Origin of the sequence: Aliifodinibius sp. S!AR15-10 (assembly GCF_031569985.1) — a bacterium.
Taxonomy (GTDB): Bacteria; Bacteroidota; Rhodothermia; order Balneolales; family Balneolaceae; genus JAMQKA01.
Genome location: NZ_JAMQKA010000011.1, coordinates 1 through 57,671, shown reverse-complemented (window position 1 = coordinate 57,671; position 57,671 = coordinate 1). Strand labels below are relative to the sequence as shown.

The 57,671-nt window shown below is 46.0% G+C and carries 56 protein-coding genes (1 of these 56 running past the window's edge); 27 read left to right on the top strand and 29 right to left on the bottom strand.

Annotated features, from left to right (window positions below):
- On the bottom strand, positions 1-1,119 hold the 5' portion of the coding sequence (locus NC796_RS09330; protein WP_310684116.1) for an SDR family oxidoreductase. 333 nt of this gene lie to the left of the window's left edge; 1,119 of the gene's 1,452 nt are visible here — the first part of the coding sequence; its start codon is at positions 1,117-1,119; its stop codon lies off the left edge, out of view.
- Positions 1,120-1,205: 86 nt separating this feature from the next.
- Between NC796_RS09330 and NC796_RS09325 the strand changes: the two genes are divergently transcribed.
- The 3 genes from NC796_RS09325 to NC796_RS09315 all read left to right on the top strand — a co-directional run bounded on the left by NC796_RS09325 (position 1,206) and on the right by NC796_RS09315 (position 3,845).
- On the top strand, positions 1,206-1,943 hold the full coding sequence (locus tag NC796_RS09325; RefSeq protein WP_310684115.1) for a hypothetical protein: 738 nt from the start codon (positions 1,206-1,208) through the stop codon (positions 1,941-1,943).
- Entirely contained in the window at positions 1,927-2,670 is a 744-nt protein-coding gene (locus NC796_RS09320; protein WP_310684114.1) for a hypothetical protein, read from the top strand. Before NC796_RS09325 ends, NC796_RS09320 begins: the two co-directional genes overlap by 17 nt.
- Positions 2,671-2,843: 173 nt before the next feature.
- On the top strand, positions 2,844-3,845 hold the full coding sequence (locus tag NC796_RS09315) for a matrixin family metalloprotease (RefSeq protein ID WP_310684113.1): 1,002 nt from the start codon (positions 2,844-2,846) through the stop codon (positions 3,843-3,845).
- 59 nt (positions 3,846-3,904) lie between these two features.
- On the opposite strand, the gene NC796_RS09310 is transcribed toward NC796_RS09315, so the two are convergent.
- The 3 genes from NC796_RS09310 to NC796_RS09300 are packed head-to-tail and all read right to left on the bottom strand — an operon-like array spanning position 3,905 to position 5,807.
- On the bottom strand, positions 3,905-4,252 hold the full coding sequence (locus tag NC796_RS09310; protein ID WP_310684112.1) for a hypothetical protein: 348 nt from the start codon (positions 4,250-4,252) through the stop codon (positions 3,905-3,907).
- A gap of 14 nt (positions 4,253-4,266) precedes the next feature.
- The gene (gene purM, locus NC796_RS09305) at positions 4,267-5,274 is read right to left on the bottom strand and encodes a phosphoribosylformylglycinamidine cyclo-ligase (RefSeq protein ID WP_310684111.1); all 1,008 of its coding nucleotides are present in this window, start codon (positions 5,272-5,274) and stop codon (positions 4,267-4,269) included.
- 11 nt (positions 5,275-5,285) lie between these two features.
- Positions 5,286-5,807, bottom strand: a complete 522-nt coding sequence (locus NC796_RS09300) for a YfiT family bacillithiol transferase (RefSeq protein ID WP_310684110.1) — start codon at positions 5,805-5,807, stop codon at positions 5,286-5,288.
- Positions 5,808-6,262: 455 nt separating this feature from the next.
- Here NC796_RS09300 and dtd point away from each other — a divergent pair, with 455 nt between their 5' ends.
- Together dtd and NC796_RS09290 are read left to right on the top strand one after the other, a co-directional pair.
- Positions 6,263-6,703, top strand: a complete 441-nt coding sequence (gene dtd / locus NC796_RS09295; protein ID WP_310684109.1) for a D-aminoacyl-tRNA deacylase — start codon at positions 6,263-6,265, stop codon at positions 6,701-6,703.
- 12 nt (positions 6,704-6,715) lie between these two features.
- The gene (locus NC796_RS09290) at positions 6,716-7,606 is read left to right on the top strand and encodes an alkaline phosphatase family protein (RefSeq protein ID WP_310684108.1); all 891 of its coding nucleotides are present in this window, start codon (positions 6,716-6,718) and stop codon (positions 7,604-7,606) included.
- A 141-nt stretch (positions 7,607-7,747) separates the two neighbouring features.
- Here NC796_RS09290 and NC796_RS09285 read toward each other — a convergent pair whose 3' ends face one another.
- Positions 7,748-8,305 (bottom strand): adenylate kinase, encoded by a 558-nt coding sequence (locus NC796_RS09285; RefSeq protein ID WP_310684107.1) that lies wholly within the window; start codon positions 8,303-8,305, stop codon positions 7,748-7,750.
- A gap of 242 nt (positions 8,306-8,547) precedes the next feature.
- On the opposite strand from NC796_RS09285, the gene NC796_RS09280 reads away from it, so the two are divergent.
- Positions 8,548-9,444 (top strand): mechanosensitive ion channel domain-containing protein, encoded by an 897-nt coding sequence (locus tag NC796_RS09280; protein WP_310684106.1) that lies wholly within the window; start codon positions 8,548-8,550, stop codon positions 9,442-9,444.
- Between the two features lies 1 nt (position 9,445).
- Here the strand turns inward: NC796_RS09280 and NC796_RS09275 are convergent, their stop codons facing one another.
- Complete coding sequence (locus NC796_RS09275; RefSeq protein ID WP_310684105.1) at positions 9,446-10,099, bottom strand: sugar transferase; 654 nt, start codon at positions 10,097-10,099, stop codon at positions 9,446-9,448.
- A gap of 306 nt (positions 10,100-10,405) precedes the next feature.
- Positions 10,406-10,759 (bottom strand): LuxR C-terminal-related transcriptional regulator, encoded by a 354-nt coding sequence (locus tag NC796_RS09270; protein WP_310684104.1) that lies wholly within the window; start codon positions 10,757-10,759, stop codon positions 10,406-10,408.
- A 653-nt stretch (positions 10,760-11,412) separates the two neighbouring features.
- Between NC796_RS09270 and NC796_RS09265 the strand changes: the two genes are divergently transcribed.
- Complete coding sequence (locus NC796_RS09265) at positions 11,413-12,639, top strand: FtsX-like permease family protein (RefSeq protein ID WP_310684103.1); 1,227 nt, start codon at positions 11,413-11,415, stop codon at positions 12,637-12,639.
- A 507-nt stretch (positions 12,640-13,146) separates the two neighbouring features.
- Here NC796_RS09265 and NC796_RS09260 read toward each other — a convergent pair.
- From NC796_RS09260 to rpmB, 7 genes are all read right to left on the bottom strand, one after another.
- Positions 13,147-13,596 carry a MarR family transcriptional regulator gene (locus NC796_RS09260; RefSeq protein WP_310684102.1) on the bottom strand — a complete coding sequence of 150 codons (450 nt, stop codon included), beginning with the start codon at positions 13,594-13,596 and terminating at the stop codon, positions 13,147-13,149.
- Positions 13,597-13,736: 140 nt separating this feature from the next.
- A complete protein-coding gene (tyrS, locus tag NC796_RS09255; protein ID WP_310684101.1) occupies positions 13,737-14,951 on the bottom strand; it encodes a tyrosine--tRNA ligase in 1,215 nt (404 codons plus the stop codon).
- Positions 14,952-15,050: 99 nt separating this feature from the next.
- The gene (locus NC796_RS09250; RefSeq protein WP_310684100.1) at positions 15,051-15,608 is read right to left on the bottom strand and encodes a CvpA family protein; all 558 of its coding nucleotides are present in this window, start codon (positions 15,606-15,608) and stop codon (positions 15,051-15,053) included.
- 9 nt (positions 15,609-15,617) lie between these two features.
- Entirely contained in the window at positions 15,618-16,073 is a 456-nt protein-coding gene (locus NC796_RS09245; protein WP_310684099.1) for a GatB/YqeY domain-containing protein, read from the bottom strand.
- A gap of 234 nt (positions 16,074-16,307) precedes the next feature.
- Positions 16,308-16,481 (bottom strand): DUF4295 family protein, encoded by a 174-nt coding sequence (locus NC796_RS09240; RefSeq protein WP_310684098.1) that lies wholly within the window; start codon positions 16,479-16,481, stop codon positions 16,308-16,310.
- 10 nt (positions 16,482-16,491) lie between these two features.
- Entirely contained in the window at positions 16,492-16,656 is a 165-nt protein-coding gene (rpmG, locus tag NC796_RS09235; RefSeq protein WP_310684097.1) for a 50S ribosomal protein L33, read from the bottom strand.
- Positions 16,657-16,744: 88 nt separating this feature from the next.
- The gene (rpmB, locus tag NC796_RS09230; RefSeq protein WP_310684096.1) at positions 16,745-16,990 is read right to left on the bottom strand and encodes a 50S ribosomal protein L28; all 246 of its coding nucleotides are present in this window, start codon (positions 16,988-16,990) and stop codon (positions 16,745-16,747) included.
- Positions 16,991-17,279: 289 nt separating this feature from the next.
- Here rpmB and gyrB point away from each other — a divergent pair, with 289 nt between their 5' ends.
- Together gyrB and gyrA are read left to right on the top strand one after the other, a co-directional pair.
- Positions 17,280-19,211, top strand: a complete 1,932-nt coding sequence (gene gyrB, locus NC796_RS09225) for a DNA topoisomerase (ATP-hydrolyzing) subunit B (protein ID WP_310684095.1) — start codon at positions 17,280-17,282, stop codon at positions 19,209-19,211.
- Between the two features lie 145 nt (positions 19,212-19,356).
- On the top strand, positions 19,357-21,813 hold the full coding sequence (gene gyrA / locus NC796_RS09220) for a DNA gyrase subunit A (protein WP_310684094.1): 2,457 nt from the start codon (positions 19,357-19,359) through the stop codon (positions 21,811-21,813).
- 84 nt (positions 21,814-21,897) lie between these two features.
- On the opposite strand, the gene NC796_RS09215 is transcribed toward gyrA, so the two are convergent.
- Entirely contained in the window at positions 21,898-22,263 is a 366-nt protein-coding gene (locus NC796_RS09215) for a PRC-barrel domain-containing protein (protein ID WP_310684093.1), read from the bottom strand.
- A gap of 373 nt (positions 22,264-22,636) precedes the next feature.
- A complete protein-coding gene (locus tag NC796_RS09210) occupies positions 22,637-23,581 on the bottom strand; it encodes an L-lactate dehydrogenase (RefSeq protein WP_310684092.1) in 945 nt (314 codons plus the stop codon).
- 207 nt (positions 23,582-23,788) lie between these two features.
- Between NC796_RS09210 and pckA the strand changes: the two genes are divergently transcribed.
- On the top strand, positions 23,789-25,399 hold the full coding sequence (gene pckA / locus NC796_RS09205) for a phosphoenolpyruvate carboxykinase (ATP) (protein ID WP_310684091.1): 1,611 nt from the start codon (positions 23,789-23,791) through the stop codon (positions 25,397-25,399).
- 66 nt (positions 25,400-25,465) lie between these two features.
- On the opposite strand, the gene NC796_RS09200 is transcribed toward pckA, so the two are convergent.
- The 10 genes from NC796_RS09200 to NC796_RS09155 form a co-directional block, all read right to left on the bottom strand.
- Positions 25,466-26,392, bottom strand: a complete 927-nt coding sequence (locus NC796_RS09200) for a helix-turn-helix transcriptional regulator (RefSeq protein WP_409070365.1) — start codon at positions 26,390-26,392, stop codon at positions 25,466-25,468.
- A gap of 233 nt (positions 26,393-26,625) precedes the next feature.
- Positions 26,626-27,264, bottom strand: a complete 639-nt coding sequence (locus tag NC796_RS09195; protein WP_310684089.1) for an RsmG family class I SAM-dependent methyltransferase — start codon at positions 27,262-27,264, stop codon at positions 26,626-26,628.
- Positions 27,265-27,354: 90 nt separating this feature from the next.
- A complete protein-coding gene (gene mnmG, locus NC796_RS09190) occupies positions 27,355-29,244 on the bottom strand; it encodes a tRNA uridine-5-carboxymethylaminomethyl(34) synthesis enzyme MnmG (RefSeq protein ID WP_310684088.1) in 1,890 nt (629 codons plus the stop codon).
- A 449-nt stretch (positions 29,245-29,693) separates the two neighbouring features.
- Positions 29,694-30,047 carry a fumarate reductase subunit FrdD gene (frdD, locus tag NC796_RS09185; protein WP_310684087.1) on the bottom strand — a complete coding sequence of 118 codons (354 nt, stop codon included), beginning with the start codon at positions 30,045-30,047 and terminating at the stop codon, positions 29,694-29,696.
- 14 nt (positions 30,048-30,061) lie between these two features.
- Positions 30,062-30,424 carry a fumarate reductase subunit C gene (locus tag NC796_RS09180; protein ID WP_409070364.1) on the bottom strand — a complete coding sequence of 121 codons (363 nt, stop codon included), beginning with the start codon at positions 30,422-30,424 and terminating at the stop codon, positions 30,062-30,064.
- 116 nt (positions 30,425-30,540) lie between these two features.
- Positions 30,541-31,284, bottom strand: a complete 744-nt coding sequence (locus tag NC796_RS09175; protein ID WP_310684086.1) for a succinate dehydrogenase/fumarate reductase iron-sulfur subunit — start codon at positions 31,282-31,284, stop codon at positions 30,541-30,543.
- A 24-nt stretch (positions 31,285-31,308) separates the two neighbouring features.
- Positions 31,309-33,069 (bottom strand): fumarate reductase (quinol) flavoprotein subunit, encoded by a 1,761-nt coding sequence (gene frdA, locus NC796_RS09170; RefSeq protein WP_310684085.1) that lies wholly within the window; start codon positions 33,067-33,069, stop codon positions 31,309-31,311.
- 196 nt (positions 33,070-33,265) lie between these two features.
- Entirely contained in the window at positions 33,266-33,772 is a 507-nt protein-coding gene (locus tag NC796_RS09165) for a hypothetical protein (protein WP_310684084.1), read from the bottom strand.
- 243 nt (positions 33,773-34,015) lie between these two features.
- Positions 34,016-34,369 (bottom strand): thiol-activated cytolysin C-terminal domain-containing protein, encoded by a 354-nt coding sequence (locus NC796_RS09160; RefSeq protein WP_310684083.1) that lies wholly within the window; start codon positions 34,367-34,369, stop codon positions 34,016-34,018.
- A 421-nt stretch (positions 34,370-34,790) separates the two neighbouring features.
- Positions 34,791-35,102: a hypothetical protein gene (locus NC796_RS09155; protein WP_310684082.1), complete on the bottom strand. Its 312-nt coding sequence runs from the start codon at positions 35,100-35,102 to the stop codon at positions 34,791-34,793.
- A gap of 254 nt (positions 35,103-35,356) precedes the next feature.
- Between NC796_RS09155 and NC796_RS09150 the strand changes: the two genes are divergently transcribed.
- The gene (locus NC796_RS09150; protein WP_310684081.1) at positions 35,357-35,500 is read left to right on the top strand and encodes a hypothetical protein; all 144 of its coding nucleotides are present in this window, start codon (positions 35,357-35,359) and stop codon (positions 35,498-35,500) included.
- 21 nt (positions 35,501-35,521) lie between these two features.
- Here NC796_RS09150 and NC796_RS09145 read toward each other — a convergent pair whose 3' ends face one another.
- Together NC796_RS09145 and NC796_RS09140 are read right to left on the bottom strand one after the other, a co-directional pair.
- Positions 35,522-36,058, bottom strand: a complete 537-nt coding sequence (locus tag NC796_RS09145) for a hypothetical protein (protein WP_310684080.1) — start codon at positions 36,056-36,058, stop codon at positions 35,522-35,524.
- A gap of 93 nt (positions 36,059-36,151) precedes the next feature.
- Positions 36,152-36,532 carry a hypothetical protein gene (locus tag NC796_RS09140; protein WP_310684079.1) on the bottom strand — a complete coding sequence of 127 codons (381 nt, stop codon included), beginning with the start codon at positions 36,530-36,532 and terminating at the stop codon, positions 36,152-36,154.
- Positions 36,533-36,961: 429 nt separating this feature from the next.
- On the opposite strand from NC796_RS09140, the gene NC796_RS09135 reads away from it, so the two are divergent.
- The 14 genes from NC796_RS09135 to NC796_RS09070 all read left to right on the top strand — a co-directional run bounded on the left by NC796_RS09135 (position 36,962) and on the right by NC796_RS09070 (position 52,969).
- On the top strand, positions 36,962-38,125 hold the full coding sequence (locus NC796_RS09135; protein ID WP_310684078.1) for an Sb-PDE family phosphodiesterase: 1,164 nt from the start codon (positions 36,962-36,964) through the stop codon (positions 38,123-38,125).
- Between the two features lie 10 nt (positions 38,126-38,135).
- On the top strand, positions 38,136-38,564 hold the full coding sequence (locus tag NC796_RS09130; RefSeq protein WP_310684077.1) for a hypothetical protein: 429 nt from the start codon (positions 38,136-38,138) through the stop codon (positions 38,562-38,564).
- A 270-nt stretch (positions 38,565-38,834) separates the two neighbouring features.
- Complete coding sequence (locus NC796_RS09125) at positions 38,835-39,197, top strand: hypothetical protein (RefSeq protein ID WP_310684076.1); 363 nt, start codon at positions 38,835-38,837, stop codon at positions 39,195-39,197.
- Between the two features lie 1,016 nt (positions 39,198-40,213).
- Positions 40,214-41,116 (top strand): fasciclin domain-containing protein, encoded by a 903-nt coding sequence (locus NC796_RS09120; protein WP_310684075.1) that lies wholly within the window; start codon positions 40,214-40,216, stop codon positions 41,114-41,116.
- 487 nt (positions 41,117-41,603) lie between these two features.
- Entirely contained in the window at positions 41,604-42,047 is a 444-nt protein-coding gene (locus tag NC796_RS09115; RefSeq protein WP_310684074.1) for a DUF6794 domain-containing protein, read from the top strand.
- A 76-nt stretch (positions 42,048-42,123) separates the two neighbouring features.
- Positions 42,124-43,380, top strand: a complete 1,257-nt coding sequence (locus tag NC796_RS09110; protein ID WP_310684073.1) for a 6-bladed beta-propeller — start codon at positions 42,124-42,126, stop codon at positions 43,378-43,380.
- A gap of 27 nt (positions 43,381-43,407) precedes the next feature.
- A complete protein-coding gene (locus NC796_RS09105; protein WP_310684072.1) occupies positions 43,408-44,463 on the top strand; it encodes a 6-bladed beta-propeller in 1,056 nt (351 codons plus the stop codon).
- Positions 44,464-45,074: 611 nt separating this feature from the next.
- Positions 45,075-48,122, top strand: coding sequence for an efflux RND transporter permease subunit (locus tag NC796_RS09100; protein WP_310684071.1), 3,048 nt, complete (start codon positions 45,075-45,077; stop codon positions 48,120-48,122).
- A gap of 508 nt (positions 48,123-48,630) precedes the next feature.
- On the top strand, positions 48,631-48,894 hold the full coding sequence (locus NC796_RS09095) for a DUF6364 family protein (protein ID WP_310684070.1): 264 nt from the start codon (positions 48,631-48,633) through the stop codon (positions 48,892-48,894).
- Positions 48,878-49,282 carry a PIN domain-containing protein gene (locus tag NC796_RS09090; protein WP_310684069.1) on the top strand — a complete coding sequence of 135 codons (405 nt, stop codon included), beginning with the start codon at positions 48,878-48,880 and terminating at the stop codon, positions 49,280-49,282. The genes NC796_RS09095 and NC796_RS09090 overlap by 17 nt, the downstream gene beginning before the upstream one ends.
- 150 nt (positions 49,283-49,432) lie before the next feature.
- On the top strand, positions 49,433-50,584 hold the full coding sequence (locus NC796_RS09085) for an efflux RND transporter periplasmic adaptor subunit (RefSeq protein ID WP_310684068.1): 1,152 nt from the start codon (positions 49,433-49,435) through the stop codon (positions 50,582-50,584).
- Positions 50,585-50,831: 247 nt separating this feature from the next.
- Complete coding sequence (locus NC796_RS09080; RefSeq protein ID WP_310684067.1) at positions 50,832-51,236, top strand: AraC family transcriptional regulator; 405 nt, start codon at positions 50,832-50,834, stop codon at positions 51,234-51,236.
- 108 nt (positions 51,237-51,344) lie between these two features.
- Positions 51,345-51,914, top strand: a complete 570-nt coding sequence (locus tag NC796_RS09075) for a hypothetical protein (RefSeq protein ID WP_310684066.1) — start codon at positions 51,345-51,347, stop codon at positions 51,912-51,914.
- A 17-nt stretch (positions 51,915-51,931) separates the two neighbouring features.
- Positions 51,932-52,969: a vitamin K epoxide reductase family protein gene (locus NC796_RS09070; protein WP_310684065.1), complete on the top strand. Its 1,038-nt coding sequence runs from the start codon at positions 51,932-51,934 to the stop codon at positions 52,967-52,969.
- 562 nt (positions 52,970-53,531) lie between these two features.
- On the opposite strand, the gene NC796_RS09065 is transcribed toward NC796_RS09070, so the two are convergent.
- Positions 53,532-54,737, bottom strand: coding sequence for an IS4 family transposase (locus tag NC796_RS09065; protein WP_310684064.1), 1,206 nt, complete (start codon positions 54,735-54,737; stop codon positions 53,532-53,534).
- Between the two features lie 206 nt (positions 54,738-54,943).
- Here NC796_RS09065 and NC796_RS09060 point away from each other — a divergent pair, with 206 nt between their 5' ends.
- Together NC796_RS09060 and NC796_RS09055 are read left to right on the top strand one after the other, a co-directional pair.
- On the top strand, positions 54,944-56,101 hold the full coding sequence (locus NC796_RS09060; protein WP_310684063.1) for a 6-bladed beta-propeller: 1,158 nt from the start codon (positions 54,944-54,946) through the stop codon (positions 56,099-56,101).
- 280 nt (positions 56,102-56,381) lie between these two features.
- Entirely contained in the window at positions 56,382-57,650 is a 1,269-nt protein-coding gene (locus NC796_RS09055; RefSeq protein WP_310684062.1) for a cysteine peptidase family C39 domain-containing protein, read from the top strand.
- The last annotated feature ends 21 nt before the right edge of the window (positions 57,651-57,671 follow it).

Here is a 57,671-nt window from a genome sequence, read left to right as displayed (position 1 = left end):
GTCAAGAAAGCCCCTGATCTCCCACAGCCAATTGCCGTAGTACCAGCCAGTTTTGCCGCCAATCGCCCATATTTTGTCGATAACTACCTGTTCATCTGTTATTTTCCGTGATTGCTGATCCTTGAAGCAGCCATAGCTGGGCACCTCGATAAGATTTGATATGCCACCCTCAAGCACTTTGCTGGAACGGGCGTCAGTCCAGCTCGAGAGCACCTCCTGCTGCTCCACCTTGTCGAAGGCCAGCTGAATTGCTTCATCGTATGGAATTAGCTCAATTCCAAGCAGCTGATCCAGTTCATTTTCTTTGGCCACAACCTCCACTTTCATGCTGTTAACCAGGTTCACCGCCAGCCGGTAGGAGGTTGAAGTCACAAAATAGAGCCAGTAGGAGGAGAGTCTTGGCGACATTACGGGAACTGTGATGATCCTGCGCTTCAGGTTGCGAACTTTGGCAAACTTCTGAAGCATCTCTTTATATGTTAGCACTTCCGGTCCGCCGATATCGTAAGTATTTCCAAAGGTTTCCTTCCTCCCCAACACCCCGCCCAGGAACTGGATCACGTTACGGATGGCGATCGGCTGGGTGGGGGTGTTGAGCCATTTTGGGGCGATCATCACGGGTAGCTTTTCCACCAGATCGCGAATGATCTCAAAGGATGCACTCCCGGATCCCACGATGATGCCGGCCCGCAGGGTGGTCAGCGGACAGGAGCCCGACGCCAGGATATCCTCCACCTGCTTTCGGGAGCGCAGATGTTTGGAGAGTTCTTCACTGTTTACGATGCCGCTGAGGTAGATTATCTGCTCTGCTTGGGTCCGCTGAATGCGATCAGTGAAATTTTGTGCGGCTTTCTGTTCCAGCGACTCAAAGTCCTCACCAGCTGAGGCCATCGAGTGTATCAGGTAGTAGGCGACGTTGATATCTTCCGGGACTACGTCCAGAGAATCGGGTTCCAGGAAATCCAATTCTATCACCTCAAGCAGATCCGTATTGTACTTGGAAGTGTCGAAGCGCTTCTTATCTCGCACGCAACATACAACAGTATGACCTCCATCAAGTAATACGGGAAGCAGTCGCTTGGCGATGTATCCCGTGGCACCGGTGAGCAGTATCTTCATCTGGAAAATAAGATTATCTTTTTGTGATTTGACGTATAACCACCCGCCGGAAGTGCTTCGTTCCCTCCTTGATATTCTCCAGATCCATGTCTCAAACTATTAAGGATTTAATCATTGAAATAATATTCATCATTATACTAGAAATTAAAATAGAATCAGGAGTACATATGCATAAAGGGTGGTGGATTTTCGGTGTAACAGTTCTCACCATTATTGCTTTTTATATCCCAGGTCAGGCAGGCTATTTATGGTCTCCCATAACTTGTGCCATGGGGATTGTGGGACTCTATTTCACTGGTCTTGTGATTTATATTCTGAAGATGGGACGATCTACAGTTGACCGGGACGTTGGGATAGGGGCTCTTGCATTGCTTGGTGCCCTCACAATTTATTCCGGTTTATTCAACTACGACATGGCCGAATGGCAACACCAAAATTTGATGGATATTCGCAAAACAATTGATAAAGGTGTTTCACTGGCACATACGCAAGAACCGCTGTTACATTCTCTAAGCAGATTTCACAAGCAAGGTAACAAAAGCGATTCTACCGTCACACAGATATTCAGGGCTCGGTATGGCGGGCAGATAGAAACCATCAATGGCGAAATGAGATTCGTACCAAAACAGCTTGCAGATGTTCATGAGGAATCTCCGCTGTTTTTCTTAAAAGAAATCGGCAGGGACAGCGTGATTATTATTGCACAGTCGCTGCAGGTGAGAGGTCGTGATCCGTCATTCCAAAATTATGATGGTGGAAAAGGCAAAATGCAGTACCGGGCGATTCTAACAGAAGGAGGGGTTAACTATGAAAGAGAAAATTAAACAAATCTCTGCATTAGGTTGGGTCGCCATATTCCTGTCATCAATTTCAATTACTATTCTAATCCCCGAGATGCTACAATATTTTGAGGTGGGAAATACAGTTGAGCCATGGCGAAACGCGTACAGGGTATCTACCGCTATAGCAATTGAAATATTTTCTGAGGGGACACCTGGTGAAATTGTTTACACAAAAGAACGGCTTAGCGCGCTGGCGGGCATTATTATTTTATTCATTATTGGTCCGGGACTATTCCTTCTTTGTGGACTGAACGGGAATGATGAACCAACCGATAGTAATTCCTTCATCGGATTTGTCAGTGGATTGATCATTACGATTTCAGCACTGTTTATGATGAGCGTTGAGGTTGGCATGTATACCTTCATTTATGACAACTCCAAGGTTAGTGCCAGCAGATCATCCAAAACAGATGAAATACGGCTGAACCTTTCGACCTTGGCCACCGAAAGTTATCAATACCTGGTATTGCCGGAAGAGCAGGGTGGGGGTGGCGGTTCTTTTGAAGATTTACATATTGAAAATCTGCCAAGCTACAGCGAGCTGGAGCCCGGAAGCTACCGATTTGGAGAGTCGCCGTCGGATACGCTGCTGCGAATCATTGGTTCGGACAAGCCGGACTATACTGCAGGCGATGAGCAGGCCGAGGAGGTAACACTGATCGTTAACGTACAGCCTTCCGATATTTTGCATTGGAAGAAAAATCGATAGTCGTAAGTCAACTCGCCCTTTGTTGGAAACACTATAATTACTGTGAAGTAGTTCCGCAGGTAAGAAAATACGCGTTTTTAGTACCAATCATTTCTACTTTCATTGTTATTAGGGTATAAAATATTTAAAGTTAAATATACTCTATGCCGATATAATTAGGGAAGGGAGGTATTATGCTTAAGGAATTAAACCTTTTCGTTGTACTGCTTTTGCTCTTTTTGCTGTCCACTTCTTGCAGTGAGATGAATACAAATTTTGATGCCCGCAATCAGAACACGCCAATTTTAGAATCACAAGCCGGTGAAGCTTTTAATTCATCAAATAGAATCAGTTTTGGAGTGATCCCGAACATGCAGGATATAAACAAAATGCTTGCTGAAAACGGGTTGAACATGCGCCTGTCCCATGCTGAAACGGTAACCTTTGGCGGTGGATCCAACATCGCCGAGGGGCAGACAATCTTTGCCAATGATCGTACCCTGCGGCTGCCCTCGCAATGGGTGCCGGGTGATACACGCCGCGGTGCCGATGGCAACAACCTTAATTATATTATCTGGGGACCCTTTTCACTTGCCAATTTTAGTACCGCTGATCAAGTAAGTGGTATCCCTGCCATTGACGCCTCTTTTAACACATGGAATAGCGTTAGCAAAAAACCAAAGCTTAATATTATTAAAAAGCCAACCACTGCAGCTAATCCCAGTATTATTTTGGGAGGAAATCCTTTTTTAGCGGATATATCAGAGATAGGATTTCTCCCGGGTGCGCTGTTTGACCAAGTGCTGGAACCGGGTGCCAGGGATATTGTTTTAGGAGTAACATTTACATTTGTATGGGTGGATGAAAATGACAATCCCACTGATATCAATAATGATGGTTTTCTTGATATCGCCCTTAAGGAAGTCTGGTACAACGACGATTTTCTTTGGACAACTTTGGGTAATAATGCTGACGCAATCGATATTGAAACCGTAGCATTACACGAAAATGGCCACACTTTGGGATTGGGGCACTTTGGCAGAATTTTTATCACCGGTGAAAGGGCCGGAAATATCAGGCTGCATGTTGCACCGCGGGCTGTAATGAATGCCATTATACTGGGTACCCAGCGGGATCTTTTGGGGACGGATAACGCTTCGTATAAAAGTTTATATGGTGACTGGCCAAGGAATTAAAACGAATTACCAGGAATTCCATCCAAGCGAGACTGAAACACTTTGGCAGATACACGGAATTAGCTAGCTTCCACCAGTCGCAACAACTCATCCGGCACCTCCAGCTTCATGCGGAGCAGCGTAAAGGCATGCGTTTTGCCTTGGGCATCGATCTTCAGTGAAACGGTACCACCGCCGCCGAGACTCTCGTGCAGCACGAAGTTGAGCGCCCCGATGTTGGACATCTCATACCGCTCCACCTTGCCCTTGCAAATATTCTTCATATGCTCTTTGACAACCTCGGCCGTAAGCTTCTCTTTGAGGAAAGGATAGATATCGGGATGCCGGGCGATGATCCCCACATTGCTGGTGTTTCCTTTGTCACCACTACGGCCGTGTGCTATTTTTAGCAGGTAGACTTTCGGCATATGATAAATTCAAATTACTTTACCGTTCCCAGCTCATAAATTGACTCGTCATTTTTCTCTGCCCAGTCTCTCACCTCGTCTGCGGCCTCCGGATCCACCACGGCGATCAGACCAATGCCGAGGTTGAAGGTCGCCCGCATATCGTCTTCGGGAACGTTACCCAGTTCCTGGATCAACTTAAAAATGGCCGGCCGGTCCCAGCTGTCCCAATCGATATCGAGTGAGCGCCCTTCCGGCAGGATCCGCTTGGTGTTGCCCACGATCCCGCCCCCGGTGATATGAGAAAATCCATTCACCTCATCGATACCCTTCAGTTCTGAAATAAGCGACAGGTACGATCGGTGCACCGAGAGCATAGCATCACCCACGGTGGTGCCGAGCTGCTCTACGTGATCGCTGACATCGTATTCCGAAAACAGCACCTTCCGCGCCAAAGAGTACCCGTTGGTATGCAGACCACTGCTCTCAAAGCCAAGCAGGAGGTCGCCTTTCTGGATATTTTTACCATTAATAATTTCATCACGATCCACAATACCCACGATGGTACCGGCCAGGTCAAATTCGCCCTCGCTGTAGATATCGGGCATCTCGGCCGTTTCGCCCCCGATCAGTGCCACCCCATTTTCTTTACAGGCTTTTGAAAATCCTTTAACCACATCATATCCCACATTTTGCTTCAGCTTGCCGGTAGAAAAGTAATCCAGGAAAAAGAGGGGCTGGGCACCACAAACGGCAATATCATTCACGCAGTGGTTGACCAGATCCTGTCCCACGGTGTCGTATCTCTCGGTTTTAAACGCCACAATCAGCTTGGTTCCCACCCCGTCAACACTGCTCACAAATACAGGATCATCAAAATTGGCCAGGTCCGGGCGGAAAAACCCGCCAAATCCCCCGATATCGGTTAGAACCGAAGCGTTGTGGGTCTCGCGAACCACTCCTTTAATGGAATTGACCATCTCTTCGCCCGCCTCAATGTCGACGCCGGAGTCTTTGTAGGTGATGCTCTTTTTCTTGCTCATAAAATTCGGTACTACCAGTTTTTTCTTTCGATTAGTGAAGTAATATGCGCCAGATGATGTCGGCCGTGCCACGCATAATGGTCAATATGTCGCCAAAGGGACTGTTTGCCTGATTCAGGGTGGTTGTATTCTATCATCAGCTGCTTCTCGGTCAGGCTGTCCAGCAGGTATCCCCAGCGGGTATGGAGGCTGGTGATCAGATCAAGGGAAACTTCAACAGGGGCTTCATAATCAGCGAGTTCGGCCCACGCCCCCTGGTTGTAGGGTTTGATTGTGGTATCCTTTTCGGTAAGAGCCCACTTCATGCGGATGTAGCTGTTAATGTGACTATCGGCGATGTGATGAACGACCTGTCGCACGGTCCATCCCCCGGGGCGGTACGCGGTGTCAAGCTGCTGGTCGGCCAGCGGACTAACAGCTTTGCGAAGTTTACCCGCGAGTGATTTAATCTCTTCGATCTGTTGGTTAGTTCGATCAGCAGAAAACTCTTCGGGAGAGAGGTCTTGACCAACAGGGTATTTAAGATTTTCCATTGAACCGTTACTAAAGATTACGTTGAACCGACTGATCAAAATATAGAAATAAAGGCCAATCTTTTTAAAAGGATTTTATCCACGTTTTCCTCGCGTTTTATACAAGTATAATAAGATTAATATTGTTAGTAGTACGTAGTAGAAACTGTGGATAAGTTGAAAAGAAAATATTACACCCCCCTTGACAAAATTGTGGGAGGAATGTGGATATCTTTTGTGGATAATATTCCCTTTAAATAACAGGGATTTACGGGTAAGATTATCAGTTATCCACAATCCACACTTTCGCAGTTATGATATTTATCTTTTTATTAACACGAAAATCAACGTGGACAACCTGTGGATAACTCCGATTCATTGTTAAGTGTTGTTGAGAACTCTCCTAAAATTAAAGTAGATTTTCTCTGTTATAAGTTTTCCACAGAGTTATCCACGGAAATAAATGGGACTTAGATATGCGAGTGGTAGTACAGCGCGTGCGTCACGCCAAAGTTGAGGTCGATAACAAAGAAACGGGTTCGATCCAAAATGGATTATTATTACTGGTTGGAATCCATGAAGAGGACTCAGAAGAGGAGTTGGAATGGATGTGCGAGAAGATACTGAAACTCCGAATATTTGATGATGAGAGTGGAAAAATGAATGATTCAGTACAGCATGTGGGGGGCGAGCTATTGGTGGTTTCCCAGTTTACACTGTATGGTGATGCTGAAAAGGGAAATCGTCCCAGTTATATCAAGGCTGCAGGTCCGGATAAGGCGGAAGAACTTTATGAAAAGATGATTAGTTATTTTAAAGAACATTCCGATGTGAATGTAGAAACGGGAGTTTTTGGGGCTTATATGGATGTAGAACTCCTTAATGATGGTCCCGTAACGATAATATTGGATCGCTGACAGGTAGCGTAGATGGCCATAATCTTTCTGTTTATTGATGGGGTAGGCCTTGGAGAAGAGGGTCGAAATAATCCGTTCACCCGGCAGCAGTATGCTGGCTTTGAAGCTATGTGCAGGGGGCAGTCTTTTTCGGGCCGAGCGGAGAATGTTGCAGAGAATTACCACCTTTTTAAAGGAATTGATGCTACATTAGGGATCGAGGGATTGCCCCAAAGCGGGACGGGGCAGGCCACCCTGTTTACGGGAGAAAATGCGGCTAAAATTGTTGGTCGCCATTTTGGACCCTTTCCACATTCAAAAACCAAACCCGGGCTGAGAAACAGGAGTATCTTCAAGAGGGCGACGGAGCTGGGAAAAAGCTGCGTGTTTATGAACGCCTATCCTGATATTTTCTTTGATCGATCGGAGAAGAGAAACCGCTGGAGCTGCACAACGTTGATGACAAAAAGCGCCGGTATTCGGCTGCATACAGAACGGGACCTGAAAGAGGGAAGTGCCATCACGGCGGAAATTACCCAGGAAGCTTGGCGGGAGCAGCTGGGCATAGAGGTCCCAAAAATAGAACCTGCCGAGGCGGGCCAACGGATGCTGGATGCGGCCGTAAATAATGATCTTGTGCTATATGAATATTACCTAACAGACAAGGCCGGGCATGCCCGAAGTCACGCAAAGGCGGAAGATGTGCTTCACAGGTTTGATCTTTTCCTGCAGTACCTGATCCAAAACAGGAGGGAGCGGGATACCATACTTTTGAGCAGTGATCACGGCAATGTGGAGGATCTGTCGACCAAGACTCATACTTTTAACCAAGTGCCCCTGTTTGTAAAAGGTCCCGTGGCGGAAGCTTTTGAACAAGTAGATAGTATCCAGGATATTACGCCAACGGCCCTAAAGGTATTATAACCATTGTGTCATCCTGAACTTGTTTCAGGATCTCACAAGGTCTGAAGATGTTGATCTGGTTGGCCAAATAAAAAAACCGCCGGATCATATCTGTGTGAATCCGGCGGTTTTTTGAAAACTAATTAATTCGGAGAAACTAGCCTACTTTTCCAGGGCGTCCTTGATTCTGCTAAAAATCTCATCAATAGAACCAACACCATCAATGGCGTTAACTTTGCCCTGCTCCTTGTAATAATTCAAGACAGGCGCGGTCTCTTTTTCATAGACTTCCAGCCTGTTTTTGATGCCTTCTTCAGTGTCGTCTGAGCGACCCTCGCCGCGACTGAGGATTCGATCAACAAGCTCCTGTTCAGGTACTTCAAGGACGAGGAAGGCGTCCAGCGTTTTGCCGTTAGAGTCCAGAATTTCATCAAAGGCCTCGGCCTGGGGAACGGTGCGTGGAAAACCGTCCAGGATGTACCCGTCCTCATACTTATCTTTTTTGAGCTCTTCTTCCACAAGGTCCACTACGGTCTGGTCGGGCACCAGGTCACCGGCGTCCAGTATCGATTTTACCTTTTTCCCGAGCGGGGTTTCATTTTTGATAGCCGATCGGAAAATTTCTCCCGTCGAAAGATGGGGGATCTCATACTCTTCAGCTATTTTTTTTGCCTGTGTTCCTTTGCCGGCGCCGGGAGGGCCAAAAATGATAATTTGCATTCTTTTTAAATAACTTGAGGTTAATATTTTGAGACCCGGAAGATAGAAGAAAAGCCCTGCAGATTCAATTATTGCGGTCGAAGGAACATGGATGAAACGGGTACAACAGATCACTACTGATTAAAGTTACTATATTATATTAGTATTTATCCGTAGCATCTGTGTTATCCGCGTTCTATTTTAGCTTTTACTGGAGGCTCTAACTATTTTCAGCATCCTGATTATCATAAACTATATGTGCTATGACCTGGACCGATATTCTGGAGTATATCAATAAGATCCTCAATTTTGTTCTTTTTCGGATTAATGAGACACCGGTTACCGTAATGTCGGTGTTTGTTTTTTTTCTTTTTATAACGGCTTTTATCATCCTGGGGGTGATGGTACGCAAGACTTTGAACCGGCGAATTCTGCGGCGGTTCAAGATTGATGAAGGCACCAGTTATACCCTCTCCCGTATCTCCCAATACACTATCATTACCATAGGTGCCTTGATCTCCTTCCAGTTTATCGGGATTGATCTGAGTGGATTGGCTGTAATATTCGGCCTCTTGTCAGTTGGTATCGGTTTTGGACTGCAAAATGTGACCTCGAATTTTATCTCGGGCCTGATCATCCTTTTTGAACGGCCGATCAGCATAGGAGACCGCGTCATGGTGGGGGATATCGAGGGTGATGTCATCGAAATAAACATCCGGTCAACCAAAATTCGGACACTGAATAATATCTCGATAATCGTTCCGAACTCGGAGTTTGTCTCGCAGGATGTTATCAACTATTCACATGGGGATCCCACCTTCCGCGTTGATATTGAAGTGGGAGTGTCCTATAGCTCCGATCTCGAGATTGTTCTGCAGTGCCTTCATAAAGTTGCCGATGAAAATGAGCACGTACAGAAAAAACCGGAGCCGCAGGTACATCTCACCAGTTTTGGAGATTCCGCGTGGAATATGCAGCTTCGCGCCTGGATTGCGGACGTAAAAAATCATCCGAGGGTACGAAATGAACTAAACCAGGCAATTGTCCATAAATTCAGGGAAAACAAGGTGGAAATTCCGTTTCCGCAACGCGACCTGCATATGCGCTCTTCAGTGGAGTTGCCAATTAAACCCCAAGATGATAAAGAGGCGCATGATTAGTTTAAGCAGGACTGGATCCCAGAATTATAGCAAAATCTTTTTTAATAGAAGGCTTTAGCACATATTCAAATTCTTTCTGAAGAATATGTTCAACCTGGTCTTCACTGGAATGCGCAGAGGGACCGCCTATCACAAAAAAGCCGGGTTTTGTGGCATAGCGCTTGTAGAACTCATCATAGGTGTTGTTCCACTTCAGGCTGTCTTCTTCGAGCAGAGGTTTGGGACCGACAAGCAAAAGCTCCCCCTTCACCATATTGATAGACCAGGGAAGTTTGTAAAGACCCGATCTGTCCAAAAAGCGCCCAAATGAAAACGATTCCCCACTTTCATTTTCTGTGGGAAACTGCCATAAAATGATGGGATGTCCCCTAAAGCCGATTCTTTTCTCCTTTTGCAGCATCGTGGAGGCACCTGAAAGCAAAACTCCAATGGAAATTAGGGGAAGTATCAGCAAGTTCAATAAAAAAAGAAGCCCCCCAAAGCACCGGGTGACCCATCGTTGTAAAAATCCCTCCTCATATTTCAGTTCATGAAAAAAGTAGTCAACTGAAGGTCCATTTAGATGATGCTTTGATTTGTACGGCAGCTGCTTCTCGAGCATTATTTTTTCCCTTGCCGAGAGCTTCTCATCCCCAATTGCAGATATCGTCTGCATCCTTTATTTAATATGTTTTTAAAAGCATGAGTAACCCATGATATAACTTGCAAATGGGTGTTTTCCAGAGGTTAATACGCGCCAGAATAACTCTCAGAAAGCTCATATATTTTTCAGATAAAATAAATTAATTTCTTTTTAAGATTCTGCCAAGCTAGCGCACGCGTTGGAATGTTATATACGCAGTTGAGAGTGGGCAGATTAAAATTAATAGAATAGAAGGAAAGAGATAGACTGACACCTTCAGATAACCCTGGTGCGGGTGACAATGCACTTGGGTTAAAAGCTTAAACTGATCTTTTGGGATTACTGCTTTAACGAGTCGGCCATCGAAAACCTGGTATTAAAATCTTTCTCAAGTACAATTGAAAGTGAATCAAACCAGATTCGAATCAGGTCCAAAGCGATGGCATATTCTTCGTAATCCTCCTTTGTCTCAATAGAAAGCTTTTTCTTAATGTTTGAGTGGAGAATTTTAACATCGGAGATAGGTATATTGGCACTGCACGCAATATCCGACTCTTCTAGTCCACTCGAAATCATGAGAAGGACTTGGATTTCTTCATCAGTCAGGGAGTTGATTTGTTCTCCGTATCTCTCCATGAAGTTCTGCAAGTTGGATACTTTGCTGGAAAGTGTGGTTGTTGTTTTTTTGCTCATAGTTATTCCTCCCTCTCGCAAGGTGGTATTCTTATTTGTTGTAAATAGCACAATCTCTTTTTTTGAGACAGCTACTACCCCGAAAACTAACTACAGTATCGCATACAGTCCGGACAATTAGATAAACAATAATTGCCCTCGGTCTTAATGCCTAAGGTATTAATAATATTACAGATATTAGGTTAGAATATTTAAAAAACACTACTGACGATAAGCCTGAGAAACTGGCAGATTATCATCACCTGTTATACCCGCATTCCATACAGATTGCTAAATGCACCAGTAATTGAATCGTACATTTATATCATCCAATTAAGAGTGCAAATAATAAGCTTTACCTACGTTAACAACTTGTACATTAACTTTCAATATTTAATAAGAAATATTTGTAATACAATGGCTTATACCGGGCACGTTATTATAAATTTACCAATGTGTTTGCCTTTAAGGGATTGATATTCGTCGGTATTAAGGTGGAAAAAAGCTCTATTGGATTATCTAAGGGGTATTTGAAATGGAGCAGAAGAGTTGTAAATAAAATAGCGGTGGATTGGCACATTTTTAAAAATGTGCAATAGTTGTAAAAAAATCTCCCTCTTTCCCTAAAAATTGAGAAGTGGAACCGTGCCACATAATCCCTATCTTTGCGAATCATGGAAAGCACCAGTTACATAGCCCGCAGGTATCTTTTTTCGAGAAAACATATCTCATTAATATCAACGCTAACCATTATTAGTATTACCGGTATTACCATTGGTACGGCCCTGTTGATTGTGGTACTTTCGGTATTCAATGGTTTTTTTGATGTCATTAAGGGATTATTACTCTCCTACGATCCCGATATTAGGATTCAGTCTGCTACAACTACTGAGATGGTGTACAACCCGGATCTTGTTTCAGAGCTGGAATCGATACCGGAGGTAATGGTGGCCGCCCCATACATTTCGGACAAAGCCCTGCTCACCCATGCACAGAATCAAGATCAGGTGGTGGACATTCGCGGGATCCGAAAAGACGACTTCTTCCGGCTTAATCAGGCAGAAGAGATGATGACCAATGGCACTTTTGATCTTTCCGTTCGAAATAAACAGCCTGGGGTTGTGATGAGTGAGCGCCAGCTAAACCAGTTCAACCTGGAGGTGGGAGACCAAGTAGCCCTCCTCAGTGCCGAGGGCATGCGGAAATCATTAACCCAGTTCTCCTTTCCGCGTATATATCGTTTCCAGGTCCGCGGCTCCTATTTTATGCAGCAGGTGGTGAGCGAGCCCGTCGTGTATGTAGACCTGGAGGCCGCTCAGCGGCTGTTTGAATACCGGAATCAAATTACCGGCATCGATCTGCGCTTGACCAATAGTGACCTGGCTAACTCCGTGAAAACAGAAATTGAAAGTAAGCTGGGGTCGGACTACACCATTTCAACATGGTATGACCTGCAGAAACCGCTCTATGATGTGATGCTGCTTGAAAAATGGGGCTCCTACGTCATTTTGATGATCATTGTTCTGGTAGCGGTGCTGAACATTGTAGGATCATTGACGATGATTGTAATCCAAAAAAAACGGGATATCGGCATACTGTCTACCATGGGACTTTCTCCGGATAAAATTAAAAGTATTTTCGTCAAACAAGGGCTTTATATCGGGCTTATTGGCTGCGGTATCGGCGGATCACTGGGGTTATTACTCAGCTGGCTCCAAAAGGAGTATGGTCTAATTAAGCTTTCCTCAGCGTTCATCATTGATGCCTATCCTGCCAGTATAGATCTCTTTGATGTGGGAATTATCTTGGCGGGCACGCTTCTGCTCTGCTTGGCGGCTAGTTGGTATCCTGCAAAACGAGCCTCCGGCGTGGAACCGGCTGAGGCCATCCGGTATGAATAGGAGAGGATTGCAGATAGGAATGAATCACTATCACTGGCAGCTTCCAGATTCCAGAAAATCCTTGCAGCAGGTGGTAGCAAAGATCCAAAGCGAGCTTCATTTTTACGTCAGGTTAGAACAAAATCTAGGATTTTCTGGTTAGTTTTTTGGTTCATTTTTTCCTCATTGAAAAAATGAACACCCCTCCAGTAAAAAACACCGGGGTAGGGATGCCATTGAAAACACGGTTCAAGTGCAAGGCAAGTGGGCATCTTCACTAATTACCGGTTAATTTTATTCGCATTTTTACTCTTCTAAGTATTAGTAAACAATTGGATGAAAACCTTTGAGGATGCCCTAGTTAATTGATACAATCTGATCGGTAGGTAAAAAGAAAAAGGAAGCAGGTAATCAGCCTGCTTCCTTTTAGGGATTAATGGAAATAAATGTTTACTAGGGAAATAAACACATATACATTTTACCTTGATAGGTGCTTATATAACTACCCGCCCGGAATATTATTGTATATTATTTTCCCTGTAGACCTAATTTTTTGCAAATTTCTGCCAATTGCTCTTTTTCCTGCCTTGAGAGCACAGAAAACTCATTTTTTATGGCCTCAAGATGCTTAGGGAAGAAGTCTTGGATGAATTTTTTCCCATCTTCAGTAAGATGTATGAGCACGGAACGGCGATCTTCTGGGTCTCGCTGGCGTTCTACATAACCACATCGTTCGAGATTGTCGATCACCATCGTAATATTACCCCCGCTCTTCAGGAGCTTTTCACCGAGCGCTTTCTGATTCAGGGGACCGAGGTGCAGAAGGGCCTCCAGAACGCCAAACTGGCTCACTGTGATATCGGCATCGGCAAGATGTCGGTTCAGGCGGGTGTTTACCGACTCTGTAGCACGCATCAATTTAATGAACGCATTGAGCGTCGTTTTCTCCTCGTCTGTCCCTTCGTAGTGCGTGCCCATTGTGTTGCTGTCTTTCGGATTGTTTAATGTAGATTAATATATCAGATTCTAAAAGGAATGCAATTGATGGTGATATCGGGAAATATGACAATAAGAGGAACACGATATTATGGTCTATCCTCTCTATTCCACTAATCTCCTTATTTTCCCTTCAGGTAACAGAAATTTCGTTTACCAACTTTTAGGACCAATTCAGTATCCTCCTCAAAAGTGATGCTGTACCCTTTGTCAGTAATCTTTTTATCATCGATGGAAACTCCACCCTGCTTGATAAGGCGCTTGGTTTGTCCATTGCTTTCCGTAAAACCCGTTTCGGCAATGATATCCAGTAACCGCACTTCCTCTCCGGCATCATACTCATAGGTGGGCGCGTCATCAGAAATTTCCTTGTTGATCACCGTTTGCTCAAAATGGTTGCGTGCCTCTTTTGCCGCAGCTCCGCCGTGATACATTGCAGTGAGGGTAAATGCCAGGTCATGCTTGGCATTGCGCGGATCTTTTTCCGCTTTCTCCTTGTATTTGGGAAGGTCATCGACCGGGATGTCGGTGATCAGCTCAAACCAGGGATAGATCAGGTCGTCGGAAATTGAGAGCACCTTGCCATACATATCGTTGGCATCTTCAGTGATACCGATATAGTTGTCATAGGATTTGGACATCTTCTTGGTACCGTCAGTCCCGACAAGCAGTGGCATCATCAAGCAAATTTGGGGCTCCTGCCCGTCATCTTTCTGGAGCTCACGCCCCACCAGCAGGTTGAACTTCTGGTCGGTGCCCCCCAGCTCAACATCGGAGTGCAGGTGAACTGAGTCCTGTCCCTGGGCCAGCGGGTAGAGAAATTCGTGCAATGAAATAGGTTCGTTGGCTTCAAATCGCTTGGAAAAATCATCCCGCTCAATCATACGGGCCACAGTCAATTTGGACGCCAGCTTAATCACATCCTGGAACTGCATGGAGCCAAGCCAGTCCGAGTTGTAAACAATAGTCGTTTTTTCTTCATCCAGGATTTTCGTGGCCTGTTCCAGGTAAGTAGAGGCATTTTCCTTGATCTCTTCCTCGGAAAGGGCAGGACGGGTTTCATTTTGCCCGGTGGGATCGCCGATCATCGCCGTAAAATCGCCGATAATCAGGATCGCCTCGTGTCCCAGGTCCTGGAACTGGCGCAGCTTGCGAAGAATCACCGAGTGCCCCAGGTGCAGATCGGGACGCGTGGGGTCGCACCCCAGCTTTATCTTCAGCGGCTGATTATCCTTCTTCGATTTTTTTAGCTTTTCAACAAGTTCTTCTTCAGGGACGATCTCCACCGTGCCGCGGCGGATCACTTCCAGTTGTTCTTCAACAGGTAAAAAAGACATCTTCAATAATTTTCAATGTGTTAAAGTGTTGATGTGCTTATGTGTCAAAGTGCTGAAATGCGAACGTTAAAACATCAACACTTTAACACATAAGCACGTCTACTGGTCCAACGTTGGGAAATTCTGTATAGGATTATACTCATCCAGCGTGTTCTGGATCGTTTCAGAAAAGTTTTCGGCCCCGGGATAGACAGTAGCAACAGCATCATAAGCCAGTGGAGCCAAGTATACAATTGTGGAATAGGTGACCGACTCATTACGCGCCTTTTCGGAAGGCTGGTTAAATCCAGCCAGCATAAGAAGGATGGCACTGATTACAATGCCACTTTTCAAGAAACCAAACGCCATTCCCGAAAGCCGATTCAATATGTTGAGGTTGATAGCCTCGAGCATCTTTTTTGAAAGATGAGCGACAAGTTGCACCACGGCGATGGTTCCCACAAACAAGATAATTCCCGATACAAAGGGAATGTAGGATTCGTTTCCGCCAAAATAGGGCCCGATGATGGCGTTGAGCGAATCCATATATTCAAAGGTAAGAAAAACAGCCAGGATGATACCTATAATACTGAGCACCTCCTTAATCAGGCCGTTGACAAAGCCTTTGTACGAGAAGTACATGAGCGGCAACAGTATTACGAGGTCTAGCAGATTCATGTGGACTGCTTATGATAACTCTTCCTTGACCACTTTGCTGACCAGGCTGCCTTCGGCCTGACCCTTTAGCTCGCTCATCATGGCGCCCATAACTTTGCCCATGTCCGCCATGTTTTCAGCGCCCAGCTGTTCGATCTTCTGCCGGGCGATATCGCGGATTTCTTCTTCGGAGAGCATCTCCGGCAGGTACGATTCGATAATCTGCAGCTCCTGCTCTTCACTGGCCACCAGGTCATCGCGGCCACCTTCTTGAAACTGCTCAATAGACTCCTTTCGCTGCTTGGCCGCTTTCATCAGCACCTCGGTCACCTGCTCATCGGAAAGGGAGGCTTCCCCGCCCTTACGCTCGCTGATTTCGCGTTCCAGCAGTTTTGACTTAAGCGAACGCAGCACCTTGAGGCGGTCTTTCTGCTTGTTTTTCATCGCCTCTTTTAGGTCTGATAAAATCTGATCCTGGATAGACATGGTACCGATTTATTAGTTACAGGTTAAAAGTTGTAGGGTTAAGGTTGCGAACTATTAACATCTACTCGTAACATTCAACCTGAACCCCAAATATCAATGAGAAATTTAAACCCTAAACAGACTCTCTTCCCCTAGGGATTGAGTAACTGCAACAGATGTTAAAATGTATGCAAAAAAAAGGTTGCACCGCTAAACAGATGCAACCTCTTAACTGGATTCTTTAAGAACCGAAAATCAGTTTTCTTTATTCTGGCTGATGAAGTCTCGTACTTCATCTTCATCTATCATCGCTTCTTTAAAGGCGTATTTACCTCTGGTTGACTTCGTAGAGATAATGACTTTCGCCATTTTGCGATGCGAGCCTTTCAATTTTTGCGCTTCTTCTCCAAAAACTTGCTTCTTAGCCATGACTCAATCTCTATTTAATTTCTTTATGGATAGTGTGTTTACGTAGCACCGGGTTATATTTACGCAACTCCAGTCGATCGGGATTGTTGCGCTTGTTCTTCGTCGTTACGTAACGGGAAGAACCCGGCTTTTCTGTGCATTCCAAAATTACCTGAACGCGGTTTCCTTTTGCCATAATGTTGATTGGTTATTGGTTATCAGTTAATCGTTATTTGGAACTCACCTCAGACCAATAACAAATAACAATTAACCAGTAACGAAAGTTATACGTCTTTTATAAGAGTTCCTTTTTTACGAGCTTCCTTCAGCACCGCACTTATGCCTTTCTTATTAATAGTGCGGAGTGTCTTGGCAGATACCTTTAATGTTACCCACTTGTCTTCCTCGGGGATATAGAATTTTTTCTTCTGCAGATTCTGCTGAAATCGATGCTTTGTCTTATTGTTGGATTTAGAGGACCGGTACCCGTTCTGAGGTCCTTTACCCGTAATGTCATCTTTACGTGCCATAATACATCAAAAAGTGGTGTTCATTGCTGTTCTGAAAGAGACCGGTAAGATAGATGTAATAGGTAAAAAGATCAACGTTTCTTTTAAACGAATAATTTTGTGATATTTAGCTGCTCAAAATAGTCTGTTTGGCCGAAATCGGGAGCTGCCCAAATCACCGTTATAATGGATTAGAGAGCACATCGTTAAATGTGGCGGTATCGACTATCACCTACTTTGAATTGGCCTTTATAAACACTATTTTCAGGCGTCAAAACGTTTAATTTAACTACTATTCAACCCCTTATTTATGGCTGAAAAACAAGTATCGGAATACAAGGCGGAAAATATTACGGTTTTAGAGGGTCTTGAGGCAGTTCGTAAACGGCCCGCTATGTATATTGGAGACGTTGGCCAGCGCGGACTCCATCACCTAATTAATGAGGTGGTCGATAACTCAATTGACGAGGCATTGGCAGGCTACTGCGACGAAATTGAAGTTATCATCAACCCGGATGACTCCATCACCATCAGTGACAATGGACGAGGCATCCCGGTAGATGAGCATCCCAAATTGGGAATTCCAGCAGTAGAAGTAGTGCTTACCAAACTGCACGCCGGCGGTAAATTTGATAAAAATACATACAAAGTATCGGGCGGACTCCACGGAGTGGGTGTCAGTTGTGTGAATGCGCTCTCCTCCGGGTTTCATGCAGAAGTGCACCGCGACGGCAAAATTTATGAAATGAAGTTTGCCAAAGGTGGCGTGCTTGAACCGCTGAAGGAAGTCGGCAAAACGGACAAAACCGGTACTAAAATTACCTTCAAGCCGGACGAAGAGATTTTTAACCAAACAACTGAATTCAGATACGACATTATTGCCGACCGGATGCGCGAGCTGGCGTTCCTCAATCCGGAAATTACAATTCTCCTGCGGGATGACCGCGACCCGGAAGATATTATTGAAGATGTATTTCACTATGAGGGTGGAGTAAAAGATTTTGTCACCTACCTGGATGAAGAGCGTGAATCCCTGATGGAGGAGCCTATTTACATCCAGGGCGAAGTGGACATGGTTCCTGTGGAGATCGCTATCCACTATAATGAAACATATGCAGAGAATGTCCACTCCTATGTCAACAATATTAATACACGTGAAGGCGGAACGCACATTTCCGGATTCCGGCGCGCACTCACCCGTTCGCTGAAGTCGTATGCCGAGAGCAACAATCTGCTGAAAGGAAAGTTTAGCATCTCGGGCGAAGATTTCCGGGAGGGAATGACGGCAGTACTCAGCATAAAGGTCCCTGAGCCACAGTTTGAAGGACAGACCAAAACCAAGCTGGGGAACTCAGAAGTACAGAGCGCGGTAGAGATTGTCCTCTATGATCAGCTGAATGAATATCTGGAGAGAAATCCAAAAACCGCCAAGAAAATTCTGGAAAAAGTGATCCTGGCGGCTGAGGCGCGGGAAGCGGCCCGGAAAGCACGTCAGCTCATCCAGCGAAAAAGTGCGATGAGCGGCGGTGGACTGCCCGGCAAGCTGGCCGACTGCTCGATCAACGATCCGGAGCATTGCGAAATCTACCTGGTGGAGGGTGACTCTGCCGGCGGATCGGCCAAAATGGGGAGGAACCGAAGTTTCCAGGCGATTCTGCCACTTCGGGGAAAGATCCTGAACGTGGAGAAAGCCAAGATCAATCGTATCCTGGAAAACAACGAGATCCAGGCGATGATTACGGCCCTTGGTGCCGGCGTCGGCCACTCCGAAGAGGATTTTGAGCTGGAGAATCTGCGTTATCACAAAATTATAGTTATGACAGATGCCGATGTGGATGGCTCTCACATTCGTACACTTCTGCTCACATTTTTCTATCGCTACATGAAACCGCTCATCGAAGGCGGTCACATCTACATCGCCACTCCGCCGCTGTACCGAATTACAGACAGCCGTGGCAATATTGAATACGCGTGGGATGAAGAAACGCGCACCAAGCTCGTCAAAGAGCACAAAAAATCTCGCTACAAATTTGACGTCTCCCGCTACAAGGGACTCGGTGAGATGAATCCCGAGCAGCTTTGGGAAACCACCATGGATCCTGAAACACGGACACTGCAGCAGGTAACGGTTGAAAATGCCGCTGCTGCGGACAAGCTGTTTTCCCGACTGATGGGTGATGATGTACAGCCGCGTCGTGACTTTATTGAAAGCCACGCCAAGTACGCTAACCTCGACGTCTAGCAATGTGTTGACGTGTTAAAGTGTTTAGGTGATAATACTTAACGAGGTATCACTATCAACTTTAGTGCACGTTGACACGTCAGTATGTCAACACTTGAACACATTTAAACTTTTTTTGAACCCGTAAACCAGAAAGATCTACTAAATGGCCCGAGAGAAGATTGTACCTATTTCGATTGAAGAAGAGATGAGGTCCTCGTACATCGACTATTCGATGTCCGTTATTGTATCGCGTGCATTACCCGATGCGCGGGATGGTCTCAAGCCGGTTCACCGCCGTGTTCTCTATGGAATGAGTGAACTGGGCATGCTTCACAACAGGAACTACAAGAAAAGTGCTCGTATCGTTGGTGAGGTGCTGGGTAAGTATCACCCGCACGGTGATTCCGCGGTATATGACACCATTGTTCGAATGGTGCAGGACTTCTCCCTGCGCTATCCACTGGTAGACGGGCAGGGTAACTTCGGTTCCATTGACGGTGACAACGCGGCGGCTATGCGTTACACCGAGGTGCGCATGCAGCGTATCGCCGAAGAGATGCTCACCGATCTGAACAAGGATACCGTCGACACGCAACCCAACTTTGATGATACGCTCCAGGAGCCGACAGTGCTGCCGAGCATGTTGCCAAACCTGCTGATCAACGGTGCCTCAGGTATTGCGGTGGGGATGTCGACCAATATGGCGCCTCACAATATTACTGAAGTCATTGACGGTATTTTAGCCTACCTGGATAACCCGGATATCGAGATCAGCGAGCTGATGGAGCATATCAAGGCTCCCGATTTTCCAACGGGTGGTATTATTTACGGTTATGACGGGGTGAAAGAAGCTTTTGAAACGGGGCGTGGTAAAATCACCATGCGCGCCCGGGCCAGTACGGAGGAGCTTCGCGGCAATCGCGAGCAGATTGTGGTTACCGAGATTCCCTACCAAGTGAATAAGACCACGCTGATTAAGAAGATCGCCAAGCTGGTTCAAAACGATAAGATTGAAGAGATTTCTGAAGTTCGGGATGAGTCGGACCGCGAGGGGATGCGTATTGTGATTGTATTGAAGCGTAGCGCCAATGCCGGTATCGTGCTCAACCAGCTGTATAAGTATACCCAGATGCAGCAGACGTTTGGCGTGATTAATATTGCGTTGGTCAAGGGCCGGCCGGAGATGCTGAACCTGAAAGAGCTGATCTACCACTACGTGGAGCACCGTATTGATGTCATTATCCGTCGTACGATTTATGATCTGGATCAGGCCGAGGCGAGGGCTCACATTCTTGAAGGACTCAAGATTGCGCTCGACAATCTCGATGAGGTTATTAAAACAATACGTGCTTCTAACAGTCCTGATGAGGCAAACCGTGAACTGCGCCGCAAGTATGCACTGACCGATATCCAGGCGAAAGCGATCCTGGATATGCGTCTGCAGAAACTGACAGGCCTAGAGCGTGAGAAGATCGATCTCGAGTACGCTGAAATAGCCGAAAAAATTGCTGATTACCGTGATATACTCTCGAATAGAGATCGACAGAAATCGATCATTAAAGAGGAAGTTACTGAACTGCAAGATCGCTATGGCGATGCACGTCGCACGCAGATCATCCACTCCGCTGAAGATTTCAGCGTGGAAGATATGATCGCCGATGAAGATGTGGTGGTGACGATCACCAATCAGGGCTTTATCAAGCGCATGCCGGTGAGTGGATACCGCCGACAGAAACGAGGTGGAAAAGGAATGAAGGGAACATCCACGCGCGATGATGAATACGTGGAGCACTTGTTTGTGGCCACCAACCACAACTACCTGCTGTTCTTTACTGAGAAAGGGCAGTGTTACTGGCTGAAAGTATACGAGATTCCTGAAGGTTCGCGATTATCCCGTGGACGGGCCATTGTAAACCTGATCGATATCGACAAGGACGATTCGATCAAAACATTTGTGCCTGTACAAACGCTTGAAGATGAAGAGTACATCCAGAACAACTACATCATGATGGCGACGAAGCAAGGTCAGGTGAAGAAAACGAGCCTGGAAGCGTACAGTCGCCCACGACGTGATGGAATTATTGGCATCAATATTAAAGAGGATGACTCATTGCTTGAGGCAGCACTGACCGACGGACAGAGTAACATCATCTTGGCCAGCAAGAAAGGCCGAGCCATCCGCTTTCATGAAGATGAAGTGCGCGATATGGGCCGGAATACCACTGGCGTAAAGGGTATGGACCTCGGCAAAAACAACGAGGTTGTGGATATGGTCGTCGTTAAGAATACCCACGAGGCAACCGTGCTGGCAATTTCTGAAAACGGTTACGGCAAGCGTTCGCTGGTTGAAGACTACCGTGAGCAGAGCCGGGGTGGTAAAGGCGTTATTACGCTTAAAGTCACCAAGAAGACCGGTAATCTTATCTCTCTAAAAGAAGTATCGGATAACGATGATTTAATGATCATTACCGAACAGGGGAAAGTGATACGAATGAACTGCGGCGGTATCCGTACTATGGGTCGCAATACGCAGGGTGTTCGCATCATGCGTCTTGATGAGCACGGGCGAATTGGAGCCGTTACCCGTGTGGTCAACGAAGAAGATGACGAGACGGTATAACTTCCAATACTTTTGAAATACTAAAAGGCTCCCTTAAACCGGGAGCCTTTTTTATTAGCAACCATCCCAAAGTCAATATCGGGATCAACCTACCAACACCGGCTCGTAGGCATCTTCCTGCTGCTGGAGCTCATAAACATTACCAACGCTGGAACGTGATGGAGTCATCGTCTTTTTACTAAAATCAAATTCTGAGGCATTAATAAGACTGCTTTTTTCAATCTCAAAAAATGATTTTTCTTTTTCGGTAATAAAATTTAACCGTTGTCGCGGGATGGCATAGTGGCGATGCATTTTGCCTGTAAAATTACCATAGCAGAGAAAGATAAAAATGGTTTCACCATTTGAGGGATTAAGCATTACATTTTGAACTACTCCGATTTCTTCACCGCCAGGGGTTCGTAATTTAGTGCCCATCAGGTCGGTGACCAAGGGTGCGAGGTTCTTCATTATACTATACTTGTTGATTGTGATGGTTGTATCTTTAATAGGGACCAAGTAGCATCATCTCTTGATGAGTAGTCGAAAGATCAATTTTCAGGATAACTCTTCACTTGATCTGAGATTATTCATGATGCTGTAATAACATAGTTTTGATAGGGGAGGTTTTAAAAAGGGGATAGGACTATTTGCGTGTAGTGCCTTTTCCTACAATAGCAATGATTACGTAGGTACAAAACCTGAGGAGATCGGTTTGGAAGACCTTTTGGGACTTAGAAAACTTAAGCTGTATTGCCACCGACTATTCCCAAAATATTGGATACCTACTACTCCATTCCGGTTGTCCTTATAACCCTTTCTTCAAACTCATTGGCTGTACTTTTTAGATTTCAATCTGTTGCAAGCTCTCTTTGAGTACTTTTGCTGATTTGCGAAGCCCCTCGATTTCGGCATCGTCAAGATCGGGCAGCACGCGATTTTTAACACCCTCGATTCCCACCACGCATTGCAGGCTCATGCAGACATCCTCAATGCCGTACTCTCCATCCCAATGTACACTCACCGGGATTACACTTTTCTCGTCCTCCAGGATCGCCTTTACAATCCGTGCAATAACCACCCCTATAGCGGAGTTGGTGTACCCTTTCTTAGCTATAATTTTGTAGGCGGCATTCTTGGCCTCATCAAATATCGATTCCATAACATCCGGATTGAAATGCTTGCCCATCACTACCTTATCCCGTATCGGTTTGCCGCCGATGTTTGCCTGGCTCCAGATAGGTACTTCGGAGTCGCCGTGCTCGCCGAGGATATAGGCGTGCACCGACTGGGGATCCACATCATAATAACGACCGATGAGTGCACGGAAGCGGGCGGTATCGAGGAGCGTGCCGGTACCGATTATACGTTCCGGGGCTCTGCTGCTCAATTTCTGTGATACGTAGGTGAGGATATCCACCGGGTTCGTGGCAATAATCAGGATCGCATCCGGGGCATGCTTGTCTAGCTCACCGATTATATTTCGGAAGACTTCGGTATTCCGGTTTAACAGCTGCAGGCGCGACTCGGATGCCGATGATTGCCCCACCCCGGCGGTAACGACCACGACCTGCGTATCTTGCAAGTCCTCATAACCTCCAGCGCGAACGGTTACATTTCCCACCAGCAGCTGACCGTGCATCAGGTCCATCGCCTCCCCTTCGGCACGTTCCTTGTTCAGGTCCACTAATATGATTTCACTGACGGTTCGCTGGTTAAACATGGCGTATGCTGCCGCAACACCTACATTTCCCGTTCCGATTATAGCAACTGATCTGCGTTGTATCATGGTGTGTTTTATTGAATCGTTGAACTGTTGAGTTGTGAAGTACCAGCTGGACGTGCGTTTATACCATTATCTTGTGCTGCAATATCATTAGATGATTTATCATAAGAATTTGATATGACCAATTCTTTATACAAAGTTTACCAAACATTCATCAATGTTCTTTATATATCATTGTGTACCAAATTGCAAAATTAAGAGTAGAAGACTATGGCTAAACAAGAGATAGATCTAAGCAAGCACGATATTTCGGTAGCGAAAATTATCAGGAATGCATCCCCTGCACGATACTATGAAGAAGCGATTCGTCGTGATTCAGGCTCAGCTATTAGTAGCAGTGGGGCTTTGGTTGTGCGTTCAGGAAAGCGGACAGGGCGGAGTCCGGCCGATAAACGGGTGGTCAACAGCGATAACCTCAATGAAGAAATATGGTGGGGAAATGTAAATATACCGCTGGATGAGCGGACGTTTGATATCAACCGACAGCGCGCCACTGATTACCTGAATACAAAAGAACAATTGTATGTGATAGATGGATTTGCCGGATGGGATCCCAACTACCGGCTGAAGGTACGGATTATAGCTGAGCGAGCGTACCACGCACTATTTATGCATAACATGCTTATTCGCCCTGCGAAAGAAGAACTTGAAAATTTTGGAGATCCTGATTTTGTGGTGTTCAATGCGGGTAAGTTTCCCGCCAACCGTTTTACTGAGGGGATGACCTCCGATGCCAGTGTGGATGTCAATTTCAAAACGGGGGAGATGGTGATACTGGGCACGGAGTATGCCGGTGAGATGAAAAAAGGAATCTTTACGGTTATGCACTACCTGATGCCTAAAAAGAACGTGCTTTCGATGCACTGCTCGGCCAACGAGGGAGACTCTCCCGATGATGTAGCCCTGTTCTTTGGGCTCTCGGGTACGGGCAAAACGACATTGTCCGCTGACAGCAACCGCAAGCTGGTTGGTGATGACGAACACTGCTGGAGTGAAGATGGTATCTTTAACATTGAGGGAGGGTGCTATGCCAAAACCATCAACCTCTCCAGGGAGAAGGAGCCTGAGATTTACGATGCCATCAGGTTTGGAACCGTGCTGGAAAATGTGGGGTATGACCCGGAAACAAGGGCCGTGGATTTTGATGATACCTCTATCACCCAAAACACGCGTGCTTCATACCCGATCGATTATATCTCAAATGCAAAAATTCCCTGTACGGCAGGCCATCCCAAGAATATTATTTTCCTGACCTACGATGCGTTTGGCGTGTTGCCTCCGGTAAGCAGGTTAACCCCAGAGCAGGCGATGTATCATTTTATCAGTGGATATACCGCAAAAGTAGCGGGAACAGAAGTGGGGGTGACCGAGCCGGAAGCTACGTTTTCTGCATGTTTCGGGGCGGCGTTCCTGGCTTGGCCTCCCAGTAAATATGCCGAGATGCTGGCTGAAAAAATGAAAAAACATAACGCCAGTGCCTGGCTTGTAAATACGGGCCTCACCGGGGGAACTTATGGAACGGGCTCGCGTATAGACCTGAAAAGCACCCGTGCTATTATAAGTGCCATCCATAATTGTGCACTGGAAGGGGTATCTACGGAGACGGACAATGTGTTTGGTTTTGAAGTGCCGACACAGTGCCCGGGTATCTCTTCAGATATTTTGATTCCCCGCAGGACCTGGGATGATCCCGAGGCATACGACCGGCAAGCCCAAAAGCTGGGCAAGCTTTTTCAGCAAAACTTTGAGCACTACAAGGAAGAGAGTAGTGAAGCGATAGCAGAGGCAGGGCCGGATGTGCGAATCAGAGAGAATAGCTAAACACCACTTGTGGGTACAAGTCTTCAAAAGGAAAGTATTCGTACTATGAAGACAGTAAATAAATAATCATTTAATTTCATCCATCATTTTTTTCAATATATCATTTCTTTTTTCTATTAAATCTTCTGGACCATGAACTTTAATTTCTGTAGAAAATTGCAAGAGCCATTTATTGATAAAGTCCAGGTTATCGAATTCAAACTCTATCCTAAATAAATTAGGTTTTATTTCTTTTTGCCTAATAATCTTCGTTGGCAAATTGCTTTTAAAGCGTCTTAAAGCGGAATCAGATACATCTACCCTGATTAAATGGGATTCCCCGTCAAATCGAAAAATAAGGCCCTCTACGTCGATATCGGGTTTACGATCGAATTTTTGATCGGAAATTTTAATGTCCGACATGCGATCGAGCATAAAATTCCGAAAATCGTCTCTTTTGTGGGACCACCCGATCACATTCCAGTGGTCGCGGTAAAAAACCAGGAGATAGGGGTCAATTTTTCGTTCCGTTATTTCACCCGTCGATTTGCTTCGGTATGAAAATTCCAGCTGCTTATTTTCGGAAGCGGCCGTGCTTACCAGGTACCAGTTGCCACCCTCTTTTTTTTCGGGGCCGTAGTTGAGAAAAGGGTCAACCACTGTTCGGTTTTCGAGTGATTCCATAAACTTTTTGAGGTCATCAGGAAGTACTTCCTTGATCTTCAGCTCCACCCCCTTGGCGTCCTCCACCATGGTTTGGTCTACCTGCGACTTTACGAAATTTAGTCCCACCATAATAGTAGCGAGCTCTTTTGAGGTGAACATCAAGGGTGGAATTTTGTAGCCCCGCATAATCCCATAGCCTTTATATTTGTCCCAGGTGACAGGTACGTTCATCTCCGAGAGGCTGTTAAAATCGCGGAATACCGTACGGCGACTCACATTAAATTCTTCAGCAATATCGTTGACGGTTAGTCTTTTATTGGATTGCTGAAGCATTAAAATCAGCTTCATTCTGCGCTCATTACTATTCATTTTCTGGAGGGATTTCAGGTTATTTTCAGTAATTTAATAATGCTAAGATAACGGATTTTCGGTAGGGAAATAAGGAGGGATTCTACCTGGCTATTACTCAAAGAACCATAGGAAGAGACAAGGTTACACAAAGAATATCTCTGTGGTTCTTTGTGAATACTTGGTGAAACTCTGTGTTATAACAGGATAATTCAGAGCTATGGAAACTCTTGCTAGCCAGTCCGCTTAACGACGATAATGGCTTTTCCTTCGTAAAAATTGCCTCCCTCAGCAAGGTCAAAGCTTCGGATGTCCAATGGCTCGTCAATGCCTTCAAGCTCCTCCTCGAAATCAACGCCCTTATAAAACACCATTGCATCCCATGACTTATTTTTGACCATCTTCCAGAGCTCATTCACCTTGAATGCGTGTTTGGTAATAAGCAGGAAAGGGGTGGGGAATTCCAGTTTCTCGACTGAAGTAGCTTTTGCTTGTGCATTGGTAAGTGAGAGTTTCAGTAGTATTTGCCGGACAGCTATGATCTTTTTTGAGACGATATCATTGAGCAAGAACTGTTTATCCGGGGCGGAAATTGCCAATGGAATTCCCGGAAGTCCGCCACCGGTACCGGAATCGACGATGGATTCTGCTTCTTTGAACACCTGGAGTTGTGTTAGTATTAGTGAGTGACGAATATGCTCCCATACTGTTTCACGTGGAACGTCACGACTCACGAGGTTTACTTTCTTATTCCACCATAGAAGACGATCGAGGTAGGTTTCTAGCTGACCGCTATTTTTTTCAATGACTTCATCAACCAAAGAAAAGGTTTCACGTGAAACCTTTTGGCTGTTTATTTGATGATGTTCCACGTGAAACATGTTGTTATAGGGTGGGGATTAGTCAGATTAAATTGGTAAGTCTCTGTGATTACCCGCAATAGTTGCTTTATCCGTGTTCAATTAGTTTTTGAGATAAACCATGAGCACGGCCACATCACTGGCAGAAACCCCGCTGATGCGGCTTGCCTGCCCCAGCGTTTCGGGCCGGATGCGATCCAGTTTGTTTCGGCCCTCGGTGGAAAGCGAGTTTATTTTCTCATATTTGAGGCTTTCGGGGATCTCCATATCCTCTTTTTCTTTCATCTCTTCCACCATTTCGAACTCTTTTTCAATGTATCCAGCGTACTTTATTTGGATCTCCACCTGCTCATAGACAAGCTCATCATTTGTGATTTCTTCCGCTTTTTCCCTGAGTTCGGGATCAGCATTCAACAGGTTAAAGATGGAGAGTTCGGGTCGCGGTATCAGTGTCTTTGCCTTGACCGGCTGCGACAGGGTAGAGGTTCCTTGTTCCTTCAGCATCGGGTCCATTTTCTCAGGATAGACCGTGTAATCTGCGATCAAATCATGGAGCTCGTCAATCGCTTGTTTCTTTGTTTTATAGTTCTCAAAACGCTGATCTGAAGCTAAGCCTATTTTGTGTCCCAGTTCCGTTAAACGGAGGTCGGCATTATCTTGGCGGAGCAAGATTCTATGTTCTGCGCGCGAGGTAAACATACGGTACGGTTCTTCGGTCCCTTTCGTAATAAGGTCGTCTATAAGCACGCCGATATACGCTTCTGAACGTTTGAGAACCAAAGGCTCTTCCTCTTTCGAGCGGAGTGCAGCATTAATCCCCGCCATCAGTCCCTGGCAGGCGGCTTCTTCATATCCCGTAGTTCCGTTGATTTGCCCCGCAAAGAAAAGGCCGTCAACGATCTTGGTTTCCATACTTCGCTTTATCTGGTATGGAGGGAAATAATCATACTCGATGGCGTAGCCTGGACGCAGCATCACAGCATCTTCAAATCCTTCAATGGTGCGAAGTGCCTCATACTGTACGTCCTCTGGCAGCGAAGTGGAGAACCCGTTCAGATACATTTCGTAGGTGTCCCAGCCCTCTGGTTCAAGGAACAGTTGATGGCTGTCTTTGTCAGAAAAACGATCAATTTTGTCCTCAATACTCGGGCAGTAACGTGGACCTATAGATTCAATTCGTCCGGTAAACATCGGGCTGCGGTCAAAACCGGAACGCAAAACATCATGTACCTTCTCATCGGTATAACCAATCCAGCAGGTAAGTTGCTCCTCTTTGGAAGGGAGTTCTTTCGTCATAAATGAGAACGGTGAAGGATCCTCATCGCCATATTGGATATCCAGTTTGTCGTAGTTAATTGAGCGTCCATCGAGGCGTGGCGGTGTTCCCGTTTTCAGTCTCTCCACCTCAAAACCGAGCTTTTCCAGGGCTGCTGAAATCCCGATAGAAGCGCGTTCACCGGATCGTCCGCCACCGAAGTTTTTCAGCCCGATATGCATCAAGCCGTTCCCGAATGTACCGGTTGTGAGTACCACATTGTCCGCCAGGAATACCTGCCCGGTCTGGGTTTTAACCCCAACGGCGTGTTTGCCCTCTTCATCCGTAATTACGTCAATAACATTATCCTGCCGGAAATGAAGATTTTCTTTTTTTTCAAGTTCTTTCCGCATGGTCTTGCTGTAGAAGGCGCGGTCGCTCTGGCAGCGGGGACTCCACATCGCCGGTCCCTTGCTGAGGTTAAGCATGCGAAACTGGACGCCCGTTTTGTCAGCAACGATGCCGGTTAGTCCACCAAGTGCATCGATCTCTCGAACGAGCTGTCCTTTTGCCACGCCTCCAATGGCGGGGTTACAAGACATTTTAGCGATTGCATCCAGGTTCATGGTAATAAGCAGTGTTTTAGCGCCCATTTCGGAGGCTGCTCCTGCCGCTTCACTACCGGCGTGCCCTGCCCCGACGACAATCACGTCATATTTGGGATAAAGAGAATTCATATAGTTGGTTAAGTGTATGTTTTTATTACACTTATATGTTATAAATAGTTGCGGAATATCATACGTATCCTATTAAAGGATTCATGAATGCTCCACAACACGAATTTTTGGTTCAAGTCTCCAAAAATAAGGTATTTATGGCAAAAAGTTTAGATGTGTGGTAATATTAAATTACTAGTTTAGAGGACTCAGTAAGTTTAAGAAATATTTCACTCCTTGGTGCTAACTTTAAGAAGTTGAAACGTTGAGTTGTTGAGATGTTGATTGGGCTCTTGGCGGTATTACTACTAAGAAGGTTTAGTCATGATCCCGGTATTTGATTCTATCTGCGCCAACGATTTTGTTATTGAGATTAGCCTGAGTTCTGAAAATTTCTCAACGATTCAACAACTCAACAACTCAACGAAACCGGCTCCACCAATCCGACAGCACTAACATTTTAGTATATCCTAAATAGTAAAAACCAGGAAAGCGGTAATGATCGTCCCAAGGATGGCACTCCCGTAACAAAACACTACGATCAGCTGCTCTAGGTGTTTTAGCTGCAAGCCGTCGTACAAGGTGTAGCGGAATCGATGGGCCCAGTGAAACATGGATAAAGAGATAAGTGCAAACAGGTATAGGCGGGCAATAGGATGGCGGGAAAGTTCTAATAGATCTCCATAAGTTGGCGCATGAAATATGCCTATTGGAATGAGGATGCCAAACAGCAGGACATGGATCGGGATGAAGAAGGCAGACAACGTTCCCCCCGCTCCAAAAAGTGTCCACCAGAAGGGATCATTATTTTTTTTAGTTTTCATAATATAATATCAAATCAAATCGATAAAATAATCCATGCAATTGCCAGTGAAAGTATAGCCCACACCACAATATTGCCGGTGATAATTACCCTGTCCGGAATTCTGAATTTGCCGATTTTGAGTACCAGTGCAGAGGGGGCTAGATTGAACCAGGTGATGCTGTGAAATAGGACAATACCCAATAGAACGATATGCAAAACAATGCATGCCGGGGAAGCCAGCCAGCCCAGGAACGCTTCATATGCCTCGGGTCCGCGATAAAGTGAACGCAGCAGGGCAAGTAGGATTAGTGCATAAGCCAACACGCCGAGGCTGGTTAACTCCCTGGTGATGAATCGCACGTATGATACTTTCCGGATCCACCAGAAAATTGGCATGCGAGGGGAATACATCTCCGGTCGATACCTTTCGTATCTCGAGTTTTGTTTGTTATTAGGTTGAGTAGTTGAACTCATATCATATTTGAACTGATCATTTAATTAATTGCATTCCATCATTCATCACCTCTCCACGGCATCAACACCGATTTCCACCACTCCTTGGCACCGGCGACCTTATACCGTTGAATCGCACCTGCCGGATCGACCGCCTTTGGGCAAACCACGGAGCACTCTCCCACTAGGGTGCAGCTATAAATTCCGTCATCTTCTGTGAGTTCTTTATCCCGTTCATCCTGACCTTCATCACGATTGTCATAATTATAGCGTTGTGCCAGTGCAATAGCAGCGGGACCTATAAAGTTGGGTTCCAGTCCCACGACCGGGCATGCCGAATAGCAAAGCATGCAATTAATACACATGCTGTACTGGTGATATTCTGTCTTTTCATCAGGAGTCTGGATATACTCTCCTTCAGAAACAGGTTTTGCGTGATCAGTGATTAGCCAAGGTTTTACCCGTTTCAACTTTTCCATGAATCCATCCGTGTTGACTACAAGATCACGGACAATCTCAAAATTTTCGAGCGGGGCAACTCGAATCGGCCCGGGTAGGTATTCTTCCAAAAACGTACCACAGGTCAGCACGGGCTCACCATTGACCATCATACCGCAGCTACCGCACACGCCCATGCGGCACGACCACCGGTACGACAACGTGCCGTCAATGTGGTCTTTAATGTGGTTCAGTGCATCGAGGATGACCCATTTTTCACGGAAAGGCACTTCGTATTTCTGGAAAAAAGGCTCAGGGTTTTTCTCGGGTAGATATCGTTGTATTTCAAGTGTAATCTTTTCCATGATTATCCCCAGTTTAATCCTGGGTTAGTGTTGTTGGCCATAGACTCGTTTGCCCGGGGGCCAGCGTGTGATGGTTACCGGTTTGTACTCAATGCTGGGCAATCCATCTTCTGTCCGGTAGGCCATGCTGTGGGCTAGGAAATTATCGTCATCCCGTTCGGTAAAATCGGAACGCTGATGAGAGCCCCGGGACTCCTCCCGCTGTAATGCCGACTGAATAATCGCCTCGGCCAAATCCAGCATGGAAGTAAGTTCAAAGGCAGCCACCAGTTCGGTATTAAATGTATAACTTTGATCCTGGATGGAGATATTCTGCATTCGATCTTTCAACTCCTGTATAATTTCCTGTGATTCTTTGAGTGAAGTCTCATTGCGATAAATGCCCGCTCCCGCTTCCATTGTCTGGTGCATCTCATCCCTAATGGTAGCAATTCGTTCGGAGCTTCCTTTTCCATTGGAAAAAAACAGGTTGTCTATGCGTTTTTCTTCATCGGAGACAAGTGCTTCCAATCCAGAACTGAAGCCTTCCTGCTCAGTCGCAAATTCAGCTGCCGCTTTCCCGGCCCGGGCGCCAAAAACAAGCAGTTCTGTCAGAGAGTTAGAGCCCAGTCTATTTGCTCCATTAATACTTACACAGGCGGTTTCACCAGCGGCGAACAGCCCATCGAGTGTAGTTGCGCCATGAATATCAGTATCGATCCCGCCCATCATGTAGTGAACGACCGGTCGAACGGGAATCATCTCTTCAACCGGATCGATATTTTCATACTTCAGGCAGAGCTCGCGGACAAAGGGCAACTTGCTGTTGATCACTTCTTCCCCAAGGTGCTGGATATCCAGGTACACGTAAGAGCCGTATTCACCATTGATTGTACGGCCTTTTTCCTGCTCTTTTACAAATGCCTGGGAGAGGCGGTCCCTAGGTCCCAGCTCCATAGATTTGAGCACCGGTTCGGATTCAGGAACCCCGAGATCATAATCCTGCAGGTAGCGGTAGCCATCCTTGTTGAGCAGGTGCCCTCCTTCGGCCCGGGCGGCTTCTGTAATGAGTAGTCCCGTAAACGGCAACCCTGTGGGATGATACTGTACAAACTCCATATCTTTCAGTGGAACCCCCACTCGGTAGGCAAGGGCCATGCCGTCACCGGTTTTGATATTGCCGTTGGTAGTAAATGGAAAGACCTGACCACATCCCCCGGTACACATAATGACACTCTTGGCTGCAATAGCTTCAACCCTGCCGGTTGCCAGTTCAATAGCGATAACGCCCTGGCAGCGACCTTCATCCACCAAAAGACTGGTTACGTAATATTCATCGTATCGGTGAATGGGGTCGTATTTGAGTGTAGTCTGGAACATGGTATGGAGCAGATGAAACCCGGTTTTGTCAGCAGCGAACCATGTTCGTTTTACCTTCATGCCGCCAAAGGGGCGTACCGCAATTTTGCCGCTTTCCTCGCGACTCCAGGGGCACCCCCAGTGCTCCAGCTGCAGCATCTCATCCGGGGCCTCTTTTACAAATGCTTCCACGGCATCTTGATCGCACATCCAATCTCCACCGGAGATGGTGTCATAGGCGTGATCATCAAAACTGTCATCCGGTTTTATTACCGCGGCTGCACCTCCCTCCGCAGAAACGGTATGGCTACGCATGGGATAGACTTTTGATACAACCGCAATGCTTAGATTTGGATTGTATTCCGCAACCGCAATTGCCGCACGCAGTCCGGCGCCCCCTCCGCCGACGATCAACACATCGTGTTTATTAGGTCCATAACGGCTCATGAACAGTATTTTTTAACGTTGCAATTAGGTACAACTGCCGCGGTCCATTTAAGCAAGTATGGCAACACGTCTATCTCGATGTGATGCAATAATCCTGTACTGCACCACCTCTAACTAAAATAATATTAAATAACTATCCGTAAATAAAAAAACTGTTTCCCCAATTCTTTTTAACCGTGATATTTGATTACGCCGATCACACATCCAGGAAGGGTTGGGCACCCGATTCTTCTGATGGTGAGGGACTCAATTTGTTTTGTTTTATAAACCGTATGCAGGCGTTCCATCTCAGGATAGACTCTTCATTATCTGCAGGCCGTAATTTTTCAGCATCTTCATAATTTTGCATTGCACGCATGAGATGTTCATAGGCAATATAGCCTGCCCGTGGTGTTTGCCGTTTTAGGGCCGCCCGGGCCTGCCGTTCATAAATAAGTCCCCGGCAGTAGGCTGCCTGGTATTTATCGGTCAATTGGGATACGGTTTCCAATGCTTGGTTGAGGCTTCTCTTGGAGTTTTTATCAAACTGATCAGTTATCGCAAGTATGAGTGTATAAACAGCTTCCTGGTTTTCTGGATCGGTACGCAAAATATCACGGCAGATGCTTTCAGCCTGCCAGGAATCATTTAACAGTCGATAGCGCATCGCTTTTTCCAGCGCCTGCGGAATAGCTTTTTTCGAAATCGGTTTCAGTTCAGCCATGGCGGGAGGGATATAGAATTAAGGTTTCTATATTATAAATGTACTTAATTCCATCCTTGCATGCTGAAAAATTTGGATATAGGTAAAGCACAGGAAATTTGACTAAGCTAAACAGTTGTCCTTGAATGGACAGGAATTATGGCGAGCTCATTGCTGAAATTTGGGTTGGATTATTATACCGCAAAACCCAACGTCAGCTAGCATAACGCTGAGCCTCACGGCTGTTTATACTAATGAGAAATATCAGCAATCAATCTTGGAATATTTAGGATTGAGCGTCGTCCCGTAAACCTTGTAACATTTGGTTACCGGACTGTCGAAGTTTTTCGTAAAGATGGTTGACCACCCGAATCCCCACATCTCTTCGACTTTTAAATGGATATCAGAAACACCCTCGGGGATAGAGATCGATTTGTTTACGCCAATGGAGATATCCCCGGAGTGTTTGCTGATCTCTTTACCTTTGTATTTATAGCTTACCGTGAACCGGGCTACGTATCCACCCTCGCATCTGATGAGGATGGAACCACCGGGTTCTGCGTCCAATAGTTCAGTCAACTCTTGCTGCGGTTCTACTGCTACTTCTTGATCATTCATAGTTGTGTCCTTGATTTTATTTTTATTTTACTTTTATCCTGACTCCCTTTTTACCATAGAGGTGTTACGGCCTTGTCACCGTCTGATGAACAGGGAAGGTTTAAGATATAATGATGATAAATTTATAAATCCATAATATTATATTGCCGACTTATTATATATTTTATTCTAAAAGATATCCTTCCTTTGACGATGGTGATATCTCTTGATACTATCATTAAATCGTTTTGGTTTATTGATCGATTACTAAACAAGGAACGGCGCTGGAGAAAATCAAATATAAGGATAGATACTACATGAAATGTGAGTTGATGCTATTGTATGATAAGTTAATAGAGAGGGAATAATCTATAAAAGATATGCGTTGCCCATTAGAAGAGAGGTGGGATCTATCCCAAAAAGTGAGAGGCTATTTCTCTTACTACTGTTCCAGGAATTTTACAATAGCTCGCCAAACGGCTTCCAGCTTCTTGTCAGCCTCTGCCTCAAAAACAGTTCCATCATCAACTGTCACGCTGCAGTAATTTCCTTCTATCCTTACGCTGTGTCCCAGGTCTTCTTCAATTTTGATAACCACCGGCATGAGCCATTTCCAGGAGATATGAAATTTCAGGTCTTCCGTTGCAAGAAAGGCCAGGGGTATATCTTTCACATCTTCCTGCTCAATTTTAATGGTGCTGTCCATCAGGTTTTCAATTAAGCTGTTACCATCCGTAATTTCTTGGTGTGTCATAATTTTGTAGTGCTGTTAAATGTTTTGTCAAAAGATCCGCGAAGGGACCTGAAAATGCAGCCGTAATATATTATAAATAGTTCAACCCTGAAAAGAGGCTGGTATAAATCCTGGTAGAGGATATCCAAACGTTGGGAACAATTAATTACAAAATAAATAAAACTAAACTTAAATTACGTTGTAACAACAGACACTCCTCAAAATCTTATAAGTAGATCATTTACAATCAGCACTTTTCTGTTAGTTTAAAAGGGATGGAAACGTTATACAAAATTGAGTCTTTTGTGATTGATATGCTTCATTTTGTCTGGAGCTATGCCGAACCCCATGTAATGGAGATTGTCATTTTTTTGATTGTGGCAACATTCTTTTTCGGTTTTTTTGGCTCCTCAAGATGAACTTACTGGCTGTCAGCAATTCTAATTTTGCCTGCGGTAGTGGATGCGCCACATCAATTTCCAGGTTTTACCGTCATCAACGGAGGATTCCCAATCCCACGTAAAGCTTGAATCCGTAATGTTGTAAAACACCATCCGTTTCAGCTGATTTTTTCCACCGGGTCCGGGCCCTTCTGTCACGAATATTCGCTTGTTCCCCTCAAACTTGCCGGTCAGATCGATGTACTCATTGCTGTCGTCCACCCATGTTTGCCGCCATTTGCCTGTAGTTTTGTGGTATACAGAAAAACTTTTGCCCTCGTATCCCTTAAAGCGACCCGATTCAGACCTGAAATTTTCTAATAAAACATTTCCATCGAGGATCTTTTCAATACGATTGCTCCCCGTTTCGGTGGTGCCGTCAGGGGCCTCCCACGTTAAATCCCAATGGCCGACCCAAAAATCGAAGTATTCCTCAGGCTCCAGTTTGCTTAGTTCCGTTTGGGCATGCACATTTACGGTCATCATTATTGGAAGTGCCAACAGGATATAAAAAAGGAGACGGTAGATGATTTGCATAGAGAGCTTCTTCTGAGTCTAATGTTTGATACGGTAATTTACCAGAACTAACGGATTTGAGGGCAGAATCTTTCGTTATCGGTGGAATTCGCTTCAATCGGCCAGGTCCACCTCCATCGCCCGGCCAGTGGAATCAAAATCGATAGCCAGGTTATACACGGTGGGGTTTCCATCTGGAGTGCGGCTGCGTCCCAGGTCAACATGATAGTAAAAGCAGTTGTTGTGGATTTGGTCCGCTCTGCCCAGTAGTAGCATAATCTCAGTATCCTGCAATCCTCTCAGCGTATCGCTCTTCAGAATATATTCGACCATTGCGCCTTTTTGCCGCTCTGTTCCCTGCCGCCAGATCTTGCTCTCAAAGACCTCCTGGTATTTTTCCCCTGATTTATCGGAAGGAGTGGGCTTGCCCGTATAATAATAGAGTGACAATGCCAGTCCCAAAGCTGTTATTATGAGTATTGTATTTTTGATCATAAGCAAGGCGCCATTTCATGCAGAAATGCTTTATTATTCTATCTAAGAAAAATACAAAATCTGCCCGATTTTTTGTGTAATTTTGAGAAGTTGAAGTGTTGAGTTGTTTGGGTGATAGTTTAGTCGAAAATTAGAAGGTCTAGGGTCTAAAAGTCCAACGTCCAAGGTTGAAAGTTGAAGGTTGTAGAATGTTGGTCCTCTGAATTCAAAATTCATAATTTATCATTCAACATTGCCTCCCCTCCGCTTGTGCTACGAATCATGCCTTCGCATAAAGCTTCGGTATGTAAACCTTGCGCGTAGTAGTAGCGGTGATTTTTTGGTGTAACTTCTTTAGTCTAACTACCGGCGGATTTCATCAAAAGTTTTTTACCGGATAACAATGATATCCTTATAATGAGTTAATCTATCACTATTACCTTCAGACCTATGGAAAAAATGAAATTGTTATGCTACTCAATGCTTATTCTGCTTATTGCCACAGCTCCATTGCAAGCCCAGGATAGTGACAGCCACGGGCATACCCATGGTCACGATCACGAACGGGATCAGCAAATTGTATTTCCCGACATTCCGGGTTATCACACCGTGAAAACCGATTTTCATATGCACACCGTTTTTTCGGATGGAAGTGTGTGGCCGGATATCCGTGTGCAGGAGGCCTTGCGGGAGGGGCTCGATGTCGTGGCGTTCACCGAGCACCTGGAGTACCAGCCCCACCAAGAAGATATCCCGCATCCCGACCGGAACCGATCGTATGAAGTGGCCAGCGAAGCTGCCGAGGGCACTGGCCTGACCGTCGTAAACGGATCGGAGATCACGCGTTCCATGCCACCGGGTCACTCCAACGCCGTGTTTGTGCAGGATGCCAACAAGCTGCTGGTCGACGACCCGATGGCTGCATTTGAAGAAGCCAACCGCCAGGATGCCTTTGTGTTCTGGAATCACCCGCACTGGACCGCCCAGCGTAGCGACGGCATTGCCCGCCTCGACGATATGCATAAGGAGCTCATCGAAAAAGGACTGCTGCACGGCATTGAGGTGGTCAACGTACAGACCTATTCAGAGGAGGCGCTACAGATTGCCCTCGATCACAACCTGACCATCATGGGCACATCCGACATCCACGGCCTCACGGACTGGGAGTACGACATCCCCCATGGCGGGCATCGTTCAATAACGCTGGTGTTTGCCGAAGAGAAAACAAAGGAGAGTGTCAAGGAAGCGTTAAAAGAGCGGCGCACCGTAGTTTGGTATAAAAACACTTTCATCGGACTGCAGGAATTTCTGAATCCTCTCCTGAAAGAGTCTCTTCAACTCGAAGTAGTTGGGTACCAGGATGACACTTCTGTTTTAGAGGTCCATATAAAGAATCCCACCCATTCCGAATTCATCCTGCAAAATGAAAGTACCTACACTTTCCATGAAGATCCTGACTTGATTACAGTGGACCCCAATAGCACCAAAACGTTGCTGGTGAAGACCAGGGGAATTCACCAGTCGATCACGCTACCGTTCCGGGTGATGAATGCGATTTATGCGCCGGAGTCTCATCCCGTTATCGAATATAAGCTGGAAACCGGGGCGAACTAGCCCGCGATTGATGTTTGAACATCTCCTCATTATAAATATAGCCGCTACGCTTTTTATGACCGGTCTTATCTGGTTTGTGCAGGTGGTGCATTATCCTGGCTTTTCCCGGGTGGGAGAGCAGGATTTCAGGGAGTATCACGGTTTCCACGTCCTCCGTACCGGGATTGTCGTTATTCCACCGATGATCATTGAATTGGCCACTTCTATCTGGCTCGTCGTTGCGTTTGACAGGCTTTGGATGTTTAACGTATTCGGTCTCGCATTGGTTATCGGGATCTGGCTCTCCACCGGCCTTTTGCAGGCACCAACACACGGGCGGCTCCAATCCGACAGTTCCTCCAGCATTATTTCAAAGCTGGTTGCTACAAACTGGATTCGTACGGTCTTATGGTCAGTAAAAGCCGCTTTGGGAATATACCTGCTGATGAAGGTTATTTGAGTTCGGTATTCTAACCTGGATAGTCTTAAAAGACATTCTCGATATATTGTAATCTCTATTGGTTACGCATAACGTATAGTCGGGATTACAACTCCCTCATAACCCCCGGTTATAATAGCTAATTAAAGTAGAACGGGCGTTCATTTAGCACTTCAAAATGTAATAGCTCCCTAACAAGGGATTACCTTCCACTTCATCAAACTGTCCATATTTAGGGCATCCTCAGACCCATATTAACTCATTGGTTACCAAGGAATTAGAGTATTTCTTATGACAATTACCTGCAAGGAATTTCCCTTATTTGCTCAAAAATCTTGTATTTCTGCGATTCGATTATGCCAATATGGTGCCTTAGATGAACAAAATAAGTTATTATTGACAAACAGGGGTGTTCATTTTTTCGGTGAGGAAAAAATGAACCAAAAAACTCACCATAAAATCCCAGATATTGTTCTATTAAAACTTCATTCAGGCTCCTGCTTATCAACGTTGGGAGACGTTGCTGGCACCGAAAGCAGGGATTTTCTGGACTTGGGACTGCCGATGGAGTTAAGCTTTATCCCTCCGGCCTACGGATTTACGAGCCGTCCAGACAAACGCAGCGGAGGCGTTAAGAAAGAAACCTTGCAGTAGCTTTCGGGAAAGACTGGAGGCGTGGGAAACCTCAATAATTCGGAAGGAGCTCCGAACATGAATATCTTGGTTTCTTTTAGCCACAGCGAAGTGCAGTCAGGCGAAGAAATCCTCCGCCGGTGATTTTTTGGGTTCCTTTTTGTTCACACAAAAAGGAACACCTATGCCATCGATAAGGGCTATTGTGACTTTTTGAGGAAGCCCTATTTAATCGCAGTACAGACACCCGAAAAAGCTAGATCCTGTTCTGGGATACACTAGATTCGACCGAAGGATCCGTGGTATCCTACTCCGGGATTCGTGGTATCCCATCACGGGATCCATGGTATCCTGCTGTCGGATAAGTTGGATACCGGCAATAAATGTACTGCGTGTTTCATCAAAAGATGCTTGTAGAGGTGGACAGTCCATGTTGCCTGGTGATTGCTCATACAAAAGGGATATCTCATTATCTTAACGTCAGTTCGATATAAGAATCCCAAAAATCTTAACTGTCATCGCGAGGAGGCGTCTTTGAAAGAAATTGGTTCCATAATGAGGTCGACGTGGCGATCTCCCGCCTGGATATTGTTCATCCAATTAGGAGATTGCCACCCGAGAGCTGTAATGACAGTTTATATATCGAACTAAGGTTATAAGGGTTTTCATTATTTTTTAAGCACCCCTCTGGCCCGGATTTCTCACCAAGAAATTTTTTTCTCAGCAAGGCGAAGGGGAAATAGCCCCGCAAACGTACTCTGGTACGTTGAGCAAACTATTTCCCCTTCAACGCAGCTGAGGGGGAAATTTCGCAGCATTTTACACACTGTTACAACTATATTGGCAGTGGATATGATATAAGTTACTGTCTGCCATTAAGTTACAGGGATTTATCCCAAATACTTGTGAGAAATACGGGCTAGTTACCCGGTCTTTGACTGTGTATAAAGGTTGCACGTTGCACAAATAACTTCAGATCCCCGGGACCTGCAGGGTTTCCGGTTTCAGGAAAACATAATCAAAAACTCAACTACTCGATGACCCATTTTACTGCCAAATTTTGTTTAGTTCTTATTCTTGCTTTTACCGTTACATTTGTTGCTTGCGATCTCAACAGCAGCAATTCAACCCCGGAACCCGAGCTCGACTTAATTGAGAAATCCGGCTCCTATGACGATCTGGCCTCGTTTGTACAGGCCGTGGAGGATGCCGAACTCAGTTCCGATCTCAAGGGAACCGGCCCATTCACCATCTTTGCCCCGACAAACGAAGCGTTCGAAAAGCTGCCCGAAGGAATGCTCGATACCATGTCCACCGAACAGCTGGCCGAGCTGGTGGAGTACCAGGTTATCGAGGATGAAATCTATGCCGGTGACTTTGGAGAAAAACAACCGTTGGAGAGTCGCCAAGGAGATTCGCTTTTTGTAGTGCTCGATGATAGCATTTATGTGGATGGTAAAGCCACGGTTATAGCTGGGAATATTGTGACCACCAATGGCATTCTGTATGCTCTTAACGAAGTCCCGCTTCCCGATAAGTTCCACACGGTATTCGGCATTATTGAAAAGCGATACAGGCTGCAGACCCTGCAGGAGGGTATCCGGGATGCTGCACTCACAGATACGCTCAATAAAGAGACCGAATCTGGATATACAGTATTTGCTCCATCGGAGGTGGCATTCGAAGATGCAGATCTGCCGGACGGTCAACAGGAGCTGGAAGAACAGCTAACCTACCACGTAATTCCAAGCAAAATGATGGCGGAAGACCTGGAGGATGGTCAAACCATTGAGACCAGCAACGGCGAGACTATCACAATTGAAGTAGAAGGAGATACCATCTCGATTAACGGGAATGCCGTGGTTACCCAGGCCGACCTGGAGGGCACCAATGGCGTTGTCCATATTATTGATGGACTGCTGGATCCTTCTTCAGAATAAGGAACTATTCACCATGGTTACATTGAGCCTGTTTCATCCGATACGATGGCAGGCTCAATTCCTACAAATCCAGTTCATTCAATGTGCATAGAACGCAGATGACACGGGTTAGGCAGATAACCACCGATGAAATAATCCAAGTGAATCAGCTGATTTTACTTTTCACACTTGGAACCGAGATGAGCAGGATTTAAAGGATTTTCGGAATTCTTTCTCAGGTAAACATTACAATCCTGCTGATCCTCTAATCCTATAAATCCCGGTTCCAATTTTCCCCCGATGATCGCGTAATCGCTCTCAATGACAGATTTTATATTGAACTAACGTTACTTAAACAATCCGCTTTTGATCAGCTAAACCTATGTCATCGTGTTCTATTATCCCCCCATTTGATAGGCCGGCTTTTTATGGTTACAATTGCTTTAATCAAATATTAAAAGACTTCAGCGCTTGTGGGAGAGGCGCTTGGTCACAAGGGATAGTTATTATGCGAACCTACTATTTTTCAATATTACTATTTCTTGTTACATGTTCAGTTTCATTTGGGCAGCCACATAAAATTGGTGATTACACCATCACCCCCACCATCGACAGCACCTTTTCTCACAATGTGTACATCCCGGAAAACCTTGAAGGCTCTTTCCGGGAACTGGACAAGATGCTAACAGAAGCATTGATAGATGAGATTAAATCATGTCCCTCAGAGGAGTTGTTGCTCAGGCGGTTTAACACGGGACCGCTGGGTGAGTGGATTCAGCGGAACTGGGGCTTTCGGGATCTAAATGGATCACGATTGAGCAGGCATCTGCATGGTATGGGTATTCAGCATCCCACCCACATGTCGGCGGTAATATTGGAATCGTATTGGCGCTACCTGCACGGGCAACAAATCAGGGTAGAGGATCAGATGCCGCTATTGCAGGAATCTTGAGGCTATTTACTACTGTTGAGTATGGCTTCTAAGAACAAAACTAGGTTTTCGAATTACACAATTAAATTATCATGTCATGAAATCCACGGTCATCGGGTTTTCGCTTATCATTTTATGTTGGGGTTGTTCGGCGAGTGAAAAAAAAGAAGTATCGTCTTCAACTCAGAAAGAAGGAGTCCCCAAGCGAACCCAGAAAGCAGATACTGCTAAAGCCTCTCCCACCTCAGATTTAAATTCAAGCTATGAGATGAATTTCATTCGGGGAGTTACCTATGGAGCCACCGATGAGGTTATGGTTGGTGAAATAGCCAATGTTGCAGTAGATGACCAAAACCGGGTATTTATAGCGGATATGGATCAAACTACCATCCACGCTTTCAGCCCAGGTGGAGACTTTCTAACTTCGATCGGCAAGCAAGGACGCGGACCCGGAGAGTTCGGCATAATGACCCCAAGAACAACAATGGAAATTCATTCGGGTCGATTATACGTTACGGATGGATATTACACCGTTAAAGTCCATGTCTATAGTTTAGAAGACTTCTCATTTTCGCACAGCATGAAACTTGAAGCCGTCAACACAGATGAATTCCAAGCGCTAAAAAACTATGATCCCAAATATATACATCCTTTGACTGACGGGAGGTTTTTGGTAAGCTATCAACACTCTGATCCTGAGTATAGGGAATCTAAAAGTTTCATCCGTTATGTTACTCAGGACAGTTCCAGAAGGATAGTTTCCGGACCTATTTTGGAACAGAAGGGGCGTACTTATTTAACTTATGAAAATCCAAATACAAATAGAGTTGCGAAAAGGTTGTCCTTCCCCTTCTTCGGCGAATCATTGATTGCTGTTTCGGATGATGACCACCTGTATGCTACGAAGTCAGAAGAGTTCAAAGTTCAGGTATATAATACCGATGGTGAGCTTGTAAATACGATCCGGCATCCATTTAAAAACAGAGTGTTTAACAAGACTAAAGTACTTGAACGATATAAAAAGACAGATTTTATGGTTATGCTTGATGATTATGAAGGGCAAGACGTGGCGTTGAAGATGATCAGGCAGGCGGAGAATCTGCCGGAGACTTGGCCAGCGTTGGAGAACATGTTTTTTGATGATGAGAACCGTCTGTGGGCCGCTACAATTGTTGATGATATTGGGGTATATGAGTGGTGGGTATTAAAAAAATCGGGAGAGGTGATCACCAAATTTGAGTGGCCTCGGGACAAGCCTATAAAAGTCGTACAGAATGGCTATATGTACACGCATGAGACCGAAAAAGAAACTTGTATTGAAAACATAGTTCGCTACCGTATTAAAATGGAATAAAGATTTTTTCTCTCAACTTCCCATCATATGAAAAACAGACCTGCTATCAAATCTATTTTCATCCTGACGTTATGCATCAGTCTTTGGAATTGTCAAAACAAGGATAAAAATACAGGGAAAATTGAAACAAAAGATATCGAATCGGTCGACCTCTTTATCGATTTTGAGCAGGACGGGGTGGTGCAGCCCGTCTCCATTGAGTACATCGGCGATGACCAGCTGGCAATATTGGACGGCAAGCTGAAAGAAGTGTTCCTGTTCAACACCGATGCCGAGTTTCAGAAACGGTTTGGCGGAGAGGGAAAAGGACCGGGAGAGTTTAGCAGACCGCTCTATGTGAGCCAAACAGGAGATCAGTTACATGTCATCGATGGAAATCTAATGAGGGCAAGTCGCTTTGATCGGACGGGCACCTTTAAAGAATCATTTCCCTTCGAAGGAAATCCTTTTACAAGCCATTTGACAGTGATGGGTCCGCAAAAGTATGTGGCTGGCACGCAGGGCAGGGAAAACAGCCTCCTGAAAATAGTAGATCTTAAAGAAGATACCACGATCTATTTTGGCCAGGCGATGGCAGAAAGCCAGGTCTCTCCAAATCTTGAACAAGCACGCCAGCAATTGAGCAATGGTGAAATTCCCACTTTGGTGAAAAATGATGTGAAAATATTTTATGATGATGCAGGCAATAACATCTTCGTTTTCCTCTCCGCCTACAGTCAGCTGCAAAAGTACGATACGAAAGGAAAGTTAATCTGGAAAAAGGATATTGACTTAAAGGTTAACGATGCAATTTTTGAACAGTTGGTAAAAAGAGCAGAGAAATCACCTGAAGCCGCAATGCCCGTCGTTCAGCATATAACGGCAATGAAAGTGGTCAATGGCACGGCCTATCTGTTTTGGGTGCCTGTAGAGGGACACCGGAGAAAAATTGTGAAAGTGGGAGCGGATGGCACGATCGAAACTATTTATAACCTGCCCAAGATGGATCCGATGTTTTTTGATTTTACTGTTGATCCAGCGAGCAACACTATCTTCTGTACTGCGCCTAGAATGGGACAGGTATATAAGGCGAGCTTGCCGTGATTGTAATAAAAGCTAAATCTCACATTCAAACTACTTCTATGAGGTATGTTTCACAGAGAAGACTTATCGTCTTGGTAACTCTCCTGAGCGTGATATTAGGCTGTAATAACAAAGGAAGTGAAACCCCGTTTCCGGCAAATAAGACACTGGGACTGAAAGTCTCGATATGTTAAAGTTAAACAACTACACTGCTTTTAAAGGGTTTTGCAAACAATAAAACTATGTTCAAAGGTTTCTCATAGTGGTCTGTGAAGGTATGAGTCCTCCGCACTTTGAATAAATATAAAGATGTTACTAAAACGCGTTTAGCGGTTAAAAGTAGCTATTGTGTCATCCTGAACTTGTTTCAGGATCTCGTATAGCCTTTATCTTTGATGTTGGCTCTCAGCAGATCAGCGTCTAGTGCCACTACTAGATCTCCGACAGCTGTCGGAGGTCCGGGATGACACAGAGGATATTTCTCGGTTCTTTGCCATCTAATCTAACCGTTGAATACGTTTCTAAAAGTTTGACTTACCCATAAACAAGATCCCATTTGCCCCTCTGCACCTCATATACTATAATGGTAGTAATTTAAAATCGATGGTGCTGCAAATTCTATTAGAGGAGACATGCTGCTAAAACGTCCCATTACCGCCTTCATGCTGATACTGGCGACGCTCATCTTCGGGTCTATCGCCCTGGGAGAACTCTCGGTCAACCTGCTGCCGGAGGTCGATTCGCCCACCCTGCTGGTGCGGACCGACTGGAGCGGTGCGGCCCCGCGGGAGGTGGAGCAGCGCATCAACGAGCCGATGGAGGCGATCCTCAGTACCGTGCAGGGACTGGAAAGTATCCACGGGTTTGCCCGGCAGGGACAGAGCATCATCTCGCTGCGGTTCCGATGGGGCGAAAATATGGACCTGGCCTTCCTGAATGTCCGCGAAAAGCTTGACCAGGTTCGCTTTTCACTGCCCCAGCAGGCCGACCGCCCGCAGCTCGTGCAGAATGCCGCCTCCGACGAGCCGATCGCCGTGCTCGGCATCACCAGTAAAACCGAATCGAATCCCGATTTTAATACGCAGCTCAATCTCAAGCGCTGGGCCGAAGAGGTGCTCACGCGCCGGTTGGAGCAGGCCGACGGCATTGCCCAGGCCGTGCTGGTCGGAGAAGTCGTCCCGGAAGTTCAGATCCGCTACCGCCCCGAGGCCCTGAACCGGTTCGGCATCTCGCTGGGACAGGTGGAAAACCTGGTTTCACAAGCCAACCTCTTCACTGCCACCGGGGAACTTCGTGACGGCTGGTACCGCTACTCCCTCAAAATTCAGAGCCGTATCCAGTCGGTGGATGATGTCCAGCAGATACCACTTAAAACGCTCGGCACCGGCAAGGTGGTCAAGCTCACCGATGTTGCCCAGATCCGCATGGCCGAGTCCGATCCCACGTCTTTTTCCCTCGTTGATGGACAGGAAGTGCTCAGCGTGCTGGTCAAAAAGGAGTACGGCGCCAACACCGTTGAGTCCTACGACACCATGCTTCCGCTGCTGGACCAGCTACGAACCCAGAATCCCAATATTGGCATTACGGTACTCAGCGAGAACGCCAGCTTTATTCGGAATGCGATCAGCAACCTGCTGCAAACCCTGCTTTACGGCGCGGTGCTTGCGTTTATCGTACTCTTCCTGTTTTTGGATGACTGGCGCACGCCGTTCACCATTGGCGTTGCCATCCCAGTCAGCATCTTTCTGACCTTTTTTGTGATGTACCTCTCCAACATCCAGCTCAACATCGTCTCGCTCAGTGGACTCACCCTCGGCATCGGGCTGCTGGTGGACAACGCCATCATCGTGCTGGAGAATATCAGTCGGCACCGCTCCGACTCGACCTCAATTTTGGAAGCCGCCGACCTGGGAACCCGGGAGATCGCCCTGGCAGTTACAGCCTCTACCTTTACCACGATCTCGGTATTTCTGCCACTGGTGTTCCTCGGAGGATTTGAAGGCGCCTTTTTTCAAGACCAGGCGTGGACACTCTCCATCAGCCTGTTGGCCTCGCTGGGAGTGGCGCTGCTCATCCTGCCGGTGCTGGTCGTGCAGGTGCAGAAAAGAGGAAAAGGCAGATCGTTGCTCGGCTTTAACAACTTCTTTAACACAGTGCGCGACCATTACGAACGGAGCCTGCAGTGGTCGCTTCAACATAAAACCCCGGTTGTGAGCGGGATGGTGTTGTTACTTGCCTGTGCCGCTTTTCTATTTATAGGAGTCGAAAAGGGAATCCTGCCCGAAACAGAGCCGGAGCACGTCCGCTACCAGGTCCGCCTGCCCGGCAACACCTCGCTGAACGCCACCCAGCAGGTCGCCCAAGCGCTGACCCGCCACGTGAACAAGGCGACGGCTACGAAACGCCACGTCCGCGCTCTCGGCGGCTACACCGACCAGACGAATCTCTCGAACCTGTCGGATGAGGGTATGAACAAATTTGAGATATCAATCCCCGTTGACGGTTTCTCGGGGGCGGATGAAGTGAGAAGTTCGGTCACCGATTTTTTCCAGCAGCACCCGGGGTGGACCGCGCAGGAACAATCCATGCAAAATGCCCTGAATGTGCTGCCCTCCTCTAACGAACCGCCCGTGCTGTTCCGCCTGGTAGGCGACGATCGTAGCCAAAGCGAGCAGCTGGTCGGTCGACTGCAAGAGATGCTGAGCGGGGCCGGGCTCGACCTGGAGCTCACCAAGCAGTACGAGCAGCAGCTGGCGACCTACCAGCTTCGATTCAAGACGGAAACGTTGTTACAACTGGGCATCAGCGAGCAGGAGGTAATAAGCTACCTGGAGTCCCTGACGCGCGGTAGCTGGATTACCGACTGGAACCGCCAGGATGAGAACGTGCCGATCCGGCTGGTGGGATACGATCGACGGGTCTTTGATCCACAGGACATTACCCTGGATATGAATGGACTAAAAGTGCCGCTGACAAAATTGGTGACAATTCGCCGAAGCTCAGAACCCGAGCAGCTGGAGCGGGTCAACCAGACGCCGGTGCTCAGCTACCAAGCCGAGTTAGGCTTTACCGACTGGTGGTGGAACGGGCAGTCGCTGCAGTATTCGCTTACCGAATTTGCCCGCCAGACCGGGACCGAAGTGAAAGTGGGTGGCGCGGTCATCAGCATCGCTTCGCTTCTCTCCGACATGGGACTCCTGCTGCTGATCAGTGTGATCATCATTTATATCATTTTGGCGGTGCAGTTTGAGAGCCTCCGGCACCCGCTGATTATCCTCGTGGCGGTACCTTTTGCGTGGGTGGGCTCGGTGATCATTTTATGGGTCAGCGGCACCAGTCTGAATGCGCTCTCTTTTATGGGAATCTTGATTTTAACAGGTATTGCCGTGAATGACTCCATCCTGAAAGTGGATTTCATGCGCCGCTATTATGCCGATACCGGCAACCTGGATGTGGCGGTCAAGCAGGCGGGCCTGCACCGGTTTCGCCCAGTGGTGATGACGAGCCTAACCACCATTTTCGGGCTGGTCCCGATGCTGCTGCCGTTTGGTGATGGATACGCGTTTCGCCAGTCGCTGGCCCTGGCCCTGATGGGTGGTATGGTCACCAGCACCCTGCTTACGCTCTACCTGGTGCCGATTATCTTTCAATGGACCGAGGAGGTTAGAATGAAGAATTAAATTAGGAAATACTGTAGTCCGGTAAGAAACTTTTGGAGCTGCCTACTATTAATTCCTGTTGTTCATTTTTTCAACGATGAAAAAATAAACGAAAAAAATCGCCGGCGGAAGTAAACTTGACCTGAAGGGCTCGTCGTTCCGCTAAAAAAATCAAAGATTTTTTCTTTACGCTCCCCTCCGTTCCCTTCCGGGCGGTCAACTTTACCAAGGCCGGAAGCGGGGGAGGCAGGTCTGTTCATTGTAGTCTGGAGTTATAATGAACTCCCTACCCAAAACGGTGTTGAGTGAACTTAAATGCCATTATCTCAGACACTATGATTAAGAATTATGAAATTTCCATGGCAAAGATTAGTCGGAGTTGGGCAAAGAACGATATTTAGCTCCTTCGTGGTTCTTTGTAATACTCCGTGTCCCTCTGTGGTATAACTTCAGAGGGCAGAGATTCAATACAATTGCAAAGCATACGTATCGTTCATATTATAATACGTATTAATAAAGTCACAATGTTATGAAAGAGAAACTAACTTTGTCTATCGACCGCGAAACCAAGCGGCGGGCCAAACGATATGCCCGGGCCACGGGTAAGAGCATCTCTGAGATGGTAGAAGAGTTCCTGAACCAACTTTCTTCCGAGGAGCAGTGGGAGCCTCCCGAAGGTTCGGTTGTGGAAAAACTATCCGGCAGTTTGCCCATTAAAGACAATCGCCCCTATAAAGAGATTATAGCTGAAACGCTTTCCAAAAAATACGAAATCGATGAGGATTCTGATTGATACCGATGTTTGTCTCGATTTCATTACCGGTCGGGAACCCTATTACATTGATGCCAAAAAGCTATTTTGGAAAGTAGAAAACGAAGATCTTGAAGGGGTTGTCAGTCCCGAATCCTTTTCCAATATGTATTACGTACTGTGCAGGTTTCACTCATCCAAAAAGGTTATCACACAACTGAAGGCGTTATGTTCCATCATAACGATATCCACACTTTCGGCGTCCATTATCAATGATGCCCTGAATTCCGGGTGGCAGGATTTTGAGGATGCAATCCAGCATTTTAGTGGGGTAGAAGCCCAATGCGATGCAATTATAACACGTAATAACACGGATTTCACGAAATCCACACTCCCGGTGCGGAAGCCATCTGAAATTTTATCTGATTAAATGGAACGGATGTTTTGTAACACAGAGTTGCGCAAAGCAGGCCCAAAGCTTCCCAAATTTCTTAGAGGTTCTTTGTGCTACTCCGTGTCCTCTGTGGTATAACAATTTTTAAAAAACACATTTTTTACTCATAATGGAGTTCTGTTAACAATGATCAAGAGCAAGGTGATGGGAATAACACGTACAAAAATCATTTTTTACCTTTATTTGTCAGTGGCCGTGCTGTGGTCCTGCAGCAATAATTCGTCAGAGGATCAGAACCCTCTTTCCGAAGAGGAGCAGGAATCGGTGGAAGTGCGGCCGGAAGTAGTCTTTGCCGTAGCCGACGATCAGCCGATCTACCAGTATATTGAAAGCCAGGGCGTGGTAGAGGCTAACAAGTCTGCTAACCTCAAACCGAGGATCAGCGGGTACGTCGAGACCTCGCATATTACTGAAGGGAAGCAGGTGAGAAAAGGAGATACGCTGCTGACATTTGTGGATGACGAGTGGGAATATGCCCTGAAAGAGGCACGCAACAGCTACAAGCAGGCCCTCAGTGAATATAAAATTGAGAACCGCTCGCAGAACGTCATCGAAAGCCTTGACAGCGGGGAGCGGATTATTGCGCGGGATGATAGCTTGGTGCGCATCTATTCCGGGCTGGCCAACGCCAAGCTGAACGTGGAGCGCGCGCAGCTGGACCTCTCTTATGCGGTGATGACCGCCCCCTTTTCCGGGAAATTATATACAGAGGAACGGATCGCCTCCGGCAGTTACCTCGGTGCGGGAACGGAAGTGGGGCGACTCGTCGACAGCCGCACCGTTCGCATCCGGTTTGATGTGTTGGAATCGGAGCTCAGCAAAATTGAGCCGGGGATGACGGTGGCGCTCACAGCCCCGGGCGGTGAAGAGCTGCAGGGCATGGTGGAGGCCGTGGCGCCGGTAGTCAATACAGAGACGAAAACAGGAACGATAATAGTGGAAGCCGATAATGCCGACGGGCTATTAACGCCGGGTATGACCGTGGAGGGACGCATCCAGGTGCTGAAGCAGGAGGGCAAGACGCGGGTTCCGCGCTCGGCAATCCTATCGCGGGACGGCGGACGAACACTGCTGTTTAAGCTGCAGCCATCTAACAACGAGGTTCAGTGGGTGTATGTAGAACCGGTCGCCCAAAACGGGGAGTGGGCTATCGTCAACCACGAGGAAGTCGCGCCCGGAGACACCATCGCCGTGGACCGCCATTTTGCCCTGAGTCACCTGCAAATTGTGGAGCCGCGGATGGAGTTGACGGAAGGTAGCAGCCTTTCAGGGAGATAAAGCGATTTCTAGTTTTAGCGCTTTCATTGGAATGGACTGTCATCGTAATAGTAACCGGTTAATGTATTTTGTAACATAATGCCTTCGATGCTATCTATTATTACTGGGTAGCGGGAGAAGTCAAACAGATCAAACCCAGGTGAGTGTACGAGTAGTGAAGCTATTGTCGAATTTGATAATTGTATTCATTTGAGCAAAGAACATATTCTCATCAATATCAATCATCTTAGAAGAGGAGAAAATTTTTATGCCAGAACTGGAAGTTAAAGGGGTATTAAGTCGCTACCGGGATGAACTACCAGAGCCAGATCCGGAGTGGCCATACGAAGTGAGTGAAGCTGTAAAATGTATCCATGAAAACTTGTACAATCCAAAGCTTACCATTAAGTGGATGAAAACCCATTGCCATATTAACGGCAAAAGTTTTTCAGGTCGGTTCAAAATATACCTGTACCAATATCCCAAGTCCTATATTCTACATCACCGGATTGAAGTAAGTAAGAAGCTACTCACCCAAACGTCAGAAACAGTAACTCAGATTGCGCTAATAATAGGTTTTACTTCCCTCTCCTCCTTTTGCAATACGTTTAAAGCCCAATTTGATCTTACTCCAAGCCAGTGGAGGAGGTCCCATCAATTCGAACAAATCTAATTACAAAATTAAGGGTGTTTTAAAGGTTGGTTTTAAAGTGACTTTGTTTTTTAAATCTTATCTAGATGATGGTTTAGAGTCAAAGTCTTAAATAAACTTTACTTTGTGATGGAACAAGCCGTTTCAAATTATCTGAGTAACCTGGGTATCCCGATATCGAAGAAGTATTGTGAAAAACTTATCGCCTCACACGCGGATTATCCCTCGTTGTTGAGTGTTGCTGACACCCTCGAACGGCTAGGGATCCGCCACCGGGTGGCCCGAGTGGAAGAGACAGAGTTGGACCGGCTGCCTTTCCCCTACCTGCTCCACTCCGACGGACAAGGTGGGAAGTTATATTTTATGCGGCATCAAAAGGATTTGGCTGCGATGCAGGACCGGGAGGACGCTGGTCAGGTCGTCGTGCTCCAAGCCGCCCCGACCGACGAGATCGCCGATCCTGAAAACAGACGGCGGCGCTTGGAAGAAACCTTACACAGGGCCAGTCTGGTTGTGTTCGGTCTGGCTTTGGCCGGGCTTCTGTTCGTGCACCTTCCATCCGTTCGGAGCCTTTTCTGGATTCATTTCTCATTACTTTTTTTAGCTGTCGCTGGTTCAGTCATTGGTTGGCTATTGATCGGCAAAGAATTTGGAACCCAATATAAACAACCGGTTCTTTTTGCGGGTCCAGCAGGATAGCCAACTGTGACAACGTATTGCGCTCGTTTGGGGCACGGCTGTTCGGCAACTTGACTCTTTCGGACGCCACGGCCAGCTATTTTCTATTCCAGGCACTGATGTTCGGTCTCATAATTCCGTTGTCGGGCAGAGCCTCTCCGTATTACGGAATCCTAGGAGTGTTGGGCTTGCTGGCTCTCCCGGTGGTGTTCTTTTCTCTGTATTACCAGGCGGTGCAGATCAAGGTGTGGTGTCGGCTGTGCTTGGTCGTGGACGCGATACTCCTCACACAAGCGGGACTCTTCGGGTATTTGTATAACTACGATATTATCTCGGTAGGAGATGCTGGGTGGATGGCGGCGGCCCTGACATTGCTGTTGTTGACTACCACTTGTTCGGGACTGATGCTGGTGAAAAATGCCTTCATGCAGGCCGCCAAAGTCGAACAGGCAGAAGCGGCGGCCAACCGAATAAAATATGATCCGGACACTTTTCTGCACATGTTGCGCCGCCAGAAAAGGACTGATGTCGCTTTTTTCGAACAGGAGATGCTGATCGGTAACCCAAAGACTCCGTTGACCCTTACTATGGCCGCCAGCCTTAGTTGCGGGCCATGTAAGCTAGAATTTGAACAGGCCGCACGTCTTATAGCTGCCTATCCAGATGCAGTGAACCTAGCCGTTCGGCTGCAAATCAGTAGTGGTAATAATAAAAGTCAAGCACCTGGCATTTGGCTGTTGGGCTGGTGGTTACAGAATATTTACGGGCATACCGGAGAATCCGCCCAAACCAAAAACTTGCTGCGGGACTGGTACGAGTCGATGGATCAGAAAGAATTCCAAAAAAAATATCCATTGGAAACGTACGACAAAGTTAGCGGAGCTGTTGAAAAGCTAAAAGTTCGCCATAGCGACTGGATGGATCAGGCAGAAATCAAAGCCACACCCTCATTTTTTATTAATGGTTATCTACTATCGAAGCAATATCGGATCATAGATATGATGAACTTGGTGCCTGACATAATTGATTATTTCGAACAACAGGATATCAAACAGGTAACTTTTATGACTGGTTAAGAGTTTGCTTCGGTTCGGGAGCAATTGGGTCGGAGCAATCAAGGGTTGGCATAACTTGTCCCTTTCTCATAAAATTGGGATAAAACAAGTTTTAATTGTTCATTAAACAGAAAACTATTATGAAAAACTCAAACTTTAACTTTGGAAACTTTGGACATGCCCTCGGACGCTCAGAAATGAAAAAGCTGATGGCGGGAAGTGGTAATTGTGATGGGACTTCTTGTGAATACGACCACATATCCGGATGGCGTTGCTTTTACACTGGTAGTTCCGGTATTACTTGCGATGATTCAGGGTATCCTAACTGTCAAGAAAGACCATGTTAACCCCCCTCTTTAACAGTTAGTACTACTAGTAGAAGCGGGAAAGATTATATAATTATAATTAAAATCATTGAAGGGCTTTGAAATTTTCCCTCAGTAACTCTCTCAAGTCTTTAACAAGGGTTTAGAGGGGTACAAAGAAGGTATTTCAAGGCCCTCAAATTAATATTATTACTCATAGCTGTCCAAAACGCTTAGATAGTTCACAAATATAGACCTTTCTGCTTGTTTAGGACAGATTATTTCCTCATCTCACCTTTAATCCCCCCCCATTCAAATAAACTTATCTGTATGTGATCAGTGCCCTCCGATGGATCTGGTGGTTCAAACGGCTCATTTAGTAGTTTTTTCAGGTCAAACTTTACAAATAGGTTTAATCGCAGAAACGCTACCATGTTGGACAAGCACCATGAGTAGGTTGCACAGGCCTTCAGGTATTTCAAAATCAACATCGTGATCATTGCTGTCCAAATCTGGATGAGCACGGCATTGGTCGTTGTTCCCAGAAAAGATTTGATTTTCAGTAGCTGTTTAATCTCTTTGAAGAACACTTCGATCTCCCAGCGGGCTTTATAGAGTTCACCAATTGTGTTTGCTGCCGGGTAAAATTGGTTGGTAATGAGTTCAATCGTTTGATCCTTCTGTGGGTCATAGACCACCACGCGGCGTAGCTTGGCTGGGTATTTTTGGTAGGTTTTGGAGTGACTCAGTTCAATGTATTCATCCACCAGTATGTGCTGGTGGCGATTGTCGGGTAGCGGTTTTTCTTTTCCACGTGTAAACTGAACGGATTGCTTCAGTCGCACGACAAAGTAACTGCCTTCGGCTTTCCACCGGTACAGAGTTGAAAAATCGATGTAGGCGCGATCGGCGATAACCACCGCATCGGCAGGCAGCGATAGCTCTTTGGCTACGGTAGAATCATGGGGTTTGCCATCGGTCATATGGACAAACACAGGCAGGCATCCGTCGTAGTCCAGCAGGGTGTGAAGCTTGATCGCCCCCTTCTTCTTGCGGAATTTAGCCCAATCATACAAGCTCAGACACAAACTGATGGTGGTCGAATCCAGCAACAGGATTTTGCTTTTTACCTTGAAGCGAGTTTGCCGGAACTGCGCCATTCCAGCTAGCTTTTTCATCATAGCGAAGTAATAGTCTTTGAACAGCGGCCACTCGCGGTGCTTGTTTTGATAGGACAAGGACGATTTACACGGAGCTCGGGCGACTCCCAAATGATTCAAATTTCCACTTGCAGACTTTAGTCCATTACAAACATCACGCAGTGAGTTTAACTTCGAAAACTGGCAGAATAACATCGTTACCAGATGTGTCCAGCTCGTGATTCCTTTTGCATGTTTATCCGAGCCGTGTATGCCGACCAGCTTTGAGAAGGCAAAGCGGTCTAAGGTCTGCATAATCTGTGCAAATAATGTTACATTATTCATGGTCAGTGATATTTTAGGTAGGGTTGGACCTCCTAAAATAGTAAAGCCCCGACTTCGGGGCTTTCACTGACTACCTTTTTCAAACGTCTTGGACAGATGTGATTATTACTGATTAGGATCGTACTAAGAGAAACTTTTTTAGTTGGCGTGAACCAAGGGTTCGATTTCAATGTATTAGAAATTCATTCAACACGTTCGAAAATAAAATGAAAGAAAATATTAGTCTAATAATATTAATAATATTAGTTACGGCATGTTCTAATCACAGAAAATCTAAGATCATACATCCTTCACGACAAAATTTAGCTCTTGGTGAAAATGGTCATATAATAAATGCTGAGGCAAAAATATCACAAAAAAAGGAAGATGATCGTTGGTTTTTGCCAGTGTTGGACAGCACGAGACAGATTTCATCTATTGGTAAATTGCAGGGCGACCGAACCGAGTTATTTGGCTTTATCGGAGATACAGCAATTGATTCCAGATGGCGTATATACCTTCTGGATACTCATAAACAGCTCATCGGAGTTTATAATAGAGATGGTAGCTACATAACCTCTATTGGTGGTAAGGGAAAGGGACCTGGTGAGTTTGAGTTTGCCAGATCTATGGCAAACTATAACAATAAATGGCTATTGGTAAACAACGGATATCGTATCGAAATCTATAGCATAGAACTTAAAAAAATCAAATTACTGAAAACTGTTAAGCTAGATAAGAGGACTTATAGCATCTGTGTTTGTGCAGGCAAGCTTTTTGTGCACTTCACGGGATTGATGAACCAGGATAATGAAGATGAAATTAAAATGAATAAAAACGTCAATATGATTCAGGCGTTTGCGCTGCCATCTTTTGAGCCATTGTTTTCCTTTGGTCGCGCCTACAAGAGTACTTATCCCATGGTCGTGGATCGGTTATCGGAAGGTGATATCAGCTGTAACGAAGCTTCTTCAACAGTCATGTTTACTTTTGCACATATGCCCGTTGTCGAGGGATATTCTGCAAAAGACGGACATCACAAATGGAAAACCCGCGTAGATGGGCTGCATTTTCCCGAGATTATTCAACAGAACAAGGGGGAACAGCTCGGCGCGTTGGAATATACCCCGCCCAAAGATATAATGGACCGATTTATTCCATCTGTGACCTTTGACGGCAATTATGAAATTTTACAAGTCCGTAGGCAAACATTCCATAAAGATAAGTTCGGCAGTCGGGAAGAGGGACTTACTTTTTTGTTGGACAGCGTAACCGGTGAAGGCAGCTTGGTAAGTAAAAAGTTACCTTTCATCTATAACGCTTCACACCATTTAGCTGTTACTGTATCGGATGACTATATAACCAGCAAGATATACAAGTTCTGAAGATCCCTCTGTCATTTTATAATGCATCTTTCTGTACTAACTCAAAGATTATTGAGAATAACTTATGTCTATAAGTGGTGAAATGCTTTAAAAAGCAGGAGAAGTGATTGTTAAATTTCAATAATCAAACAATTGTTCTCAGTTCGCTAATCCATGAAAAGTCAAGTCGATTCAAATGTTCAAAAAACTGTCGCCTCTACACACTTGAAACCGAGGGATAAACCGGACTTCAGGTTTGAGATGGATTAGTATTTAAGGATTATAATTGCAAACTATCTTTATGGGTACATTTAAAATCTACCGTCAATATGATGCTATGGACTGCGGTCCCACCTGCCTGCGAATGGTGGCCAAGCACCATGGCCGAGAATATACAATGGACACCCTGCGCAACAAGAGCGGCATCAATCGTGAGGGGGTATCGCTTTTGGGAATCAGCGAGGCAGCAGAGAGTATAGGTTTTCGTACGGTGGGAGCAAAATTAACATGGGAGCAGCTAGCCGATCAGGCCCCGCTGCCCTGCGTGGTCTATTGGGATCAACGACACTTTGTTGTTGTTTATAAAATCAAATCCGGCAAGGTGTATATCGCTGATCCAGCCAAGGGCCGTGTTACTTTACCCAAAGATACATTTGTGCAACACTGGCTGACCGACAAGGAAGAGGGGCAGCCGACCGGAGTCGCTCTTCTGTTACACACCACTCCAAAATTCTATGACCTGGAGGATAACAATGAACAAGAGTTAAATTTTGGGCGCCTGCTGAGTTACATCAAGCCCTATAAAAACCTGCTGTTTCAGCTTGCCCTGGGCCTGGGGGCTGGCAGCATTCTGCAGCTTATATTCCCCTTTCTTACGCAGGCGGTGGTGGATATCGGCATCAACAACCGGGATCTGAATTTTATCTACTTGGTGCTCATTGCCCAGGTGATGCTATTCATAGGGAGGACGGGTGTCGAATTTATCCGGTCCTGGATTCTGCTGCATATGAGCACGCGCATCAACGTCTCCATCCTTTCCGATTTTCTGATTAAGCTGATGAAGCTACCGATGGGATTCTTTGATACTAAGATGACCGGAGATATCATGCAGCGGATGGAGGATCACCGGCGTATCCAGGAATTCCTGACTAACCAGACGCTCAGTACGGTGTTTTCTTTTGTAAATCTTCTGGTGTTTTCATTTGTACTGGCTTACTACAACATGCTTATCTTTGTGATCTTTTTAGTCAGCAGCAGCCTCTATGTACTTTGGGTTTTTCTGTTTCTAAAGAAACGGCGGGAGCTGGACTACCAGCGGTTTGGTATCTCTTCCAGCGATCAGAGCAAGGTCATTCAAATAGTTCAAGGGATGCAGTCTATTAAGCTTAACAGCTGTGAAAGGCAAAAACGCTGGGAGTGGGAACGACTACAAGCCCGGCTTTTCCGTTATAGAATTAAGAACTTGGGGCCTTTGCAGAACCCCTTGTTTTGGGGATTTTTCCCAAAACCGATAGGTTTAATCGAACATCGCCAATTTTTAACTCAAATGGAATCTTTTTATGTCGGATAAGCGCCATCAGCTCAGTATTTT

Bases quoted from the DNA above. Each gene is read 5' to 3' on its own strand.
- NC796_RS09325 (WP_310684115.1), top strand. From the start codon at position 1,206: ATGTCTCAAACTATTAAGGATTTAATCATTGAAATAATATTCATCATT.
- NC796_RS09320 (WP_310684114.1), top strand. From the start codon at position 1,927: ATGAAAGAGAAAATTAAACAAATCTCTGCATTAGGTTGGGTCGCCATA.
- NC796_RS09315 (WP_310684113.1), top strand. From the start codon at position 2,844: ATGCTTAAGGAATTAAACCTTTTCGTTGTACTGCTTTTGCTCTTTTTG.
- NC796_RS09310 (WP_310684112.1), bottom strand. From the start codon at position 4,252: ATGCCGAAAGTCTACCTGCTAAAAATAGCACACGGCCGTAGTGGTGAC.
- purM (WP_310684111.1), bottom strand. From the start codon at position 5,274: ATGAGCAAGAAAAAGAGCATCACCTACAAAGACTCCGGCGTCGACATT.
- NC796_RS09300 (WP_310684110.1), bottom strand. From the start codon at position 5,807: ATGGAAAATCTTAAATACCCTGTTGGTCAAGACCTCTCTCCCGAAGAG.
- dtd (WP_310684109.1), top strand. From the start codon at position 6,263: ATGCGAGTGGTAGTACAGCGCGTGCGTCACGCCAAAGTTGAGGTCGAT.
- NC796_RS09290 (WP_310684108.1), top strand. From the start codon at position 6,716: ATGGCCATAATCTTTCTGTTTATTGATGGGGTAGGCCTTGGAGAAGAG.
- NC796_RS09285 (WP_310684107.1), bottom strand. From the start codon at position 8,305: ATGCAAATTATCATTTTTGGCCCTCCCGGCGCCGGCAAAGGAACACAG.
- NC796_RS09280 (WP_310684106.1), top strand. From the start codon at position 8,548: ATGACCTGGACCGATATTCTGGAGTATATCAATAAGATCCTCAATTTT.
- NC796_RS09275 (WP_310684105.1), bottom strand. From the start codon at position 10,099: ATGCAGACGATATCTGCAATTGGGGATGAGAAGCTCTCGGCAAGGGAA.
- NC796_RS09270 (WP_310684104.1), bottom strand. From the start codon at position 10,759: ATGAGCAAAAAAACAACAACCACACTTTCCAGCAAAGTATCCAACTTG.
- NC796_RS09265 (WP_310684103.1), top strand. From the start codon at position 11,413: ATGGAAAGCACCAGTTACATAGCCCGCAGGTATCTTTTTTCGAGAAAA.
- NC796_RS09260 (WP_310684102.1), bottom strand. From the start codon at position 13,596: ATGGGCACGCACTACGAAGGGACAGACGAGGAGAAAACGACGCTCAAT.
- tyrS (WP_310684101.1), bottom strand. From the start codon at position 14,951: ATGTCTTTTTTACCTGTTGAAGAACAACTGGAAGTGATCCGCCGCGGC.
- NC796_RS09250 (WP_310684100.1), bottom strand. From the start codon at position 15,608: ATGAATCTGCTAGACCTCGTAATACTGTTGCCGCTCATGTACTTCTCG.
- NC796_RS09245 (WP_310684099.1), bottom strand. From the start codon at position 16,073: ATGTCTATCCAGGATCAGATTTTATCAGACCTAAAAGAGGCGATGAAA.
- NC796_RS09240 (WP_310684098.1), bottom strand. From the start codon at position 16,481: ATGGCTAAGAAGCAAGTTTTTGGAGAAGAAGCGCAAAAATTGAAAGGC.
- rpmG (WP_310684097.1), bottom strand. From the start codon at position 16,656: ATGGCAAAAGGAAACCGCGTTCAGGTAATTTTGGAATGCACAGAAAAG.
- rpmB (WP_310684096.1), bottom strand. From the start codon at position 16,990: ATGGCACGTAAAGATGACATTACGGGTAAAGGACCTCAGAACGGGTAC.
- gyrB (WP_310684095.1), top strand. From the start codon at position 17,280: ATGGCTGAAAAACAAGTATCGGAATACAAGGCGGAAAATATTACGGTT.
- gyrA (WP_310684094.1), top strand. From the start codon at position 19,357: ATGGCCCGAGAGAAGATTGTACCTATTTCGATTGAAGAAGAGATGAGG.
- NC796_RS09215 (WP_310684093.1), bottom strand. From the start codon at position 22,263: ATGAAGAACCTCGCACCCTTGGTCACCGACCTGATGGGCACTAAATTA.
- NC796_RS09210 (WP_310684092.1), bottom strand. From the start codon at position 23,581: ATGATACAACGCAGATCAGTTGCTATAATCGGAACGGGAAATGTAGGT.
- pckA (WP_310684091.1), top strand. From the start codon at position 23,789: ATGGCTAAACAAGAGATAGATCTAAGCAAGCACGATATTTCGGTAGCG.
- NC796_RS09200 (WP_409070365.1), bottom strand. From the start codon at position 26,392: ATGAAGCTGATTTTAATGCTTCAGCAATCCAATAAAAGACTAACCGTC.
- mnmG (WP_310684088.1), bottom strand. From the start codon at position 29,244: ATGAATTCTCTTTATCCCAAATATGACGTGATTGTCGTCGGGGCAGGG.
- frdD (WP_310684087.1), bottom strand. From the start codon at position 30,047: ATGAAAACTAAAAAAAATAATGATCCCTTCTGGTGGACACTTTTTGGA.
- NC796_RS09180 (WP_409070364.1), bottom strand. From the start codon at position 30,424: ATGCCAATTTTCTGGTGGATCCGGAAAGTATCATACGTGCGATTCATC.
- NC796_RS09175 (WP_310684086.1), bottom strand. From the start codon at position 31,284: ATGGAAAAGATTACACTTGAAATACAACGATATCTACCCGAGAAAAAC.
- frdA (WP_310684085.1), bottom strand. From the start codon at position 33,069: ATGAGCCGTTATGGACCTAATAAACACGATGTGTTGATCGTCGGCGGA.
- NC796_RS09165 (WP_310684084.1), bottom strand. From the start codon at position 33,772: ATGGCTGAACTGAAACCGATTTCGAAAAAAGCTATTCCGCAGGCGCTG.
- NC796_RS09160 (WP_310684083.1), bottom strand. From the start codon at position 34,369: ATGAATGATCAAGAAGTAGCAGTAGAACCGCAGCAAGAGTTGACTGAA.
- NC796_RS09155 (WP_310684082.1), bottom strand. From the start codon at position 35,102: ATGACACACCAAGAAATTACGGATGGTAACAGCTTAATTGAAAACCTG.
- NC796_RS09150 (WP_310684081.1), top strand. From the start codon at position 35,357: ATGGAAACGTTATACAAAATTGAGTCTTTTGTGATTGATATGCTTCAT.
- NC796_RS09145 (WP_310684080.1), bottom strand. From the start codon at position 36,058: ATGCAAATCATCTACCGTCTCCTTTTTTATATCCTGTTGGCACTTCCA.
- NC796_RS09140 (WP_310684079.1), bottom strand. From the start codon at position 36,532: ATGATCAAAAATACAATACTCATAATAACAGCTTTGGGACTGGCATTG.
- NC796_RS09135 (WP_310684078.1), top strand. From the start codon at position 36,962: ATGGAAAAAATGAAATTGTTATGCTACTCAATGCTTATTCTGCTTATT.
- NC796_RS09130 (WP_310684077.1), top strand. From the start codon at position 38,136: ATGTTTGAACATCTCCTCATTATAAATATAGCCGCTACGCTTTTTATG.
- NC796_RS09125 (WP_310684076.1), top strand. From the start codon at position 38,835: ATGACAATTACCTGCAAGGAATTTCCCTTATTTGCTCAAAAATCTTGT.
- NC796_RS09120 (WP_310684075.1), top strand. From the start codon at position 40,214: ATGACCCATTTTACTGCCAAATTTTGTTTAGTTCTTATTCTTGCTTTT.
- NC796_RS09115 (WP_310684074.1), top strand. From the start codon at position 41,604: ATGCGAACCTACTATTTTTCAATATTACTATTTCTTGTTACATGTTCA.
- NC796_RS09110 (WP_310684073.1), top strand. From the start codon at position 42,124: ATGAAATCCACGGTCATCGGGTTTTCGCTTATCATTTTATGTTGGGGT.
- NC796_RS09105 (WP_310684072.1), top strand. From the start codon at position 43,408: ATGAAAAACAGACCTGCTATCAAATCTATTTTCATCCTGACGTTATGC.
- NC796_RS09100 (WP_310684071.1), top strand. From the start codon at position 45,075: ATGCTGCTAAAACGTCCCATTACCGCCTTCATGCTGATACTGGCGACG.
- NC796_RS09095 (WP_310684070.1), top strand. From the start codon at position 48,631: ATGAAAGAGAAACTAACTTTGTCTATCGACCGCGAAACCAAGCGGCGG.
- NC796_RS09090 (WP_310684069.1), top strand. From the start codon at position 48,878: ATGAGGATTCTGATTGATACCGATGTTTGTCTCGATTTCATTACCGGT.
- NC796_RS09085 (WP_310684068.1), top strand. From the start codon at position 49,433: ATGATCAAGAGCAAGGTGATGGGAATAACACGTACAAAAATCATTTTT.
- NC796_RS09080 (WP_310684067.1), top strand. From the start codon at position 50,832: ATGCCAGAACTGGAAGTTAAAGGGGTATTAAGTCGCTACCGGGATGAA.
- NC796_RS09075 (WP_310684066.1), top strand. From the start codon at position 51,345: ATGGAACAAGCCGTTTCAAATTATCTGAGTAACCTGGGTATCCCGATA.
- NC796_RS09065 (WP_310684064.1), bottom strand. From the start codon at position 54,737: ATGAATAATGTAACATTATTTGCACAGATTATGCAGACCTTAGACCGC.
- NC796_RS09060 (WP_310684063.1), top strand. From the start codon at position 54,944: ATGAAAGAAAATATTAGTCTAATAATATTAATAATATTAGTTACGGCA.
- NC796_RS09055 (WP_310684062.1), top strand. From the start codon at position 56,382: ATGGGTACATTTAAAATCTACCGTCAATATGATGCTATGGACTGCGGT.